This is a genomic window from Wandonia haliotis (assembly GCF_039523435.1).
GTDB lineage: Bacteria > Bacteroidota > Bacteroidia > Flavobacteriales_D > Crocinitomicaceae > Wandonia > Wandonia haliotis.
Genome location: NZ_BAAAFH010000011.1, coordinates 340194 through 397050 on the forward strand (window position 1 = coordinate 340194; position 56857 = coordinate 397050).

Below are 56857 nucleotides of genomic sequence, written 5' to 3' on the forward strand. Positions count from 1 at the left end.
CACAAAGAGAGTTGAATGAACTCAAAGCAGGAATAGAAGCCGAAAAACGTGAAAAACTAGTTTTGATCGTTAATGAAATAGCTGTAGAGATGGGAATTCCCTGTCATTTGTCTGAAGCTGCTACAGAGAAGTTGATGTCTGAAAAATGGACAGATCAGACACTAAAAAGAACACTTACTCATGCAGCCGAACTGGAACGAGTGACACAATTTATGAAGCCAAGCATCACTATTTCTGGTTCATTTCTGGAAAAACAGGAGTCAAAAGGAACCCCTGATAGTTCCTTTGTATCTTCTAAATATGATAAAACCATTGCGCTACTGGATAAATACGAAAGTGCCGCAATGGAATTAACGAAGGAGCAGATCCCTGTTAACGGAAAACATATAGCTGAGCGGTTACAGGTTACTCCACCTGCTCTTACAGATGCAGTAAAGAAGAGTACTATGAAGATTAAAATACTGTTAGAAAATCATACGGAGAGATGGCCACTAATACGACAGTATCTGAAACCTGTACATCGGATTGATGCCCGTTCACTATCTGCCTGAATTCAGGAATGAATTTTGTACTCAACTTATAAATTTAGGTGTATGAAAAAGGTAGTCGTTTTGTTTTTCCTATTCTTCTCCATTGTCGTTTCGGCTCAGGATAGTTTTTATAAGCAACTGGCGTTAAAAGCAGGACAGTTGACACTTGTTCCGGTTGTGTATGATCCTACGTACTATTCTATTGCTTATCCGGGCGGAGATATTCCGGAAGGAAAAGGAGTCTGCACAGATGTGGTAATCCGGGCTTACCGGAAATTAGACATTGATTTACAAAAGTTAGTTCACGAAGATATGAAGTCTAACTTTTCTCTTTACCCAAAGATTTGGGGACTTACCAAAACAGATCCAAATATTGATCACAGAAGAGTACCTAATCTGATGAAGTTTTTTGAACGAAAAGGCACTACACTGAAAATCTCTGATAAGGCGAATGATTATTTACCTGGCGATATCGTCTGCTGGAGATTATCCGGAGGGATAACGCATATCGGAATTGTATCAGCAAAAAAATCAACAGATAATCAACGCTTTTTGATCGTACACAACATAGGTTCGGGACAGGTTTTTGAAGATTGTTTATTTTCGTTTACAATCATTGGTCACTACCGATACCGTTAAGCCATTCAAACATTCCACTGCATTTTATTCTGACAGGTCAAGAACTTTTTTATTTTTGCGGTGATGAAATGGAAGTTAACTTGCTTTGCTCTACTCTTTGCTACGGGATCGTTTTCTCAGCTTCGTGATTATGGCAAAAGTATTGAAATTCGTCCGAAAGCCGGGTTTCTTATTGCTCACAGAGCAAATATGAATCATCTGGTAAATTCTCATTTTTATTCAGGCGAGATCATTCTGAATTTTCATGCCAACGGAAGTAAATACTGGCACAAAGCCTATAAGTACCCGACTTTTGGGTTAATGGCAACTGTAACCTATAATAATAACCGGGATGTACTCGGGCAGGCTATAGGTATTGGTGCAAATGTAAAATTACCATTCGTAAATCGTCCCAAATGGGCTTTGAATTCAAGGTTGGCAGGTGGTTTTGCCTACCTTACTAAAAAGTTTGATCAACTGGAAAACCCGAAGAATAATGCAATAGGTACCTATATGAACTTGTTGGTTATTCTGGGAATGGATGTTCAGTTTAAGTTTAAACATGGATTTCTGGGGTTAGGAGTAGATTTTACGCATTATTCGAATTCCGGCACAAAAAAACCGAACCTGGGATTAAATATCCCTTCTGTTTTTCTGAACTATGGGATTTACCTAAAAAAACCGGAATATCTGGACCCTGAATTTGAACCGGCTGAAACGGGATGGAGTCTTTTGTTACACGGAATTTTTTCAATGAATACAAACTATGCGTATCAAACAAAAGCTTTTCCTGTCTTTGGAGTTAATACTTATATGAGTAAGCAATTTGGAGAAAAATCCGGACTTTCGACAGGGATTGACCTGATCTATAATGAGGCTAATCGGAATTTTAAATCTTCTCCTCCGGATCAGAGTTTTTGGGAAACAGCTCAGGTGGGTGTGTTTACTTCTTACGATCTGCACGTTCAACGTTTCATTTTTTATGTGGGAATGGGAATCTACACTTATAATCCCTATAACCCTAATGGCTGGTTCTTTCACAAGTTAGGGGGACGCGTAGAATTAGGAGGAAACTTTTACTTAAACGCTGTTGTTAAATCACATTGGGCGAAAGCGGATTACTTTGAACTTGGATTCGGTTATCAGTTCAAGCTAAAACGGAAATGAAAAAGGTAGTATTCATAACAGGTTGTCTGGTTTTCCTTTTGAGTTGTAAAAAGGAAGAAAACAGAACCTGCTTCAAATCTACCGGAGACCATGTAACTGTCGATTTTCCTCTGGATAGTTTCCTTGAAATGTATTTATGGCAAAATCTCTCCTACAATCTTGTGCCTGACACCGCTAATTTCGTTCGGGTTACTGGAGGTGAAAATCTTGTACGCCATTTAGGGTATTATTATGCAGGGAATACGCTACATCTTGCCAATGAAAACAAGTGTAATTTTCTTCGGTCTTATGATACGAAAATTCATGTTGAAATTCATTACAAACAGTTACAGCGGATTGAATATATAGGTTCAGATAGCTTAACCAATCAATTTCCCGTTTCAGGAGAATATTTCAACCTCTTTGTTAACAAAGGGTCCGGATCAGTGCGACTCAATATCAATACAACCTATAGTAATGCCAGTGTTGTGGAAGGTGTCGGAGATTATACATTTATAGGTACTGTTGGCTATGCACACTTTCAGGTGCATGATAACGGATATGCGGACGTTTCGGGACTTAAAGTGACAGGAGCTTTGGAAATAACGAGCAGTTCTCAGGGGATTATACAATGTAATGCAGACAATATCCCGTTAAAAGTAACGATTGAAGGTCCCGGAGATGTCTGGTGTTACGGTACCCCTTCCGAGTTGGAAGTGATCAAATCCGGAGACGGAAATCTTGTTTTTAAATAACCGTTCTTTTTTGGCTTGGTTTTTGCTACTTTCATAGAAAATATAAAGTTATGAAATATACATTCGTTACAATACTGGCTCTTTCTGCCTTTACTTTCTCAGTAAATGGACAAACATTAAAAGGTGTATTAAAGCAAGCTGAAGAGAAAGCGAGTTCTGTTACAGGCTCATCTACGAACGCGCTTTCGGAAGAAGAAGTTGGAAAAGGATTAAAGGAGGCATTAACGCGTGGTGTAGAAAAAGGAGTTGAACAACTTTCGAAACCCGATGGGTATTTTAAAGATCTTTCGATTAAAATTTTTCTTCCAGAAGAAGCAAAAGTAGCTGAAGAAAAACTGCGTTCTATTGGTCAGGATAAATTGGTGGATGATGCAATCGAGTCAATGAACCGGGCTTCTGAGGATGCTGCAAATGGAGCAAAAGATATTTTTGTTTCCGCTATTCGATCTATGACGGTACAGGATGCAATGGGAATTCTGAAGGGATCAGATGATGCTGCTACGCGTTATCTTGATAAGACTACCCGTGCGTCTTTATCAGACAAATTTCAGCCGGTTATTAAGTCATCATTGGATAAAGTTGGAGCTACACGTCACTGGACAACTTTAGTTACTACCTATAATAAAATACCGTTTGTAAGTAAGATTAATCCAAATTTGGAAGAGTACGTTACTGAAAAAGCAATTGACGGGTTGTTTGTTCAGGTTGCTAAAGAAGAGAAGGAAATCCGTAAAAATCCGGCAGCCAGAGTTTCGGAGCTGCTTAAAAAGGTTTTTGGCTAGTTTAGCATTTCCATTTTTCCTTTTTTTTATTGTGAAACCTCCTGTGAATATTGATATTCACCCTCGAACTTTATTATATTTGTTGCCGAAAATAATTGGTTATGCGTGTTTATTTAGATAATGCAGCTACCACGCCGGTGGCTCCCGAGGTGGCAGATATTATGGCAGAGTGTATCAGAGAGGATTTTGGAAATCCTTCGTCTACACATACATTCGGGAGAAAAAGTAAAGGCTTAATCGAAACATCACGCAGGACAATTGCAAAGCATCTGAACTGTTTACCTAAAGAGATTATTTTTACTTCCGGTGGTACGGAAGCAGATAATATGGCGATTTTATGTGCAATTAACGATTTGAAAGTTGAACGTATTATCTCCTCTCCTATTGAACATCACGCGGTTTCTCATACTGTAGAACATCATTGTGCTCAACGCAATGTTGAATTGGTTATGGTTCGGTTAGATGAAAAAGGACATGTGGATGTATCACATCTGAGTGAATTATTAGCTGCAGGACCAAAAACCCTCGTTTCATTAATGCATGCCAACAATGAGATTGGAAATTTGATGGATCTTCGTCGAATTGGTGAAATGTGTCGCGAATCAGGAGCCTATTTTCATTCTGATACTGTTCAGACAATGGGACACTACGCTTTTGACCTGAAAGATTTGAATGTTGATTTTGTAACGTGTGCAGCCCATAAATTTCACGGTCCTAAGGGAGTAGGATTTTTGTATGTGAATGAACGGATACCTTTCCATGCCATTATTCATGGCGGTGCTCAGGAAAGAGGCTTACGGGGAGGAACCGAAAATCTATATGGAATAGTTGGGTTGGCCAAAGCCATGGATCTGGCATACGAAGATGTTGAAGGACATCAGCAACATGTTCAGGAATTAAAATCCTATTTTATCAGTGAGCTACAAAACAAACTACCTGATGTTGGTTTTCATGGAGATATAACACCGGAAAAAAGTCTTTATACCGTTTTGAATGTTTGTTTCCCTCCTCATGAAAAATCGGGCGTTCTTCTGTTTACATTAGATATGCGGGGAGTTGCCTGTAGTGGTGGAAGTGCTTGTTCTTCAGGTTCTAATAAAGGAAGTCATGTTCTGGAAGGAATTCACGCTGATATGAGCAGGCCGAATGCTCGTTTTTCGTTCAGTCGTTATACGACAAAGGAAGAAATTGATTTCGCACTGGAACAAATTTGTGCGATCTACGAAACGGAAAAAGTGAGCTGATCCTCACCCATTCAATTGAATGAATTCAGGGAAATCAGTTAAGTAGTTAATCCGGTTGTTTTCCCTGTCAATTTTAGCAATGATATGTGTTATACCGTTACTCACTAACAAATAATCTACTTGTAGTTTCGAATTGTATTGCGCTATTTGCTGAAATGTCTTTTCTTCAATAGGGATATGGGGAGCTTTACATTCGATAATCATTACGGGGGATCCGTTTTTCCCGTAAACGACTGCATCACACCTTCTCGATAGTTTATTAACAGTAATTCCCTGCTCCGAAGCGATCAAACCAGAAGGATACTTTTTTTCTGTGACCAGAAAGTGAAGTAAATGTTGCCGAACCCATTCTTCAGGAGTAAGCAACAGTTGTTTTTTTCTCCATGTATCAAAAACATAATACTTCTCCCCTTTTTTGGAGATCGATAATTCAGCTTTTGGTAAATTGAGTTCCGGGAACATGTGATTTTTATTGCGAAAATACAATGTTTTACCAAAAGAAACCCGGTTTTCTCATGAAATGGCAGTTCAACTGATCAGAACACAAAGTTTCCTGTTTTTCCTGACTTTATTAAGGATATTCACTAAGTTAGCAGTAAGAATACCAAAAGACTTTTTTGATACGAAATGAACTATAATCACCCGATTAATATCCTTATTGTCGATGAAAGTGAAAAGAACTTTAAAGCACTAAATGCAATCCTTAAGGATAGCACCAATAATTTCATTCATGCCCCTTCTCCCTACGGAGCACTGGCTATGTTAAGACGACTTCCTGTTGCTATTATTCTTTTGAATATGGATCATCCACGTATGGATGGTTTTGAATTTCTGGAAACCCTTTCGGAAAATGATTCTACAAAGGATATTTACACGATTATCTATTCGGATAATAATATGTCCTCTACCCGATTGGTACGGGGAATGCAGGAAGGTGCAGTGGACTGTTTTCATAAACCGTTCAATCCAAATGTTATAAAAGCTAAATTCTCTGTCTTTAAGACCTTATATTTCAAGGATAAACGGATTCAGGAATTGTTGACGAATATACTTCCTAAAAATGTATTGAAAGAAGTAAATGAATACGGTCAATTTTACCCGAAACGAATAGATAATGCTGCTGTTCTTTTCACTGATTTTGTTCAGTTTACGGTTCGGTCATCGAAGTTAAATCCTATGGAGTTGGTGAAAGAACTGGACAGGTATTTTACCTTTTTCGACAGTGTAATGGATCGTTTTCATCTGGAAAAAATAAAAACGATCGGAGATGCCTATATGGCTATTGCAGGGGTAAATGAAGATTTACCCGAACCGGAAATAAGAGCTGCACTTGCTGCAGTTGAAATACGCAATTATGTTATTCAGGATAATCTTGCGGCAGATTCAAACGGACTCCCTTTCTGGAAAATCCGCATTGGTATTCACGCAGGACCTTTGGTTTGTGGTATTATTGGGAACAAAAAGAAGAGTTTTGATGTATGGGGAGATACAGTTAACATTGCTTCTAGGGCTGAACAGAGTTGCGAGCCGAATCAGATAACAATTACCCGTCCGATAGCAGATAAAATTTCAACTTATTTTAAGCTGAACCGGCTTGGAGAAAAAGAGATTGTTAAACGAGGAGGAGTTTTTGAATTATATGAAATAGCACATCTCGTATATGAACATTCTTTATTTGGCAGAGGAAACGCTCCCAATCCTGATTTGAGAAGAATTTTGGGGCTTGAAACCATGGATTTTGACCTGGCCAGAAAATCCGTTCTCCAAAAGCTAAAAGATAGTTTGCCCGATGAGTTATACTATCATAGTTTGAAGCATACGATTAATGTGGAAAAATCGGCTGTATTGTATGCTGAACTTGAAGGAGTTAAAGGTATTGATCTTATTTTATTAAGAACAGCCGTTTTATTCCACGATTCGGGATATTTATTGCGTCCAACTGATAACGAAGATTTTGCTATTCAGATGGCAAGAGAGATTCTTCCGGAATTTGGTTACTCACCTTCCGAAATTATTCGCATAACAGAACTTATAGAAGCTACAAAGCATAGTGTAGAACCCCGAACGTTGATGGAACAAATTTTGTGTGATGCGGATCACGATTATCTGGGGAGAACGGATTATCATTCGATAGCTGCCAAACTGCGCCTGGAACTTGCTTATCAGGGAACTGTAATGACGGAAAGAGAATGGATTTTGTTTCAATTGAATTACTTGGAAAATGAACATGTGTACTATACAAACAGTGCAAGAAATCTTCGTGAAAGAGGTAAGACAGAACGAATTCAAGAGTTAAAGAATCAATTGAGCCGATTAGATCTAAATAATTGATTTTGATTTTCTTTCTATAAAAGTAACACCGATCCCGAGTAAGACAATCATTCCTCCGATGATCATGTTAGTTGTAATAGGTTCACTGAGGATATACCAGGCAAATAAAGCTGTAAAAACAACCGATAGAAGTAAACTGACGGATACCCGGTTTGCCCGCATATTTTTTAAGGCAAAACTGATACATAACCAACCAATAAACTGGCAAACTACTCCTTGCAACACCAAATACCACCAGGTATCAGTTGAAAACCCGGAAAGCTCTGTATCAAAGATTGTGGTGAGTAGAAATAGGAAAACGGATGCCGATAACATATTCCAGAACATAAAGTTGATCACATTCACTTCATTCAGGATTCGTTTACTGGCTATGATGTAAAAAGCGTAAATTAAACTTGAAATAATCGCCAGTATAAACCCGGCATCAAACTGGAGCTCAAAGAAATACTCCCATCCCATAAGAATAACCATACCAACCAGAGAGATGACAGTTCCGATCCAAAAATTCCGTTTGGGTTTATCTTTCAGGAAAAAATAAGCTCCTATACCAACCCATACCGGAGCCAGGTTGGTTAGTAAACTTGCCTGAGTAGCCGACGAAAGTTCAATTGATTTGTTCCAAACCGCGATATCCGAGGCAAACAAAATTCCACAGACTACTATTGTTCCGAATTTTCGTGCTCCCGGATAACGTAATTTTCGAGTTCCAAGACTCAGTACAAAAAACAAGATCGCTGCAAAAAATAACCGATAAAATGCAGAAGTGATCTCATTTACAGGTGCTAGTTTCACTAAAACAGGGAAAATAGAAACGCAACAAATGCCAATAATAAGGACTAACCGTGGATGCAACATAGCTACGAAGAGTTTTTATACTATTTGATCATTGAAAAACCGGATGGTAAGTTCACATACTGTCTTTAGGTCTTCCGGCAAAGTAAAGCTTTTCCAGAGGTGTGATGCTCCAAAAGTATGTGAAGCTCCCGGTATTTCGATTAAGGGAGTAGTTAACCATTCTGCCAGTTGTTCTCCTTCTCCTATCGAAACGGCTGTATCGTTTGATCCGTGAATAATGAGGCGAGGTACATGAATCTTTCTGCAAGCCTCCCTGATATCCAAACGCGTTTCGTTTTGTATAAAATCCTCATAGAGCGAGAAAAAAACAGGCATTTCCTGATGTGTTCTGGAATTTAGTTCAAATCTAACTCCATTACTCCTCCATGTTTCCAGTTTTTCTCCAGTAGGCATTCTTTGGGAGATAGAAGAAATAGCAGCCCAGGTAGCAAAGGATGCAATTCGTTTACTTTCAGAAGCTGCAATAATAACGTCACCACCTCCTCTACTATGCCCGATCAAATGAAGTGAGTGTTCCGGGAGCTTTATTTCCGAAAGGTGATCCATAAAATAGTGGATATCTTCAATTTCTTTCGAATACGTATTTCGACCGAAGGCTTCCAGATCAGGAAAGTCAATTGCCTGTTCCGTTGTGCCTCCGTTGTGGGTGAGGTTAATTTTTGCAAAACCAAATCCGGCATCTACAAAAGTGAATTCAACGAGATTCCAGGCTCCCCAATCTTTAAATCCTTTGTAACCATGCACAAATACAACCAGTTTTCCATTGAAATTCTCAGGAATAAGCAAGTCGTACAGAGATGCTCTGTCATCACTTCCGGTATAGATACCGTTTTCTATACGGACAATCGGATTTTTGAAGTAACTCATGATGATCTAACTGAACCAGACATCAACAATATAAGGCCTACCTGCCTTTTGATTGACGCGATTAATAATAATTTGTTTTCCGGCCAAAAGCTCTTCGCGCATTACCGAAGAGTTGAGTTTAATATGCAAAATATGGTTTTTGATATACAAATCGTCAGTTCGCATAGCGACAGCTTTTCCCATCATCTCTTCCCATCCGGAAAGAATATCCATCTCTGACATCTTATCGTCAAGACGATAGGCTTTGATGAGACGATCAATCGCCTCGCCAAGAGTGGTTTCATTACCGCGCTTCTTGTAACTCAATTTGCTCTATTTTACCGGATTCAACTTTAAACATTCTGAACGGTTCCTGTATACTATCGAAGATTCGTTTAACGCGTTCTTCATCTGTATCAGTGACTAATACCTGCCCGAAACTATGATTCGAAACCATTTGCATCAGTTTTTCAACACGATTATTATCTAATTTATCGAATATATCATCCAAAAGCAATAACGGATTCTGATTCAGATGTTTTTTTAACCATTCATATTGAGCAAGACGCAAGGCGATCAAATACGATTTTTGTTGCCCTTGCGAACCGAATTTCTTGATCGGATACGCATTCAATTCGAATATAAGATCATCCTTATGAATACCAACACTGGTGTAGCCGAGATGTTTATCCCGATCCATATTTACAACTAAAAGCGACCGGAAATCTCCTTCAATGAGCTGTGATTTATAGATTAAATTGACACTTTCTCCAGAAGCTCCAAGTTCATCATAAAACAGCTGAAAAATAGGAATAAATTCTTTCAGGAACTCCTGACGCTTAGTAGATATAGAATGACCTGTTTCAAGTAATTGTTCATCCCATACTTCAAACGATTCGCGATCAAAAAAGCCGTTCTTCAGCTGATTTTTAAGTAACGCGTTTCGTTGGTCCAGAATCCGGTTATAACGCATGAGGTTTTCCAGATACCTACGATCAAACTGACTGATAATTCCATCCATCCATTTTCTTCTCACCTCACTACCTTCTGAAATCAGGTTGCGATCGTAAGGAGAAATCATAACAGCAGGAAAACTACCTATATGCTCGGCCAACTTATCATATTCAGCTTTATTCTTCTTGAAAATCTTTTTCTGCCCTTTTTTTACCCCGCAATATAGATCCACTTCCTGCCCGTCTTTATTCCAGACAGACTGTAACATAAAAAATGATTGTTCAAACCGAATGTTTTGACTGTCAATCGGATTCAGGTAGGATCGGCACATACTCAAATAATGAATAGCGTCGAGTATATTAGTCTTACCACTTCCGTTAGGTCCGATAAAACAATTAACCCCCTCAAAAAAAGAGATTTCAGCTTCCTGATAGTTCTTAAACTGGACGATATGAAGTTTTCTGATTTCCATTTTTCTTACCTGAAACAAATGTAATTGAATTGTTCCGTAAACTGAAATTTTGCCTGTCAAGAAGCAATTAAAAGTTATTCAACGTAAAACTGTTGATAAGTCTTAGTGATCGGATTGAAAAAAAAATTATTTTTGCAACGCTAAATAACGTGAAAATGACAGATAATTTAGAAAACTCGAACGAATTCCTGGAAAAGGTGAAGTCTAATAAGACTTTTAAAATGTCCGCAATTGCAGTAGGTACACTTATTGTTATTGTTCTGGGAATTGTGGCATACAGAACAATGATATATGCTCCGGCAGTTGAACAATCCAAGTCAGCTTACTGGCAGGATCTTGTTTACCTGGAAAGTGATTCATTAGACCTTGCTCTACAAGGTTTTGAAGCTGTAGCTGCGAAATATGATGGTAAAGTTGGTGGTGAAGTATCCAATTATCTTGCGGGACGCATCCTTATGGATAAGGGAGAGTTTGAATCTGCATTAAGTTACCTTGAGAAAACAGATTTGGAAGATGTTTATGCTTCTTCAATGGCTGTTGGTCTTCAGGGAGATTGTCATGTTGAGTTAGGAAACTTTGATAAAGCAGTTCAATTGTACACACAAGCTGCTGATAAAAATGCAAATGAAATGACTTCTCCGATGTATCTTAAGAAGGCTGCACTGGTTTATGAATTGGAGCTGAAGGACTTTAAGAAAGCTGAGGAATTGTATAAAAAGATTGAGTCAGAGTATTTTGATTATTACAAGACCAATAATATTGAAAAATATATTGCTCGTGCTTCAAACAAACAATAATGGCGACAGAATATAAAAATTTATCCGAATACGATAAGGATTTTGTTCCCAACGGTGCCGATTTTAAAGTCGGCATTGTTGTTTCTGAATGGAACGATACAATTACCTTCAATCTGTTAAAGGGAGCGCGTGATACCCTGATTGAAAATGGTGTTAAAGAAGATCATATTATCGTAAAATATGTCCCTGGTGCTTTTGAGCTACCAATGGGATGTCAGATGATGCTTGAAAATACATTTGTGGATGGTATAATCGCGATAGGTTCTGTTATCCAGGGAGAAACAAAACATTTTGATTTTGTATGTTCCGGAGCAACTGATGGACTGATGAACGTCGGGTTGAAGTATAACAAACCGGTGGTTTATTGTTTGTTGACAGATAATACGATGCAACAAGCAATTGACCGTTCAGGAGGAAAGCATGGAAATAAAGGAGTTGAGTGTGCAGTTGCATGTATGAAAATGATCCATTTGGGTCGTACTTTCTAAAAAAGAAACTATGACATTAATTAAATCGATATCTGGAATTCGGGGAACAATCGGAGGAAAAACGGGAGATAACCTGACTCCTCTTGATGCTGTTAAATTTGCAGCTGCATACGGTACATGGTTAAAACGATCCTTAAACGGAAAACCTTGTAAGGTTGTTATTGGTCGGGATGCCAGACTGTCCGGAAAAATGATCTCTGATTTAGTCTCCTCTACTTTGATAGGATTAGGAATAGATGTTGTAGATCTGGGACTTTCAACAACTCCGACAGTTGAAATAGCTGTTCCACTGGAGAATGCACAGGGAGGAATTATTCTAACCGCATCCCATAATCCGAAACAATGGAATGCTTTAAAATTACTGAACGCGAAAGGTGAATTTATTTCAGGACAGGATGGTCAGGACATTCTTCAGATTGCGGAAAGTGAGGATTTTTCATTTTCAGAAGTTGATAATCTGGGCACTGTCTCTTACGATGATTCTTACATTGATAAACACATTGAGGAAATACTAAAGCTTGACCTTGTTGATGTTCAAGCTATCCAAAATGCAGGTTTCAAAGTTGCTATTGACGCGGTTAATTCAACAGGAGGTATATTCATTCCTGCCCTATTAAAAGCGTTGGGAGTAGCCGAAGTTATTGAGTTGTATTGTGAACCAAACGGACATTTTCCACATAACCCTGAGCCTTTACCTGAAAACCTGACAGAGATTTCAGAAAAAGTAAAAGCAACCAAAGCGGATGTTGGGTTTGTCGTTGACCCGGACGTTGATCGTCTGGCGATTATAAATGAAGATGGTTCAATGTTTGGCGAAGAATATACACTCGTAGCTGTTTCGGATTATGTGTTACAAAACACACCCGGAAATACAGTGTCAAACCTCTCTTCTACCCGTGCCCTGCGCGATATAACCGAAAACAGAAAAGGAAGTTATTTTGCTTCTGCTGTCGGAGAGGTAAATGTTGTGGAAATGATGAAGCAACAAAATGCAGTTATCGGAGGTGAAGGTAACGGAGGTATTATTTACCCTGCATCACATTACGGAAGAGATGCTTTGGTAGGAATCGCCTTATTCCTCTCTTCTCTGGCTAAAAGTGGGAAATCCTGCTCGGAATTGAGAGCTGAGTTTCCAAATTATGTTATCTCGAAAAATAAAATTCAATTAACTCCGGATACGGATGTCGATGCTTTACTAGAAGAACTAAAAGAAGCATACAGTGCTTACGAAATTGATACGCGTGACGGAGTAAAAATATACATCGGTAACGAGTGGGTTCACCTTCGTAAATCCAATACAGAACCGATTATTCGTGTATATTCTGAAAGTGAAACACTTGAAAAAGCAAATCAACTTGCTCAACAGATCATTGATTTTGCCCATAAATTGTCATGAGAATAGATATCATAACGATTTTACCCAAACTGTTGGAGGGACCTTTTAGTGATTCGATCATGAAACGGGCACAGGAAAAAGGATTGGCTGAAATCCATATCCAAAACCTCCGCGACTATTCTACTTCTAAACACAAGAATGTAGATGATTATCAGTATGGTGGTGGTGCCGGGATGGTAATGTCTTGTGAGCCCATCGCTAACTGTATTGATGATCTTAAACAGCAGAGAAAATACGATGAAATCATTTTTATGACTCCGGATGGTGAGGTGCTGGAGCAATCCATTTCTAATGAATTTTCATTGAAAGAAAATCTTTTGATTCTTTGTGGACATTATAAAGGAATTGATGAGCGCATCCGTGAACACTATATTACACGAGAAATTTCTATTGGTTCCTATGTCCTCTCCGGAGGAGAATTAGCTGCTGCAGTTTTGACAGATAGTATTGTTCGGTTGTTACCGGGGGTACTAAATGATGAGACATCAGCACTTTCAGATAGTTTTCAGGATAATCTCTTATCCCCTCCTGTTTATACGCGACCTGCTGATTTCAGAGGATGGAAAGTTCCGGATGTTCTACTGTCTGGTGATTTTAATAAGATAGATACCTGGCGACATGAACAGGCTTTAAAAAGAACGAAAGAGCGTAGACCTGATCTTCTGAGTGATACAGAAGGTGAATAAAGAATCAAACAGTTCTAACTTTTACCTTATTAGGATTTCAATAATTCAGGTTTCCGGAATAAAAATAATTTGTGGTAACCGGCAACGTAGTCACAGATCTCTCGTTTGTTTCCGAAAACAGAAGAATGAAGCATATTTTTACAGGACTCATACTGACTATTGCAGCTGCATCAGTAATCGGACAAACAACCAAGAAGGTACTATTTATAGGAAATAGTTACATCAGCACAAATAATTTACCGGGGATCATTTCCAGTATGGCAGTAGCCGATGGAAATTCGTTAAGCTTTGATTCGAATACACCCGGTGGATCAACTTTGTCACAACACGCTGTCAGTACAACAACATTAAATAAAATTGATGCCAATGCTTGGGATTTTGTCGTACTTCAGGAACAAAGTCAACGACCTTCTTTTCCTGATGGTCAGGTGCAGGTTGATGTATATCCCTATGCAGAAATTCTTGTAGATAGTATCTATTCCAATAATAGTTGTTCGGTTCCACTATTCTATGCTACCTGGGGACGACAGAATGGAGATCAGCAATGGGAAGGGATTAATACGTTTGAAAAAATGAATACCCGCCTTTTCAATGCCTACACCTATATGACAGATCAGGCAAATGGTATGTTATCTCCGGTTGGAATTGGATTTGCTCATGTAAAACAGGATGAAAATGCAGTGGTAAATTTTAATGACTTATATGTTGCTGATGGAAGTCACCCCAGTATGAAAGGATCGTACCTGGCAGCCTGTGTTTTTAATAATTTAATTTTCAATACTTTTTCTTCCGGAAATGGCTTTTCTCCGACGGGGTTAACCTCGAACGAAGTAAGTTACCTTCAACAAGTGGCTGATCACGTTGTCTATACGAACGACTCAGTAAGGGTTGACTTCAGACCCTTATCAGAAAATACATTTACAGTCAATACAACAGGAGCGGAGATTACCTGTTCTCCGTCTATTGTAAATGGCGCTTTTGAAAGTTGGGATTTTGGTGACGGACAACAATCAACGCAACAAAACGCAACACATATATACTCTACAACAGGAACCTATGAGATCAGTATGACGACTTCTACGGTTTGTTATTCGGACACAGTTAAAGAACAAGTAGTAATTACGACATTGGGTACAACAGAATATGACCAGAGTATTTTTACTGTTTATCCAAATCCCTCTAAGGATGGAAGTATAAGTGTAGAACTTCCTGTCGATGAAAATTATTCTGTTTACTCAGTCGGCGGAAAGGAAGTGTACAAAGGGAGAGCGGGAAAACTAGAATTACCTGAAGGTGTTTACTTTATGTATTTTAGAAATGAAATCCGGAAAGTAATTGTATTGTAATAAAAAGAGTTAATCAAGTTCTTTGAAACACAAAATAACTTCGGTTCCTCCGAAACCATTTCGTGTATAAGACATATCGTGAAATTCAGTTCCGGAAAACTGGCGTAGAAAACTGTGTATTTCTCCCCTTAGAATTCCTTCTCCAACACCGTGGATTACCTGTAGTCGTTTAATACGCTTATTTTTACAGTGATTAAATGCACGTTTAAAATGCTCCATTTGAAGTTGTAACATTTCATAGTTTGTCATTAGACTATGCCCGGGAAGTAATTCCTCGATATGCAAATCAATTCTGTAAACCTGATTTTTTTGTTGCTTTTGGGATATTTTGGCTTTAGCAGGTTCTTTTTTTTCCATCAGTTTTCGCTCATCAACCGCAATTTGAGTTACGCGAAGCGGAGCCAGTGCATCGGCGGGATAAGGTCGCTCAAACCCCATATCATCAATAAGAGAAACGTGAGTAGCAGAAAGAACTTCTTTTACTACACCACCACCCTGCTCTGTCAGAAAAACTACTTTATCTCCCGGTTTGAAACGCATCAAAAAACCAGTTTAATTCATTTGCGCCAACCCAGAATACAGCGAGAGTTAGCAGTATACCCAGCAACCAAAGTGATGCAAACACAAATTTACCAACCGAAGAAAGGTCATTTTTGGAAGGAACTTCCAGAACATCGCAAATATCAGAAGCGATTAACTGATCGAGTTCTTCATCATCAACTGCTCCTGTATTCATTATCTTTTTTACAGTTGGCGAATGTTCAACAAAAATACCTTTGATGTAGAAATAATCTCTATCGGATAAATCCTGATAATTGATCCGGTAATTAATATCCTGTTCCTTCAGTTTACTTCTCATTTGGTACAATCGCTGATTTCCTCTTACACGGAATCCCAATAAAAAGCCAAAACCGATAAGGATCCAGTTGTCAAAATACAGCCCTATAAAAATCATTCCTAATGATGAAACGAGAGAAAATAACAGTTTTACCAAATCCTGACGCGAGATAAAAAGAACCTGCATCAATTGTCCACCATCAAGCGGGTCAATTGGCATAAGATTGAGGGTGTTAATCAACAGGAATAAAATTCCGGAATACAATACCCAAAAGGACTCGTGTTGCATTCCCCAGTAAAATAAAGCTGCTCCTGCCAGAATTCCGGGTAATGGACCTGAAAGCAGTACAATAGCCCTTTCTTTTTGAGAATACAAATCCTTTTTTCCATGAACATAAGCTCCCAAAAGAGGAAGAAAGATCATTTTCAGATTTCTGTAGCGAAAGAGTTTCATCGCTAGAAAATGACCGGATTCATGTAATGTCAGTACAATAAGTATAACAGCAATAAACCTCAGGTCATCCGATATAAAAGTAAAGAATGCCCAGACGAAGAGTAAAAGAGAAAATACGGTTGCTCCCAACGAATTGGTAGCCGCTCTCTCCTCCAAAACAGGTTTCGGGGGGTAATATTTCTCAAACTCTTCGGTTTCTTCCATATATGATTTCAATAGGTTTAATTCCTAATAAATGTAAAGATAAGAAATCAAATACAACCATACCAGAACTTTGTTTTGTATCTTAGTGTTTTATGAATTACCTGGGGCATTTGTATTTTTCAGGAGACAGTCACCAACTGATGACAGGAAATTTACTGGGAGATTTCTTTAAAGGGAATAAATTTGATCACATTCCCGATTTTCTTCACAGGGGAATCCGGCTTCATCGGAAAATTGACAGTTTTATGGATAACCATCCGGCTGTAGTAGACTTAAACAGAAAGCTCTATAAAGACTTACCTAAAGTAAGCCCTATTGTCACCGACATTGTATTTGATCATTTATTGGCAATGCGTTGGGATAACTACCATACTAAAAAGAGAACGGATTTTCTCAATGCTTTTTTCACCTATGCGTTATCACGAAAGCATGAGCTTCCGGCCAATTGTTCTTTACTGATCCAACGATTAGCGGATCATAAGATGATTCATAAATACGACGATCCGATTATCCTTGAAAGAATTCCTGAATACATTCAAAGTAGGTTGAGTTTTCCTTCGAAAATTCATCGGACACGTGAAGTGTTTGAGGAACAGGAAGATCTCTTTTCGGAAGCTTTTGACAGGTATATGGAAGATGCTAAAAAAGAATTTTTGTAATTAGAAAATAAATTTCAACTCTTTCAAATCAAATAATTTATAGTCAGTTTCGTTAACTAAAGCTTTAATTCTTCCATCCGGTAAAATAGCTGTGATTTGAATCTTTATTTCTTCCTGTTTCTGTATCCAAATAGCGGTAACAGCTTCATCGAATCCTTTCAGAAAACCGGAATATGTTCTTTCAATCCATTCAAATGGATACTGATGATATTGTTCAATCGTTCGACCGATTTCCTGATATAGCTGCATCGTGAATAATCGAACGTTTTCCTTTTTGCCGGTTTCTATTATAATGGAAGTCGCTGATAATCCTTCTTCAAATACTTCCTGATTGACGTTTAATCCGATCCCTGTTACAGAGCTACTGATGTAATCCCCTTTTAATTGGTTTTCGATCAGAATTCCGGCAATTTTTTTCGTTTGAACATAAATATCATTCGGCCACTTGATCTCCGCTTCAATGTTAAAATTTCTTAAAAACCGGCACACGCCAATGGCAACCAACATAGAGATTTTAAACTGTTCACGTACTTTGATATCTTTCCATGTAAGGAAAACAGAAGAAGTACTGTTTAAACCTGCCAAACTCTGCCATTTTGTCCCTCTTTGTCCACGGGCTTCCGTCTGCTTTTCCGCCAAAACGACCGTACCGGGAATTAAATCCCCTGTAAGAACCTTTTTGGCAATGTAATTGTTAGTAGAATCAACAGATTCGAGTTCGATAAGTTTGACCGGAATTTGCGAATAATTCATGCTTCGAGAATTGAAGTAAATTCAGCGGTAAAATTAAAATTTAATTAGCTTTGCAAGTCATTGAAAGAATAGAATGGTAAAATTACATCAGGAAATAGATTCGAAAATTCTCTGCGACGCGATCGTAGAAGGAATGCAGGAGAATAACGCCAAGGACATCACCGTCCTTGATTTGAGAAAAACACAGGGTTCGGTTACCGATTTCTTTATTATTTGTTCAGGGGATTCTTCCACACAAGTAGAGGGGATTGCCGATTCTGTTGTCCGCTTCACACGTAAAAACCTGAAAGAGAAACCCTGGCATATCGAAGGAAAAGCAAATGCCGAATGGGTACTTCTTGATTATGTAAACGTTGTTGCGCACGTATTCTATAAAGATGTCCGGTCGTTCTATGACCTTGAAGATTTGTGGGCAGATGCCAAACGGACTGACATTGAGAACTTAGATAAATTCCAGTAACTTATTAGCAAGACACATTATGTCGAAAGAAAAGTCAAATAAAACAAACAAGCCTTCATTCAATTTTTATTGGATTTATGCAATAATCGCAATTGGTATTATTGCACTTCAGGTTTTTACTTCAGGGGGAAACACCCGTGAAATCTCTACAAATGATTTCTTCGAACTGGCAAAAGATGGCTATGTCGAAAAAATCATCATTATTAACAATCAGGAAGTTGAGGTCTTTATCGCCGATGATCGATTGGAAGACCTGAAAGACCGCGATAAAAAGTACAAAAATTTATCCAAGTCTAAAGGGAGTTTCGGAGAGTCTCCTCAACTGACTTTTACTCCTCCTGAGCCTAAATTCTTTATGGATCAGTTGAAAGAGGTGAACTCAGAGTTGTCTGAGGCCGGTCAGGGACAAATTGACTACAAAATTGACAATCGGGTAAACTGGTTACAGGTTCTGTTAACCTACTCCTTACCGATCCTGTTGATTTTTGGTCTTTGGTTCTTCATGATGCGTCGTATGAGCGGCGGTGCCGGAGGTGGCGGACAGATTTTTAATATCGGGAAGTCAAAAGCGCAGCTCTTCGAAAAAGGAAAAGGTACTAATGTTACATTTAAAGATGTAGCAGGTCTTGAAGGAGCAAAAGAAGAAGTTCAGGAAATTGTAGATTTCTTGAAAAATCCGAAAAAGTATACAGAGTTAGGAGCTAAAATCCCTAAGGGTGCACTTTTAGTAGGCCCTCCGGGAACAGGTAAGACTTTATTGGCGAAAGCCGTTGCAGGAGAAGCACAGGTTCCTTTCTTCTCCCTTTCCGGATCTGATTTCGTAGAAATGTTTGTCGGTGTCGGAGCATCTCGTGTTCGTGACCTTTTCAAACAGGCTAAAGAAAAAGCTCCTGCAATTATCTTTATTGATGAGATTGATGCGATTGGTCGTGCTCGTGGTAAAAATGCCAATATGGGGTCAAACGATGAACGGGAAAATACATTGAACCAGCTTCTTACTGAGATGGATGGTTTCGGTACGAACTCAGGAGTTATTATTCTGGCAGCGACTAACCGTGCGGACATTCTGGATCGTGCTTTAATGCGTGCCGGACGTTTTGATCGTCAGATTTATGTGGACATGCCGGATCTGAATGAACGTAAAGAAATTTTCCAGGTTCACTTGAAGCCTATTAAGCTTCAGGATAAGGTTGATATTGATTTTCTTGCAAAGCAAACACCTGGTTTTTCAGGAGCTGATATCGCTAACTTGTGTAATGAAGCGGCTTTAATTGCAGCAAGAAAGAAAAAATCTGCAGTAGAACTTCAGGACTTTTTAGATGCGGTTGACCGGATTATTGGAGGTCTTGAGAAGAAAAACAGAATTATTTCCAAAGAAGAGAAAAGAGCTATTGCCTTTCACGAAGCAGGGCATGCTACTGTTTCCTGGTTGTTGCGTTATGCACATCCATTAGTAAAAGTAACAATTGTCCCTCGTGGGCAATCATTGGGAGCTGCCTGGTATCTTCCGGAAGAAAGAAGTATTACCAGAACAAATCAAATCCTTGATGAAATGTGTGCTGCTCTGGGAGGTCGTGCTGCTGAAGAAGTTATTTTCGGTGAAATCTCAACAGGTGCTTTGAGCGATCTTGAAAAAGTAACAAAGCAGGCATACGCCATGGTTTCTATTTATGGATTAAATGATAAAGTAGGAAACATTTCGTACTATGACTCACAGGGAAGAAGCGAATATTCGTTCTCAAAACCCTATTCAGAGGATACTGCGAAAACAATTGACGAGGAAGCTAGCAAAATTATTGAAGAACAATACAAGCGTGCTAAACAATTGTTGACTGAAAACCGGGATAAGTTAACTGCTCTTGCTGAAAAGTTACTTCAGAAAGAAGTTATCTTTAAAGAGGATCTTGTGGAAATTTTCGGAGAGCGTCCATGGGATAGTCTGGAGCCGGAAGAACAATTAAAAGAAGCTGCCAAAGAGATTATTGAACAGGCAGATGAAAAAAGTGATTCTGAAGAAACAGAAAACAACTCCCCTGCTCCTTCTGAGAGTGAAAATGGTTCGGAAACGGAAGAAACAGAAGGCCAACCCAAAGAATAAAAGGAACGAAACATAAAAAAACAAAAAAGTTCATCAGTATTGATGGACTTTTTTGTTTACTGATAAAAAGTATATTTGCTGAAAGTTTAAAATTCATGAAAGATATTTTGGTCAGAAGTCTTACCGGGGTCGTATTTATAGCTCTGATCATTGTAGGGCTAACCTGGAACGTGTGGAGCGCTATTGCTGTAATGGGATTGTTTGTCGGTTTGGGATTAGCAGAGTTTTACCGAATCTTTCAAAAAGAAAATGAGGGACCGGAACGATTTACAGGAATTACAGGCGGTGTTTTACTTTTTTCAGGACTTTGTCTGACCTGGTTGAGTTGGGCTGATCAACGGATCATCTGGATTCCTGCTGTGCTTGGAGCGCTTCCCTTTGTAGTTATGATAACTGAACTGTTCCGAAGTAAAAATAATCCGATACAGAATGTTTCTCTGAGTCTTTTCAGTTGGTTCTACATTGTGCTTCCCTTGTTTGTTCTGATTTTATTACGAGGGAAAGCTAATTTTCCTTTTGAAGCTATTTTTCCTATCGGAATGCTTCTTATCGTTTGGACCAACGATACGTTTGCTTTTTTGTCCGGGAAGTTTTTCGGTAAGACACCATTATTCCCGAGACTTTCACCAAAAAAAACATGGGAAGGAACTGTCGGGGGTCTTCTTTTTAGCTTGTTAGCAGGTTATCTTATTTCATACTTCTCAGGTTTAGATCTTACATTTTGGTTGATAGCAGCATTGATTGTTGCACCGGCAGCTATTATAGGGGATTTATTTGAGTCAATGATGAAACGTAGTCTCAATATTAAAGATTCCGGTAATATACTCCCTGGCCATGGAGGAATTCTGGATCGTTTTGATGCAACATTCTTTGCGGCACCGCTTTTTTTGATTTTGCATTTCATTTATTTCTAAATTTGGCATCAATACGCAAAAAACAGTAATCTATGAAACTTCATAAAGAAGGCTTTACTATTATAATTTGGACCTGTGTCATCCTGACCGTACTTCAATTGGGGAACTTTTACCTGTATGACAGTATTCGTCAGGGATGGTTGTTTTGGTTGTTATCAGTAGGTTTTATCGTTGTAGCGATATTAGTTATTCAGTTTTTCAGAGTTCCGATTCGAAAACCGATCTTTGAAGACCACGATGTGTTGTGCCCTGCTGACGGAAAAGTTGTTGTTATAGAGGAGGTAGAAGAAACAGAATACTTTCATGATAAACGTATTCAGATTTCAATATTTATGTCTCCTTTGAATGTACATGCTAACTTCCACCCTGTTTCAGGAACGGTTAAGTATGTTAAGTATCATCCCGGAAAATACTTGGTAGCATGGCACCCGAAAAGTTCAACTGAAAATGAGAGAAGTACAATTGTAACTGAACATGTCTCAGGAAAAGAAGTCTTATTTCGTCAGATTGCCGGAGCCGTAGCACGTCGAATTGTTTATTATCCGGAAGAAGGAGATCAGGTAACTTCGGGTTCTGAATTTGGATTTATCAAATTTGGATCAAGAATTGATGTATTTCTTCCAACGGATGCAGAAGTGAAAGTAAAAATTGGTGATAAAGTGAAGGGGATCAAAACACTACTGGCAACAATTTAGAGGCATCTAATTAAAAAAAATTGTATATTTACAAAAAAAGAATACCATGAAAAAAGCATTTGTAGTACTTTCTTTGGCAATGTTTGTAGGTTCTATGGGAGCTACAGTTTATGCCATGAACTCAAATAATATCGAAGTTGTAAAGCAAGGAGACGACGATAAAAAGAAGAAAAAGAAAAAAGGAGAATCTTGCTGCGCGGATAAAGAAAAAACAGAAGCAAAAGCATCTTGTTCAGCGAAAAAAACGGAAGGAAAAAGCTGTTGTGCATCAAAAGCTGCAGCAGAAAAAAAATAAGATAGCTTAGACTATATACTTACAGGAGTCCGGAAGAAATTTACTTTCGGACTTTTTTGTTTTCATTATATGCCTTTATTTCTCCGAAAATCTCTTTATTTTGCAATCATGATCACAGTACAATCCAAATACATGGGACTTCTGTTTTTTGTCCTGTTTAGTTTTTCATCCTGTTCTCAGGAGTATAGTTTCGAAGGGAAACTTACCTATATAACTGATGACCCTGTCCAACAACAAATTACATCAGACAGTGCTGAGTATATAAACTACTATGTAAAACAAGAGAAAGTGCGCGTTGAAACGAAAACGCAAATGGGAAAGCAAATCTATATTAAAGACTTTAAAAAAAATACAGCCGTTCTCCTACTCGATTTCAATGGAAAAAAAATGGCACTTCTGCAGGATTTGAAAAAAGACACTCTTCAGAAGAACTATTCGGTAAAGAAAAATTGTAAATCCACTAAAGTGGGCGAATTTAAAGCCAAATGCCTTTCCATTTCCGGAGAACATCTGAAAGAACCGGTACAGGTTTATTACAGTAAATCCTATCCGGGATACATGATTGATGTGTACGATAAACAAATTCCGGGACTTCCTTTACAGTACGATTTAATTGTTCAGGGTGATCAGGTTAATTATGAATTAGTCCGGTTGGACGAACGGGAAATAGCTGCAGAAATGTTTTCAATTCCCGAGGAATACGAGCAATTGACGATGGAAGAATTTCTTGAACGTTTATCTCCTAATAACTAGATTATGCAACCCATTACGATAGCAATTGACGGTTATTCTTCCTGTGGAAAGAGTACATTAGCTCGTGCGTTGGCGAAAAAATTGAATTATGTATTTATAGATTCCGGAGCGATGTATCGTGGTGTTACACTTTTTGCTATTGAAAACGAGTGTATTATAAACGGAATAGTCGATAAAGAGAAATTAACGCAAAAACTGGAACAGATTCAACTTCGTTTTGCTTCGGTAGAAGAAGATGAAAGGAAACATCTTTTTCTGAATGGAAAAGATGTTGAAAAGCAAATCCGATCGATGGAGGTAGCCGGATATGTCTCAGAAATAGCCACCATTCGCGAAGTACGCGAAAAGCTTGTTTTATCGCAGCGGGAAATGGGTAAAAACGGTGGAGTTGTAATGGATGGAAGAGATATTGGTTCTGTCGTTTTCCCGGATGCAGAATTGAAACTATTTGTAACGGCTTCTCCAGAAGTGCGTGCAGAACGACGATTTAAGGAATTGACAGAACAAGGTCGGAACGTTACACGCGAGGAGGTTTTGGTAAATTTGATGGAAAGAGATCGTATCGACACATCCAGAAAGGAGAGTCCGTTGATTCAGGTGAAAGATGCTATTGTTTTAGATAATACGAATATGACTCCGGAACAGCAGCTTGAATTTGCTTTACAGAAGGTTCATGAATTAGCGATATGACCCTTTTCCCGAAGCTTATTTCACTGCTTTTTTTGAACAGATTGCCCCTAATATTTTGTATATTTACAACAAAAATTGTACGTAATACGTGAATAGACTTATCCAAACGTTAAAAACTTTGTTCTTCGTAGTATCGATCTTTATTTTCACTTCTTGTGTAGACGATTACGGGAAGCATGTACAGGCGGATAATGTAACGATCTATTACAAAGAACCTGTAACAAAAAAGCAGGCTTCTACCCTTCTCAATTTTTGGTTGGAAAATCAATTTAATGGTGCCAAACCGCAATACATGCAACTCAGAAAAAAGGATCGAACCATTATTCTTAATCTGATTCCGTCAGATACGAATCTTATGAGGGATATTCCTTTTGATGTGCAACTGGTTATGAGAGACCTCCAAAGCCGAATTGACTCAGGAGTCTTTCCTGATTCTCGTTTCGAAATCAGAATCAGTGACAACCAGTTCAATCGTTCGGTTTCACCTTTCGAATAAAACAAACAATGAAAATATCTGCCTCCATATATTCTGATAAAAAACGATCTCTTGATGAAATAATCGACGATTTACAAAACCATCAGGTAGATCTTATTCATGTGGATTGTAATGATGATCTTTCTGTTTTTGAAGATATTCAACGAATCAGACAACGGACGAATACGCCGATAGATCTGCACATTATTACCGAGGAGCCGGAAAAGTATTTTGATGCTTTACGGGATAATCCGGTTGAATTTGTTACGTTTCAATACGAGAATCTGGTATCAAAACTGGTCATTCCTCAGGATATTAGCGGACATAAGGGGATTGCAATAATTACCCCTACTCCTGTAGATGTATTTAACGAGTACTCTCATTTTGACTTTATTCTCATTATGGCTACTGTTCCCGGTCAGTCCGGAGGTCGTTTTGATGAAGTGAATTTTAGAAAAATCCGGGATTTCATGCGAATGTTCCCTACTAAACGGGTGCATGTTGATGGAGGTGTAAATGCCGAAGTTTCTTTTATTCTTCGTAATCTGGGAGTTTACAGTTCGGTTTCAGGATCTTATTTGTTTAATGCCACATCAATTGGTGAAGCGTTAATGAATCTGACACAAAGAGATATTCATTCCCAGTATAAAGTGCGCGATTTTATGCGTACCCGGGATGAATCCCCTATTGTTAAACTGGAACAGTTGACGATGCAACGTATTCTTGAGACGATAGAACATGGAGAGCTGGGGTTCTGCATGGTTGAAAACGCTGATGAAGAGTTGATCGGAATTATTTCAAACGCCGACGTACGCAAAGGATTATTGAAACATATTGATGATTTCAATCAATTGGAACCTGTAGAAATTATTAACCGGCATCCCGTTACAGCTCAAGATGAAATGAGCGTGAAGGATATGCTGTCATTTATACGAAGACAATCATTTCCGCTGAGTTATCTTCCAATTATAGATAGCGAACATAAGGCTCGCGGAATTGTTACTTTTGTTAATCTGATTAAAGGAGAATTATAATATGATTATTGAGTTAAAAGCATCAGTAAGTGTTGACCAGGCCAAAGAGTTGGCTCAGTCGAATAAAGCTTTCCACATTGTCGATCAGGAGAAAAATATTCTGATTACTTCATCTGGACTTCGGGAAGTTCCGGATGCACTGGAAAGTGTGACTGAAAAGTTCTGGACGTTTAAAGATGACATACAGCTGGCCTCACGTGAGTATAGAGAACAAACGAGAGAAGTAACCATTGGTTCTGTAACAATCGGTGGTGACACGAATAATACACTTCTTATCGGTGGACCCTGTTCTGTTGAAAGTGAAGAACAAATTCGACAATCTGCTGAATTAATAAAATCACTTGGATTGACAGCTTTAAGAGGAGGATGTTACAAGCCGAGAACATCGCCCTATAGTTTTCAGGGCTTAGGGCTTGAAGGATTGCAGCTGTTGGCAAAAATGAGAGAGGAATACGGGCTTACCGTAGTAACTGAGGCTCGTGATGCTACTCACATTGACGAAATCATAGAATATTCTGACGTAATTCAAATTGGTGCCAAAGCCATGTATGATCAGGGTATTCTTAGAGCATCTTCCAAATCTAATAAACCGGTTCTATTAAAAAGAGGTTTTGGTTCTACGTTACAGGAAACAGTACAGGCGGCAGAATTTATCTTGTCGGGCGGAAATAGTAATGTAGTTATTTGTGAGAGAGGACTTCGTACTTTTGAGACAAAAACACGATTTACACTTGATCTTTGTGGAGTTTCATACCTGAAAGAGTACACGAACTTACCTGTTATCCTTGACCCTTCTCACGCGATGGGGTTTGCCTACGGTGTTCCTGATCTTGCCCGCGCGTGTGTGGCAATGGGAATTGACGGTTTGTTAATTGAAACACATCCGAATCCGAAAGTTGCTAAATCAGATGCTTCTCAGCAGTTGACGCATGAAGAATTTACGGCTTTGTATGAATCACTTCAACCTGTTGCACAGGCTGTAGGTAGAAAAATGATCTAGAAACATGACCCTGTTTGATCGTATTCGGTTTTTGATCGTACAATCCGGACGTAAAGAAGCCGATTTTTGTGAACAATTTGGTGTACAGTCAATCGCTGACTTACCTCTGGTTCGTTTGAAGGAGATTTGCGAATTATTAGGAATTTCTGAAAGTCAACTCTTATACCATCCTTCCGAAAGGAAAGCATTTCCGAAAGATATTAAATTATTGATTCTGGATGTGGATGGTGTTATGACAGATGGCGGGATGTACTTCTCTGATAGCGGCGAACAATTGAAAAAGTTCAACACGAAAGATGGTATGGGGATTATTCACCTCACACGAAGTGGTTTTCAGGTAGGCATTATTTCTTCCGGTTTTAAGGGAGAAATGGTTCGTCACAGAGCTGAAATGTTGAAAATTCAGCATTTTTACCTCGGACGTGGTCAGAAACTGGACATTTTGAAAGAATGGTGCGAAAAACTGAATATCAGACTACACCAGGTAGCCATGATAGGTGATGATGTAAATGATTTGCAAGTGATGCAATCCATTGGCTATACTGCGGCTCCGGCTGATGCTGTTCCGGCTGTTCTTCAACAAGTCGACTGTATCCTCAGAAATAAAGGTGGAAACGGATGTGTGCGAGAGTTTATTGACGAGGTAATGAAAATACAAGTTGAATACTGATAGTCCGTACGTAGAAAAAACCAGAAAAGTAACCGTCAGTAAGGGAATTCAATATATCCTTTTATCGACATTGTGTTTTTCACTGGTAAATGTTTTCGTTAAGTTATTGGGTAAACCAACTGTTCTTACGCCAAATATTCAGGAATATCCTACCCATGAACTTGTTTTCTTCCGCTCCCTTATCTCTCTGAGTATTACAGCAGCTTTATTAAAGAAAAAACGACTTCCGTTACTGGGGACTAATAAGAAATGGTTGATTATACGGGGAGTGTTTGGTGTAATGGCACTGACGACTTTTTTTTACACACTTAAAGAATTACCTCTCGCCGTCGCGGTTACTGTACAATACCTCTCCCCTCTTTTTACAGTACTATTTGCTATCTGGATTATTAAAGAAAAAGTCAATCCTCTTCAGTGGCTGTTTTTTGCGGTTGCTTTGATCGGAATTGCTGTTATATCCTTACGAAATTCAGATTCGGGAACACTAAATGCATCTGAAATCTCTCCCTTCTGGATTTTGATGGGAATTATGTCTGCTGTTTTTTCCGGTGTTGCTTATACCGCTATTCTGAAATGTAAAGAAACTGATTCGGCATTGAATATTGTACTTTACTTTCCTCTAATAGCAACACCTATTATGGGAATTTGGTGTCTTTTTGATTTTGTGATGCCACGAGGAATAGAATGGTTATTTCTGTTAATTATAGGTTTGTTTACTCAATTTGCTCAAGTATTCATGACCAAGGCATTACATGAAGGAGGAGCTGCAAAAATTACGCCATTCAAATATCTGGGTGCAATTTATGCTTTCTTTATCGGTTTGTTGTTGTTTGGAGAAGTATTAAGCTGGACAGCTCTTGCCGGAATTTTCTTGATCTTAATCGGCGTATTGGGTAACGCCCTCCTGAAAAAACCGAAAAGAACTGCCCCGAAAACTTAATTATTTTTTCCCGCTAATCAGGTAATCAATACTAAAGCGCCCTGCTCCGGTAACCAGAACAGTTACGTAAATTAATAAATAGAGTAGTGACATTTCTTTCTTTCCGAACGGGTCTCCTGCATGTGCCATAAAAGCCGCTACAGCCATAGTTATTACCAGAAAAATAGCCGCCGGGCGTGTAAGTAGACCAATTATCAGTAATGAAGCACAAATAACCTCTGCAAATACAGCTAACGCCAAAGCAAAAGTATCTCCAAAACCAAAGGGGTCGTAAAAACTAATTTCACCTCCTGCCATTAATTTTTCCATTTTTGGCAAACCATGAGTAATCATAAACGCTCCTCCGAAAACACGTAAAAACAACAACCAGAAATCAACTGCTACAGGACTTTTAGATGTACTGAATATTCGTTTCATTTTTTCAATTTTATTTCCGCCGAATATACAATAATCCCGTATTCGTTCCTTATTTTTACTTACATTCGTTCTGTATGAAAAAGTTTAACATACCTCAACAATTTGATTCCGAACTGATTCGTCGGTTAAAGGGTCGCCCGAAAAAAGTTGATGGTATACGAGATTTTTCTCCTACGATTTGGTCTACAGGTGATCTCACCTTTAAAATTGCCCGGCATTTTGGTTTTTGTTTTGGTGTTGAGCAGGCTATCGAAAAAGCATACGATACTTTACGTAAACATCCGGATAAACGGATCTTCTTTTTAAGTGAAATGATCCACAATCCTCTTGTGAATAAGGATCTTGAGGAAAACGGAATTCGTTTCATTCAATCAACTACCGGTGAGCAATTGATTCCCTGGGACAGGATCACCTCAGATGATATTGTGATGATTCCTGCGTTTGGTACGACACTCGAAACAGAACGTGTTTTACAGAGTAAAGGGATAATTACGACTAATTATGACACGACTTGTCCCTTTGTTGAATTGGTCTGGAAACGATCCCGACAACTGGCAAGTAAACAAGCAACCATTATTATTCACGGTAAACCCGAACATGAGGAAACACGTGCTACGTTTTCACATGCTGCAGAAAAAGGAAAAGCACTTGTTATCCGGAATATGGAGGAAGCTGTCTTGCTCGGTGAGTTTATTTCAGGAGTTGTATCTCCCGAAGAGTTTACGACACATTTCCCGGGACGCTATTCAGACACATTTAATGCCGAAAAGGATTTGACCCGAATAGGAGTTGTCAATCAAACTACTCTTTTAGCAGAAGAGACACAGGAAATAGCAGACTATCTGAAAAGTGTAATGATAGAAAAGTATGGTAACGAGTCTCTTTCTGAACATTTTGAAGATACAAGGGATACGTTGTGTTATGCTACCAATGATAATCAACAGGCAGTAAAAAGCCTTATCCGGGAAGAAGCTGACTTTGCTTTAATCATCGGTGGTCATAAAAGTTCAAATACAACTCATCTGGTTGAACTATCCCTTGAAAAATTGCCGACTTATTTTATCCGGGATGAACATTCTATTCTTCCCGACGGATCAATAGAACATTTTGATCTGTCAGTACAAAAATACAGAATAACACCTGAGGTGATTAACAAAAATAACCCCGGAACTATTCTGATCAGTTCCGGAGCGTCGTGTCCCAATAGTACTGTTGAACACGTTATTCTTAAGGTAGCTGCTCTATATGAGTATGCTAAAGAAGACCTGCTTCAGAACCTTCCGCTGGAATAACACGACAGTGTTTTTTACATTTTTCCTCGTAGCATTTTTGTCCAGTATAGATACGGCAATACATATCGTTTTAAAATCCACATAAACCAGGAAGGTTTAGTCAGATTAAAGAACTTACTAAGCAAAGGATCGCTGTCTCTTACGTTATTATACTTAAATTCTGCCAATAGCATCTTCCCATATCCGGTAACCAACGGACACGAAGAATAGCCATCGTATTTTTTAGTTGAAAGTTTCCCGGTTTTAATTAACGTTACAAGATGCGCCACAACAACCGGAGCCTGTTTTCGGATGGCAGCTCCTGTTTTTGCTGTTGGTAAAGCAGCCACATCCCCTACTGCAAATACATTATCATATTTTGTATGTTGTAGCGAATGAATATCAACACTTACCCACCCTTTAGAAGGTCCATCCTGAAAAGCCAATGGAGAATTTCTTACAAATTCGGGGGCTGCCTGAGGAGGTGCCAGATGAAGCATATCAAATGGCATCGCTATTTCCGAATCACCAACTATTGATTCCTGTATCTTATTGTTCTCTGTAATAACACACGCATTATCCCCCGGTTCAGCATACTTAAAATAGATTATTTGGTTTTCAGCATCAATCCGAACAGGGAGATAATATGGTTTAAAGAGTATATCCCGATCGTGAATAATTTTGTTTAGTGGTCTTGCAAATTCCTTTACCCCGAAGATTACCGACCCGGGAGTAGCGAAAACTACATTGGTTTTATCGCGAATTCCTTTCTTCCTAAAGTAGTGTTCTGCGAGGTACATAATTTTCTGTGGAGCACCTCCGCATTTTATAGGAGTTCCCGGTTGTGTAAACACGGCATTCCCTCCTTTAAAATTACGAAGAACTTCCCATGTGTGTTCAGGATCAGTATAATTACTGCAGACAAGACCTTTATCCAAACTTTCTTTTAGACCAGGAAGCGCATCCAAATCCATAACCAGCCCCGGAGAAAGAACCAAATAGTCATAAGTGACTCTATTTCCGTCTCCCAACACGACTGTATTGGTATCCGGTTGTAATTCCGCTGCGTAGGATTGAATCCACTCGACCCCGTCAGGAATGAAATCAGCCTCCTTCCGAATCGTTTTTTGCATAGCGTAATTACCCGCACCTACTAATGTCCAGGCAGGTTGATACTTATGTTTGTCCGAAGGCTCTACAATGGCAACCTGTAATTCCGGAGCTTTTCGTTTCAACTGAGCAGAAACCATAATACCTCCGGTTCCTCCTCCTATCACTAAGATTTGAATGTGTTTTGCCATGTTTTTTCTTTTTGATTGGGTAACTTTTCCCAAAGTTTGAAAAAACCAAACACATTCACTGTGACTTATGTCACAGGCTTATAATCAGGTGATAAACTCCAAACTACCCGACTTAAATAGATGGGATCTCTTCGAGTGTAGACAATAAAAAGCTCCAGAATTTTTGTACGGAAGAAATCTGTACGCATTCATCAGGAGAGTGTGCATGTCGAATATTAGGTCCGAAAGAGATCATGTCTGTATCCGGCAGATGTTTTCCTAAAATTCCACACTCTAATCCTGCATGACAAGCTTTTACATCCGGATTTCCTTTAAAAATATCTTTGTACAGATTTCCCATAACCCCCAATATCGGAGAATCCGGATTGGGTTGCCATCCTGGATAATCTCCCTCCTGCACAACTGTTGCGCCAGCGTTTTCGAAGGTAGTACGTATCGTATTTGCAACGTCCATCTTTGAACTCTCCACACTACTTCTTTGAAGAGATTGTGTAACTATTTTACCTTCTTTCACAATCACTCTTGCCAATGAAGATGAAGTCTCTACAAGTCCCGCGATATCCGGACTCATTCGATACACACCGTTGTGTAAACTATAAATCGCATTTACAAATGTGCGTTGTGCTTTAGGTTCCATTACCATTGCCGGAGCTACTGTCTTTTCGCTAAGAATACGTAAATCCGGTTCTATAGCATGATATTCTTTTAAGATTTCGTTCGTACGTTCTTTAAATGAAGCTTCAAAAGCTTCTGTATTGGATGCAGGAATAATAATTACCGCTGTTGACTCTCTGGGGATAGCATTACGAAGGCTACCACCATCTATCGATGCAATATGTAATGCGAATCGATCGTCCATATCGTACAACAAACGATTCATTAGCTTATTCGCATTTCCTCTTCCTTTGTCAATATCCATCCCACTGTGACCACCTTTTAGCCCTCGTAACTTGAGAACGTATGCTACAGAATCCGCTGGGGTTGGGATTTCCTGATACGTCTGTGTTGTATTTGTATCTATTCCTCCTGCACATCCAATCGACAATTCATCATCATCTTCTGTATCCAGATTAAGGAGTATTGAGCCGGACAAATGAGCCGGATCAAGTTCCATAGCTCCGGTCATTCCTGTTTCCTCATCAATTGTAAACAAAGCTTCTATTGCCGGGTGTTTTACATCTTCTCCCTTAGCAGAAAGAACAGCCATAATAGCAGCAACACCAATTCCATTATCGGCTCCGAGTGTCGTTCCGTTAGCTTTTACCCAATCTCCATCTACAATCATTTCAATCCCCTGATTGTCAAAATCAAATTGTGTATCACCATTTTTCTGGTGTACCATGTCAAGGTGAGATTGAAGAATAACGGTCTGTCTGTTCTCCATACCCGGAGTAGCCGGCTTTTTTATAATTACATTACCGATACGATCTACGAGCGTTTCGAGTCCCAGTTTGTTCCCGAAATCAACCATAAATTGTATAACACGTTCTTCTTTTTTACTTGGGCGCGGAACCGCGTTAAGATCTGCAAAATGACTCCACAAAGCATGTGGTTCCAAACTCCTTACTTCCTTGCTCATGTTACAAATTTTGTTTTTGCAAAGGTAATGATTCCTTTGGGGTGACGTTTCTTTTCTCCGTATTAATTAACGTTTCCCTTCTCTGATGTAAACTTTTCAAAACGTCGTTTTTCATTCTCCATAAAACGCGTGAATTTTGCAGGAACAGGAACAGAAACAACAAGCTGTTTGTGTAGAAAAGGATGTATAAATGAAAGTTGTGTAGATGCCAGAAACAGCCCCTTACCTTTTAGTCTTGCTTTAGGGGTTCCGTATAACGGATCGCCAAGAATCGGGTGTCCAGCTTCTGCACAATGTATACGAAGCTGATGGGTTCTTCCGGTAAAAGGAATTAATTCGACAAGGTGAACAGCCTCATTACTGAGCGAAGGTGAACTTGTTATCTTTTTTACAGAGGAAAGCGATTCTTTTTCATTAATTAAAAACTTTAAATAACCATCAATAACTTTCTCTCCTACAACAATTGCATGGTATATTTTATTTACCTGTCCTTTTTCAAATAATTCCCCCGCCTTCACACGTGCTTCACGGGTTTTAGCTATCAGTAAGCAACCGGAAGTGGATCTATCCAAACGATGACATGGTAAAGGAAAAGGCAATGCATCCTTTGCTACTGACGGCTCCAAATTATGAGGCAATGCATGTTCAATCGTTTTAAAGTAATTGCCGCTAACAGGGTATCCGGGAGGTTTATTAATAACAGCATACCACTCATCTTCATAAACAACATCCAGATCAATCGGGAAGACTTTAAATCCTTTCCCGGATTCCGCTTCAACAACTTCTATCAAATCCCCCTGCTTCACAAAGGCAGATCCTTGTTCAGGTTGTCCGTTTAAAAGAATTTCTCCTCTCTTTATTGCCTTTTTCACCCCTTTTCGGGTAGTGATTGTTTGGAATTTTCCTAAACAATAAGCTTCCAGACGGATACTTTCCGGTTCTGTTTCTACCAGTAGCTTTTCTTTTACAATCACATGCTAAAAATAAGAAAACCCTTTCGAACAAAAGCCGAAAGGGTTTATCTGAAAGATTAATTTCTTTTATTTAATCAGTGTCATTTCTTCTACTAAATGTCCTGCACCTGCGTATATATCCATCACCCACAGTACATAACGCATATCCACCATGATGTTTCGGCAACGAGAGGTATCAAACATAAAATCGGACATTGTACTTTCCCAGGTACGATCAAAATTAATTCCAATCAGATGTCCTTCTGCATTTAGTGCAGGAGAACCTGAGTTTCCACCGGTTGTATGATTTGAACCTGAAAAACACACCCAAAGTTCACCATCCTGTGCATATTGACCGTATTCTTTTTCATTATACAGTTGCATCATACGGTCATCCAGATCAAAATCTTCGTTCCCTGAATAGTATTTTTCAATCATTCCGTCTACTGTTGTGTAGTGGGTGTATAACATACCGTCTCTCGGAGCAGAACCCTCTAGTTGCCCATAAGTAACCCGTAAAGTACTGTTTGCGTCCGCCCAGTGATTTTTTTCAGGAAACATTTCCAGTTTCCCCGCTACGTATACTTTCATCATCAAATCCAGCTCTCCCTGATAGGTTTGCAGATTCTGCGCCAACTGTCCGGCACGTACATCCCATAAATCACGATATAACAAATACCCCGGATCTTTCTCTAATTTTTTCATCGATTTTGCACTCATGCTCTCGATAAAACCAACTAGCTTTTCCTCATTTACCAACATCGATTTTCCATAGATCTGAGCAGAAAGATCCTCAGTACTTTTTTCTTTAAAAGACAAGGGGTGAAACTCTTCTTTCAAATGTTTTTTTGCCACAGGCGAAATTCTGTCAAAAATAGCCTGGTCTACCTGCACGTCGTAATCTTTAAAGTGTTTTTGGATAGAAGCTACAATTGCACCTTTTCTTTCTTCCCACTCTCCGTTTTCGGACCACTTTGAATAGTTATCAGCAATACTTTCCACACTTCGTGCCAGTCGTAAGAACTCCGGTCCATAGAAAACATATTCAATAATTACAGCATCTGCCATTTCATATTCTTCATACACCTTAAATAGGTCTATAAGTGCCTTTACAACGGTTCCGTACTTATTTTTCCATTCCGGATTAGCATTTGCACGGTCTGTGTATTCTGTTTCTCTATCTTTTTTGATTTGTTGTGCATTCAAGCGACGGAGACCATCGATTTGTCCTATCCATTTTTTATACGCGTTTGCGATACGAGATTGTTTAGACGCATACTGAATTCGTGTTTTGTCACTTGCTTTCATCGCCGCATCAATCACCTCCAGAGATTTTTCCCGCATTTCAATACGTACAGGGCGGTCTTTTTCCATAACATACTTGAGGTATTCCGAAGTGACATGTTGTTCTGTCATCCCCGGAAAACCGTAAACCATTGTAAACTCACCTTCTTCTCTGTTAGTAATATTTACAGGAAAATGATGAAGTGGTTTGTAAGGAACATTTTCAGCTGAGTATGGTGCCGGTTTATTATCTTTTCCTGCATAGACTCTGAAAACAGAAAAGTCACCAGTATGGCGGGGCCAAACCCAGTTATCTGTATCTCCCCCGAACTTACCAATAAAAGAAGGTGGTGCTCCAACCAAACGAACGTCTGTAAACTTTTCCTGCACCAACATGTAGTAGCTATTCCCGAAATCAAATGCTTTTATCTGAGCTTCATAATGCGTAGTATTTTTGATTTCTTCTATCAGCTTCCCTGCATTTTCTTTAATTTTAGCTTCTACCTGAGGAACGTATTTCAAGCCTTCTGTTCCTTGTAAAACAGCTTTAGTTACATCTTCAATTCGAACAATACGAGTAACGAAAAGTCCTTCATTAGGCAACTCTTTTGATTTATCCATTGCCCAGAATCCATATTTCAAATAATCATTCTCCAGAGAAGAATGTTGTTGAATCTGGTAGTATCCGCAATGATGGTTTGTAAGTATAAGTCCCTGATCAGAAACTATTTCAGCTGTACATCCTCCATTAAAATGAAGAACTGCATCCTTCATACTGGAGTTGTTTACCGAATAAATATCTTCTGCACTTAACTTCATCCCTTTTGCCTGCATATCAGACTGAAAAGCCTGAACAAGACTTGGGATTATCATTCCTTCCTCGGCTCTTAAAAAAGAGGAAGAAAGAATGAGAGAAACGATCATTATCTTTCTTAACATACCTAAAAATTTTAGTGGCTAAATATATCAAGTATTCTGCAAATACCGTGCTAAAGTTCATTATTAAACGTATTTTTGGGACAAAATCAATGCGGAATGAAAATTTTAGAATTCATCTTTCATCTGGGAGTTGTTTTTGCGGTGTTTGGATTTCTATGGTGGATATTTATGGCCATTTTAGCAATTTTCAGAGGAGGAAGAAGTAGGAATGAAATAGAAACTTATTCGTTAAAACTGATCAATTATTTCTTTTTGGTTTCGGTTACAGCGCGCTTCGCTGTTGATCCTAAATTTGGATTAAAAGGAGCTGAAGATCAGACAGGAAATATTGTTGCAGGATTGATTCTATTAATGTACCTTATCGGGAAAATTCAAAAAAAGGAACAGCGACTTCAGATGTCGATGGCTCTACGAGGATTCATGCAACCTGTAAAACGAGTGTTTAACCGAAAAGTAGAGGTAATTCTCCTTTTTGTTGCTATTGCTTTTTTCACCCTATTCGTATTTGTTCCTGAAACTTCTTATAATCCTGTTACTAACTGGTTTGTCGAAAGTATTATCAATATTGCGGACACACCTGTATTTGGCTTTATCTTTAAAGTAATTGGTTTTTTCTTTTTACTAAACGTGCTTTTCCGGTTTATCGGAGGAATTTTACAGGTTTTGGGATTAAAATCACCAGTAACCATTCAATCTACAAACTTTACCGACTTTCGGAATACAAAGGATTCAGACAAGTCTGACGAGGATGATTTTGACGATTATGAGGAAGTAAAATAAGCTTCTTCTCCTTTTATCCTTCCGGACAACCGATCGTAGAATAGACATTCTTGTTTTTTAGGTTTTTTGTACTTTCGTTAAAAACCAAATAATGATGTTCAGCACAATAAAATTACTTATCAGTGGTACCCTTGCCTTGCAGGTTGCGGGTAGTACGGGAGATGGAAAGAAAAAGGGAAAACAACCTGATAATAGCCCCAAAGCTGTAATTGATCAGTCTTATATGGACAAATCCATTCGTCCTCAAGATGATTTTTTTCTGTTTTGTAACGGTACATGGGTAAAAAATAATCCGGTTCCGGAAACAGAATCCCGATGGGGAAGTTTTAATGAGTTGGATCAGGATAACAAAGAGAAGTTAAAAGTAATTCTCAAGTATGCTGCTAAGAAAAAGACGGAACCGGGAAGTCCGGAGCAATTAGTGGGGGATTATTATACATCTTTCACGAATATGAAAGAGCGAAATAAGCTAGGGTTCTCTCCTATCCATAAAGACCTTGAAAACATAGCGTCTATTGAAAGTGTAAAAGATGTTCCTGGTGTAATTGCGAAACTACATAGCGAAGGTGTTCGTCCACTTTTCTATTTCGGAGTTCGTCAGGATCTGAAAAATGTAAACGGACATATTACCTACTTTAGTCAGGGAGGATTAGGATTACCTAACAAAACATACTATCTAAAAGAAGATAAAGCAGCTATACGGACTGCCTATAAAGAGCATATTGTCCGCATGTTCCGTCTTGTCGGAAATGATGAAAAGCTGGCTTCAAAAAAAGCAGACCTTATTTTCGGATTAGAAGAAGAACTGGCAAAAGCAAGTATGTCACCGGATAGCCTGCGTGTTCCTGAAAATACATACAACAAATTCTCCCGTGATGCTTTTGAAGGGAAGTCCGGAAATATGAGTTGGTCGGGGTATTATGAGCAAATGAACAATATCGACTTTGATACGATTGTCGTGGGGCAGCCTGTTTTTCTTGAGCGTATTAATGAACTAGTAGAAACAACTCCTCTGGACACATGGAAAGCCTATTTAAGCTGGAACCTGATCAATACGTACGCAGGACACTTGAGCGAGGAGTTTGTACAGGCTAACTTTGACTTCTACTCTACTACATTAAGTGGAACGAAAGTAATGAAACCAATTGAAGAACGTGTTATTAATGAATTGACAGGACTTCCGATCGGTCAGGCTTTAGGTCGTTTGTTTGTGGATAAACATTATTCAATGTCTGCTCAGGATAAAGTAAACAAACTGGTAGACAACCTAACGCTTGCTTTTCGCGAAAGATTAGAGACAAGAACATGGATGACAGAAGACACTAAAAAACGTGCTCTGGAAAAATTGAATGCTATTTCCCGTAAATTAGGCTTCCCGGATGAGTGGGAAGATTTTTCCGCTATCCATATTTCTTCCGATGATTATATTGGTAATATTCGCAATATAACGGCTTATTCGATTAACAAAAACCTTAGTAAATTAGGTGAAGAAGTGGATCGATCTGAGTGGGGAATGCCTCCTCACATGGTGAACGCGTATTATCATCCATTGCTGAATGAAATCGCTTTTCCGGCTGGAATTATGCAACCCCCATTTTTTGATGAAAATGCAGAAGATGCTGTTAACTATAGTCGTATTGGCATGGTGATTGGTCATGAGTTAACACACGGTTTTGATGATATGGGGTCTAAATTTGCTGCAGATGGAACATTTACGAACTGGTGGTCAGAAGAAGATCGAAACCGGTTTAATGAAAGAACAGATCTTTTAGGAGCTACGTTTGAGGATTTTTGTCCGTTCGACAACCAATGTGTCAATTCCAGTCTTACCATGGGAGAGAATATTGCTGATCTTGGAGGAGTAACTGTAGCGTTTTATGCTTATAAAAAGACTGAAGAGTTTAAGGCAGGGAAAGTAATTGATGGATATACCCCTGCTCAACGATTCTTCATTGGTTTCGGACAGTTGTGGAAAATCAACTACAAAGATGAAGAGTTAAAAAAACGATTGGCTACAGACCCCCATTCTCCGGGGATGTACCGAATTAACGGTCCATTAAAAAATTGCCCTGAATTTTTCGAGGCATTTGATGTAAAAGAAGGAGATCCTATGCGAAATCCGAAAGGAAAAGTAGCTGAAATCTGGTAAAATTCTTTTCGTTATAAAAAGCCCCTGTAAATAGTTCGTCACTAGTACAGGGGCTTTTTTATCTATATATTCATAGATAATTTGATTTATCTATATATTTGTAGATATTATATTTTATCTATATATTCGTAGATATTAAATATTGATAATGAAAGGTGTACTTACAGGAGATATCATTAATTCAAGAAAATTACCGAATACGGAAAGCTGGTTACTCCCTTTGAAAGAAGAGCTTCAAAGGTGGGGTGACAGTCCGGGAACATGGGAGATTTTTAGGGGTGACTCTTTTCAGCTTCTGTTGGATAAACCGGAAGACACGTTAAAGGCTGCATTACTGATAAAAGCCGTAATGAAGAGTACAGAGCCGGTTTCGAATCGCCATCACTCACCTGTAGATGTTAGAATTGCTATTGGTATTGGTGCACATTCCTATTCAAACGAAAAAGTAGTTGAAAATAATGGAGAGGCCTTTATTTTTTCGGGAGAGCTAATTGATGAAATAAAAAAGGATAAACGAACGCTAGCTATAAGAACCCCTTGGGAGGAACAAAATAAGGATTTGAACCTTATTTTTCAATTACTATCAATACCTGCTGATAACTGGACGGTTTCTTCTGCTCAGATGATGAAAATACTGCTGGAAACACCTCAGATTAAACAGAAAGAAATAGGAAATCAACTCGGTATTCAGCAAAATACTGTGAATTACGGATTGAAACGGGCGCATGCTGATATTGTCGTACAAACAGAGCTGTTATTCAGGGAAAAACTACTAAAACTTTGCCAATAAGATGATTTTGCTAATTAAAATGATAACTGCTCATATTATTGGAGATTTTGTTCTGCAATCTCAAAAATGGGTCGAAGAAAAGAAAAAGAAAAAGGTAATGGCTCCTGCTCTTTACTTTCATGTACTTATTCATGGACTTCTTCTTTTTGTATTTACGTTCGATGCTGCTAACTGGTTACTGATCCTGCTAATTATGCTAACGCATTATGGGATTGATCTTGCAAAATTGTATTTTCAACAACCTCGAACGAAAACGATGTGGTTCTTTGCAGATCAGCTATTACATCTTATCAGTTTGTTCATTATCTGGTTCTTTTTGACAAATCAGGATATCACTCTGTTTGATTTTCTTGACTCAGCAGACTTCTGGGCGTATAGTGCGGGGTTATTCTTTTTGATATTTGCGGCAAATATACTCATCCGTGAACTGCTCTCTTATATCGGAAGTCTTGCGGAAACTAATAATCAATCTCTCCCAAATGCCGGGAAATACATTGGTATTATTGAACGTCTGCTGATCTTCATGTTTGTAGTACTTGATTTTTGGCAGGCAATTGGTTTTCTATTGGCTGCAAAGTCAATATTTAGATTTGGCGATCTGAGTGAAGCGAAAAACAGGAAGTTAACGGAGTATGTCATGATAGGAACACTGTTAAGCTTTGGAATAGCTATTGTTTGTGGTTTGATTGTGTCTTATATCGTCCGGTAGTCAGTTTAACCGCAGGAAAAACACAAGTAACTTATAGCCAGATGATTTTTATCATGTTTCAACAAAAAGTTAAGAAAAACGCTAATAATTTCGTAAAATTGCAATAGAGAAAAACGAGGAGGAATCATATTATGTCTGAAAAAGATAGTATAGAACTACAAAAACAATTTCAGGCCAAAATTGAAGCAGATATCAAGATTGAGCCTAAAGACTGGATGCCGGATGATTATCGAAAAACGTTAATACGGCAAATTACCCAACATGCCCATTCTGAAATAGTCGGGATGCTACCGGAAGGTAACTGGATTACAAGAGCTCCTAACCTGAGACGAAAAGCAGTTCTTCTGGCTAAAGTACAGGATGAGGCTGGTCATGGATTATACTTGTATAGTGCTGCTGAAACTCTGGGAGCAGACAGGGAGGAATCCATTGATGATATGCATACCGGAAAGGCAAAATATTCCAGTATTTTTAACTACCCTACTCTTAGTTGGGCAGATATGGGAGCTATTGGCTGGCTTGTAGACGGGGCTGCAATTATGAATCAGGTACCTCTTTGTCGTACTTCGTACGGACCGTATGCCCGTGCAATGGTTCGTGTATGTAAGGAAGAATCCTTTCATCAGCGACAAGGGTATGAAATCATGACAACCCTAGCTAATGGAACACCTATCCAGAAGGAAATGGCGCAGGATGCTTTGAATCGTTTTTGGTGGCCTGCTCTGATGATGTTTGGTCCAAGTGATGCAAATTCAAAACACACGGCACAGTCAATGGCCTGGAAAATCAAACGCCACACGAATGATGAGCTACGTCAAAAATTTGTTGACGCTACAGTTCCCCAGGCTCACCTTATCGGATTAACCATTCCTGATGCAGATCTTAAGTTTAATGAAGAAACAGGACATTGGGAGTTTGGAGAAATTAACTGGGAGGAGTTTTACAATGTGATCAAAGGAAACGGACCTTGTAATAAGAAACGTATCGACGACAGACGTAAAGCGAAAGAAAACGGAATGTGGGTGCGTGAAGCTGCCAGAGCTTATGCTGATAAGCAAAAAGAAAGAATGAAAAAAGCCGGTTAATACAACGGACTTTTATTCTCTTCTAAAAAACTATTAACGAAAAACAAAACGCAATGAGTAATTCAGAATGGCCTCTTTGGGAGGTTTTTATACGAAGTAAACAGGGACTCGATCATAAGCATGTTGGAAGTTTAAGGGCTGCTGATGCTGAAATGGCAATAGAAAATGCACGTGACGTATATACACGCCGCTCAGAAGGAGTAAGTATCTGGGTGGTGGAATCTAAAAATGTTTACGCTTCAAGTCCTGAGGATGCCGAAGCATTTTTCGAACCATCGAACAGTAAAGTATACAGACATCCTACTTTCTACAAAGTACCGGATGGTGTTTCTCACATGTAATTTAATCAGACAATGACAAAACAAGAAGCTTTATTTGAATATACTTTACGCGCCGGAGATGATAGCCTTATTTTAGGTCAGCGTCTTTCGGAGTGGTGCGGACATGGACCGGTACTGGAAGAGGATATTGCGATGACGAATATTGCACTTGATCTTATCGGACAGGCTACAAGTCTTTTGGCTTACGCTGCTGAAGTAGAAGGAAAAGACAGAGATGAGGATCAATTAGCTTTTCTACGCTACGAAAAAGAATACAAAAATCTACTTTTGGTAGAACACCCGAATATTGATTTTGGTGTGACTATGGCTCGTCAGTTTCTGTTTGATGTATTCCATTACCACTTTTTTAAAGAGTTAACGCAGAGTTCGGATAGTCAACTTGCAGCTATAGCAGAAAAATCATTGAAAGAAGTTACCTATCATGTTAAACACTCTTCGGAATGGATCATCCGTTTAGGTGATGGAACAGAAGAATCCCACACACGCATCCAACAAGCGGTAAATGATCTTTGGGAATATACCGGTGAAATGTTTGTAATGGATCAGGTTGATGAAATCATGATAGCCGAAGGCGTAGGTGTAGATTTAGCAAGAATAAAAACAATCTGGCACGATCATGTACAACAAGTATTTGAACGTGCCACGCTAACGATGCCTGAATACGGATATATGCAACTTGGAGGTCGTCAGGGAAGACATACCGAATATATGGGATACTTGTTATCAGAAATGCAATATATGCAGCGAGCATATCCTAACATGCAATGGTAGAGATTAAAAAAAATACAGAAAAAATATGGGAGCTTCTGGAAGAAGTCAAAGATCCGGAAGTTCCTGTTCTTTCTGTTGTTGATCTCGGAATTATCCGGGATGTTGAAAATCAAGGTAATGGTGTAGAGGTGACGATTACTCCCACATACTCTGGTTGCCCTGCTATGCATACGATTGAACAGGAAATAAAGAAGATTCTGAAGGAAAATAATATTCCTCTTTCCAAAATTGTTACGGTACTCTCCCCCGCCTGGACAACGGACTGGATATCTGAAAAGGGAAGAAAGAATCTGGAGGAGTATGGGATTGCACCACCTCAGAACGAAGTTGATAAAAGTGTTTTATTTGCAAACCCTGCTATTGTTCCCTGCCCGCTCTGCAAATCGAAAAACACCCGTATGATCAGTCAGTTCGGATCAACTGCATGCAAGGCACACTATCAGTGTAATGACTGTCTTGAGCCTTTCGATTATTTTAAGTGTTTGAAGTAACCAACCACCTCTTAACTAGGCTACACCTCATTCAGGTCTATTAAATCATTTTTGACAGCGTAAACAATAACTCCAATAAAGTTTCGTGCTCCTACTTTATTCATCATTCGTTGTTTATGTGATTCGATTGTTCGTGGAGAAACTTCAAATTCTTCCGATAACTCCAACATACTCTTTTCCCTACACACACCTAACATAATTTCCTGCTCGCGATCAGAGAATTCCACTTTCTCAGGATCACTGATACTATTGCGGTTTTTCTTATCCCATTCAACAGCTCCCTTTAATACATTTGTCAGCTGCTGATCGAAATAAAACCCATTGTCATCAAGACTTTTGATAGCATGCTGAATCAAGTGAGGTTCCGAATTCTTGGTAAAAAATCCATGCGCTCCCAGTTCCATCATCTGAATAATCAACTCCCTGCTTTCCAGTTGTGATAAAATCAAAACTTTAATATCCGGATGATTTTGTCTTAGAATCTGACAGGTTGTTTTACCATCCATTTCAGGCATCTGAACATCAAGTAATACCACATCAACTTCATATTGAGAAAGATTCATTAATAATTCTCTACCATTAGAAGCTTCGAGCACCAAAGACATTCCCTCAAAAGAATCGATAAGCATTTTCATACTCTTGCGAAACAGCAAATGATCATCCGCCAGGGCTACTTGTATCATGGTATATAGGAATTTTATAAGTTACGTAATTTTTATTCTCTCTAATTTCGTAATCCAGATCACCCTGTAATACTTTTAATCGTGCCTGAATATTTTTCAATCCTTTTCCGGTAATTGCATTCATGGCTTCTTTAATATTAAAAAGCATCCCATTATCTGAGATAATGATATGAAGCACTGTATTTTCTTTTACTTCTTTCTTGCACAAAATTACATTTACCTGAGTAGCATCAGAATACTTAAGAATGTTAGTGGTTGTTTCCTGAACAATCCTGTATATTTCATATCCTGTTTCAGAAAGAATCAGTAAATCCGGACAGCTATTAGAAAAAGTGAACTCGATTGTACCGTTTTGATTTAGTTTATCCAGATAATCCTCAATAGCATGAGCACCTCCAAGAGTATCCATTATAGCAGGCATAAGATTGTGACTGATGTTGCGGGTACTTTCCAGAGCCATTTCCACACCATCTTTTATACCTTGAACAATTTCATTTACATCTTCATTTTTGTTCTGAATTTTCAAAATACTGAGGTAATTGCGAATTGAATTTAAATAACCTGAAACTCCATCGTGCAAATCAGCCGATACCCGTATGCGCTCTCGTTTTTCCGCTTCAAGTACTGCCTGTAGGATGGCTCGCTCCTCTTCTCTCCTTCTGGCCATCATTCTGTTTTGATAAAAAACAACCAGAAAAAGTAGAGAAACAGCAAGAAAGAACATGGTAAATGTTCCAATCCAGAATACGATCGTTATTTCATTCGCCCCTGCCAAATTGCAATTGTCAGAATAGTTTTTAAAAGTAAACTAAGTGTAATATTGATAAACCAGAAGTCAAGTATAAATAAATCTTTGGCTTCAATGATTACTTCTGCCATCAAAAATAAAAAGAAAGTCCCCGAATAATACAAAAGTATTGCAGAAACAAAATAAAACATGGTACTCTTCCAAAGTATGGGAATCTTAAATTCAATAAAAACTTTCCGAAACCACATGATACTAAGCAGAATAACGCTGAGAATTATGTACACCGTTGCAAAAGGCTGACTAACTGCGATTCCTGAAAATTTACAAATATCAACAATCCAGATAAGTACATACAGAGATATGAATATAACAGAAAAGCCTTTTCCCAGCTTGGGGTAAAGAGCTTTATAAAAAAAGTAGTAGATCGCAGGAAGCTCAAGTAATGTATAAATTGAGAATAAATAAGTTGCATCAACTTTGAGAAAATAGGTCAATAACAACTCGAAAAAACCTCCTACTCCTACCAATAAAATGTATGGAAACATAAAGAAAGTTTCCGGGGAAAGGTCCCTCCGTGTTAGAAGAAAAATTGCCAACGGAATAAACCCAAAAACTATAGTTAAGACAGCAATCCCCAGAAACATTTAAACCAGGTAGTTGTAAAAATTAATCTTCAGTTTCATTTAGTACACTTTTTGAACAATGAGGAGGACAAGGAAGTACCTTATCAATAATCACCCCACTGGTCATATCAGATTCATTAGTATCGACACCAACAAAAACTAACGTCTTTTTACCAAAATCATTAATTGCGTTGTAAATTCTTATCCCTACGCAATTACTTTGATTCAAAATGTCATTTATTGCAGCAGAACCAATATAAAACCCTTGAATTTCATTAGGGAAATCAGTTCTGAATCGACTAGTCATAGTAATAGCACTGTTAAGATCTATAGGATCTCCTTCTGTTCCGTTAAAAGCCATGTGTAGTATTTTTGACCAAATTAAGGATTGCAATCGAAAGAGGTGTCCGTAAAATTACGTAATGGGATACAGTACTTTTACGATGGTACATATAAACAACTGATATGTAGTGAAATAAAAATCCGTCATTTACTTAAAATGACGGATTTTTATTATTTTTCAGGAGTAATTACTTAGAATTCGTTCTCCCAGTCTTCATCCATTTCCTCTTCAAGTTCCTGGATTTCTTCCATGGTGTATTCATCGTCATAATTGTAATCTACCTTAGCATTGATAGATTCTACCCCCAATTCAATAAGTTGCTGAAGTATATTCTTCTCCGCGTTTTTCGATTTTAAAACTGCTTTAACTCCGTTATCATCACCAGCAACAGAGAAGTATGAAAGTTCATTAATAAACATCTTGGTATCCGAAGGAAAATCTTTTGGATCTAATTTTGTAAAGTCTACAAACATAGATATCGGATGTTTCCCGAAGTCAACTCCCTGAGGAGCTTCTATTTTATTTCCTCCGGCACTTAAAAGTTGATCAAACTCTTCTACACTTGTAGAGAAAATCATTGATTTATTATCTAATTTCATTTTAGCGTCACTTCCGAAAGTGTACACACCATCATCTCCAGTAGTCATTCCTGCCATTGGTCCAAAACCGTTAACCAGATTTTTAAGATATTCTGCGTCATTCAAACCAATAAAACCATTAAAAATCGGATCGCTATCAGTTACTCCTTTATAAGCAGCAAAAGCCATTTCTCCTGTAAACATATTGGAGACTTTCTCTTTTCCTCCGGCCATCATGAATGCTTGGTCAACATCATTCTTTTCTGATTCCTCCAGATTGATATAAATATTATCAATCATTTTTTTGAAATCCATATTCATCGCTAGTGCAAAAATCGGAGCTCCTTTCCCTAATGAACTTATAGCTTCGGAGGAAACAGGTGATGTATAAACAGGAAGGTATTTCTTCATATTTTCTCCCCAGTAGTTCTTTATTTCCATGTCAACTTGTCCTTTCGAAAAATTGATCGTTCCCACTATATAAGAATCCTTCGACATGTCTTTCATTTTCTGAACAGTCCCTTCAGAAACATCCGAAATATTCATTGCTCCATATAATCTATCTAATAGAGCAACACCGGTAATATCTGCTTTTGTAATTATTGCTTCAGCTAATTCATTGTTCTCTGATTTCTTTTCGGAAACCTTAACATATTCTTTCAAAAGTTCGGCTGTCATTTCATTACGATCCGTATTGGTTACCAACATACCAATCTTATTATCGACTAACGCCAATCCTGCTTCCCGGTTTAACGCAGTAGAAAGTTTATCTGACCCTTCAAGATTAAGTCCGACCTCTTTGAATTCTTTTTTCATTGCAGCAGGATCTTTTACTTCAAATAGTAAAGTAAAACGCTTCGGGCTATCTCTTTCAACAGGTCCTTCCAAAAGAATGAAAACTGACTTTTCAAGATTTACCGAATTATACAAAGCCTCTTTATAAGGTTTTGCCGTAGAAGCATATTGCTCAGGAAGAGCTCCTTCAAATGCTCCTGATTTACTGATTATAGCATCCAGATCAATAGATGAAATCAAAAATACCTGTTCTTTATTTTCTGCTAGAGCCACAACACGTCCCTCAAGACTCCCCTTCTCTACCTTGCTTCCACATGCCACTAAAACAATAGAAAGCGTTAAAATCCATACTGCTTTTGTTAAATTCATAATTGTTTTTCCTTTTATTGTAGACAAAAATAATGCTTTTATCGTTCTAAACTCCAATTCTTCAAGATTATATATTCTCTTAACAAAACCGTTTTTTATCTAATCAATATGACTTGTTTTCTCTAATTCTCAGATTCGGTTTTTATTAGAAGTATGATTAAAGGAAATTTGCGTAAATTCGCACCACACGTTAAATAATTTAGAAAAAGTATGAGTTACGATATTATTGTTCTTGGTAGTGGTCCTGGAGGATATGTAGCTGCAATCCGCGCTTCGCAACTAGGTCTGAAAACAGCAATCGTTGAAAGAGAATCTTTAGGTGGAATCTGTTTGAACTGGGGATGTATTCCGACAAAAGCGCTTTTGAAAAGTGCTAATGTTTTCGAATACATTAACCACGCTTCTGATTATGGAATCAATGTGAAAGGCGCTGAAGCGGATTTCGAAGGGATGATCAAAAGAAGTCGTGGAGTTGCTGAAGGAATGAGTAACGGTATTCAGTTCCTTATGAAGAAGAATAAAATTGATGTTATCAAGGGAACAGGAAAACTTCTTCCAGGAAAAAAAATCGTTGTAACTGATGCTGACGGAAAGACTACTGAAGTTGCTGCTTTGAAAGGTATTATCATTGCTACCGGAGCACGATCACGCCAACTTCCAAACCTTCCGCAAGATGGTAAAAAAGTAATTGGATACCGCGAAGCAATGTCGTTGCCGAAACAACCAAAATCATTGGTTGTAGTTGGTTCAGGAGCTATCGGAGTGGAGTTTGCCTACTTCTATCATAGTCTGGGGACAGATGTAACAATTGTTGAATTTATGCCAAACATTGTTCCTGTTGAGGATGAAGAAGTTTCCAAACAATTGGAACGCACTTTCAAGAAAAAAGGTATGAAAATCATGACCAATTCTTCTGTTGAGGCTGTAGACACTTCAGGAAAGGGTTGTGTAGTTAAGGTTAAAACTGCAAAAGGAGAAGAAACAATTGAATGCGATGTTGTGCTGTCTGCTGTTGGAATTGAAACAAATATTCAGGGAATTGGACTAGAAGATGTAGGTATTGCAACAGATAAAGGAAAAGTATTGGTTAATGATTATTACCAAACTAACATCCCGGGATATTACGCTATTGGAGACATCGTTCCTGGACCTGCATTGGCACACGTGGCTTCTGCTGAAGGTATCATTTGTGTGGAAAAAATAGCAGGACACTCTCCTGAAGCACTAGATTACGGAAACATTCCTGGATGTACTTACTGTTCTCCTGAAATTGCTTCTGTTGGATATACTGAAAAAGCTGCCAAAGATGCCGGATTCGATATCAAGGTTGGTAAATTTCCTTTCTCCGCATCTGGTAAAGCAAGTGCTGCGGGAGCAAAAGATGGTTTTGTGAAATTGATATTTGATGCCAAATACGGTGAACTTCTTGGAGGACACATGATCGGTGCTAACGTAACTGAAATGATCGCAGAGATTGTTGCTGTCCGTAAACTGGAAGTGACAGGACATGAGCTGATCAAAACGGTTCACCCTCACCCTACAATGTCCGAAGCTGTTATGGAAGCGGCTGCCGCTGCATACGACGAAGTGATTCACTTGTAGTAGATAAAGATATAAACGAAAAAACCACGCAAAATTTGCGTGGTTTTTTTATACTTATTTTTTAGAAAATTCAGGGTAAAAAAAGTGGGGTAAGCTACTCACATCGCACCGCTACGACCACCGACCCTTGCTACGTTCCCGTCCTGGGGGATTAGGCAGGAGCTGGTCGTGTGAGACTTACCCCGCCGCAAAATTAACAAACTATTTCTTTCCGACAAGGTTTTTTATCAGAGAATCATGATAAAAAAGAGACAATTCTAATTCCCTCCTTTTTTCTTCACCCGATACCCTTCTTTTTCAAGTAATTCCGCTACTTTATCTTTGAAGCTTCCCTGCACAATAATTTCTCCGTCTTTGGCTGAGCCACCTACTCCACACCTGGATTTAAGTAGTTTTCCAAGATCTTTTAAGTCCTCTTCTGTCCCTACAAATCCTTCCACCAATGTAACTTCCTTTCCTCCCCTCTGTTTACGATCAATTGAAACGTATAATACTTGTTTTTCAGGAGCTAGTGTTTCCAACGTATCTTCTTCTTCGTATTCAAAACTGAAATCGGGATTTGTCGAATAAACAACATTAACTTTTTCCTTCTTTTTCTTTGCCATAACTTCACTTGGTTAATGATAATGCACTTACCAAATCATCTGTCATCAGGTAATCTGGTTTTTTCTTCAGAACAGTTTGATTCCCTTCAAATGATTTTGCATCAAAAATAATGACTTTTTTCCCTAAAGCCTGTAATTCATCTACCTGTTCCTTTGTTATTTTAGAGTTTCGGATTACGCAATACTCTATTTCATGAATTACAACCTGATTTTTCAGTTTGGTATAATCCACTTCTTCATAAGCTAGATGAACCGGAAGATCAGATAAATAGGCTAATAAACTACTATTGGTCGAGATCAGAACTACCTGCGGTAATGCGGAAGAAGAGATAAAATCCGAAAGAACGGTTTTTATCATTTCATACGAAACACTTTCTTCCGTACAATGATTAAAAAATTTTAAATCCAGAAATACTTGTTGACACCCGAAGAAGTCAATTTCATTTAATTTTTCAGGGCTATATCCGGGATATAAGGAGTATGCTACTGAACTAAGTTCTTCCCAGGTCGTAGAACCTATACATCCGGTATAAGTCGTTCGTGAATCCAGATAATTGTCGTGAAACGCTACTAATTGATGATCTATTGTCATTTGAACATCTATTTCAACTGCAACCACTCCTGAATAAATCGCATGAGCAATTGCTTCAGAAGAGTTGTCCGGAAAAGAATGAAGATCAACGTGCAATCCTGCGCCAGCATGACCTATAATCAACGCTGTATATTTTTCTCCTGTTTCAGATTTTTTACACGAAAACAGAAAGATAAAAAGAAACAATATGTATCTGTTAAAACGCATACCCTATACCGATGGCTAATTTAATATCCCATACCAGGTGATTTGATTCAGGAAAACTGGTTCTTATCATAGCTCCTACTCCTGTTTCCTGAAGGAAAAAGAGTTTATTTTTTCCAATTTTTAATTTATACTGATAATATAACGCATGAATTTTAGGTTTTGTGTTGTATAAGTATCTGTTCCAATGCAATTGATAATTTAACCCAAAGCTTACACTAATTTTTTCCGTCCCTACTAATTGATATCCGACACCACCACTTATATAAGGAGAATAATACGTGAATTGTACCAGGTTTTGCCAGTTATATCCCGTTCCAATATCAAATACCCAGTCTGCAAAGGTAATCCCACCTTGAATTCCGCCATAAATCCCAGTCCGGGAGACAAAATGATCGGTAGCAATACTATACTTGCAATTTTGTTGTGCCATCCCTTCTTTACAGATTAGTACAATAAAGAAAACAGATAAAAAGAGGGATATACACTGATTTTTATTCATCCTCACCATTTATCAGTTGTAAGACTTTGTGAAGCGTCATCTGATTATCAACTCTGTCAAGGGAAGATGTAATTTGTTTCTTCTCAAATGTTGTTAAATGCCAGGATAAGGAAATCTTGTCATCTACCGACTCTCTCAGATTGATAGAAAGAATATCAACCGGAAAGTTCAATCCAGGCATCGCCAACATCAGTGCTTCATCCTGATCGAAATCCTGAACAAATGGAAAATTCCCATACATATTCCCAAAGGGGAGTAACAACTTATCAACCATGGACAACTTCCCTTTTCCTACTCCCGTTCTGTTTTTTTTGAGGTCACGAATACGCAATACAATTACACCGGATGTATTTTTCTTTATCCAATCTCTGAAGATGGTCATAAAATTCAGCGTGGTTTTGGTTCCGTAATTATCTCGTATTCCTGCATCCATGATATGGAAATTCATATTTCCAGGAAGAACAGCCATAGGAAGGATATAAGGGAAAGTGGCACTCATACGTAATACAGAACTAAAGCGCGTATTTTCCGGATGATATTCCTCCGTGACCAGTCCGTATTCAAAATTTTCAACAATTGCTTCGTAATCTCCTTTTAAATTACGTCTGCTTAACTGCATAAATCCCAATGGTTGGCTGGAAATCAGGAGTCGTCTGCCGTCATTAACTATAGTCGGAGAAAAAATCATTACAGGAATGATCCCCTTTTCCTCCGGTAATGTATAGTCTCCCAGTTTTTTTTCAAGTACATACTCTGTATTTGCATGCAATTGCTGCTCAAATGCATATCCACGGTCTTTGAGATAGGTTATTCCATTGTAATTGAAATTCTGATAGCGATAAAACAGGTCGTTTGTTGTAATGGTGAAAGAAACCTGATTTAAAAGATCTTTTCCCATATTACGCGTAAAACGAGGGAACAATGAATCAATAGAACTATCTGTTCTCGATCGTAAAACAAGCTCACGGTAATAAGCCGCCCCGATCATTCCTCCGGATGCCCCGGTTATCATTTGGGTATGTCTGCTAAAACTCCCCCCGGAAAGAGAATCTAACCGACGAAGTGTTATGAACGTCCATAATGCACTCCTTGCGCCACCACCACTTGTGTTGACCAGAATCAGTTTTGGTTTTTTTTCTCCGGTTCTTTCTTTCCAGTTTTCCAATACCTCTAGATATGCATTTCGATCATTCTCGATACGGCTGGAATCCATGTGCTGCCGAATAAGGTCTGTCTCCCCGGTTTTATCTGATTCGATAGAGTAATCCAATCCGTAGACATAATTATTAAACTGATTAAATCCGCTGTCTTTTGATAAATAATTAATGAAGACGAAGAAGAGAATCAATACAAAATAAGTCCATGTTTTTAACCATGAAAATATAGCGCTGATAATCATTAATATAATCGAAAAAATAAGTAATATCGAAGCACCTGCGGGTACTACAAACAACTCATTTTCCCTGAAAATCCCCAGAACAAGGAATGATGCCAGAATAAAGAGCTCAAACAGTGATGCATTAATATGGTTCTGTGAAAAAACTTTTTCGATCAAAGTTCTATCGTAATGCATCCAGTCACGAGAACGTCTTAATCGAAGCCATGCCCCAAGATAATAATGCTTCCCGTCCTTTCTTCTGGAGAAAATTTTATACCAGGATTCTTCTTTATGTAAAGTAGCATTGAATGGCTTCGCTTTGAATTCTTCCTGAAATTCTTTTTCCGTTCTTCCACTAAGTTTAAAAACATCTTTATTGGTTCTGAAAAAATAGAAAAATGCCAGTGCCATAAAAGAGGACATTCCCAATAAGAACATTGCCAGATACCCCAAAGCTTCTGAAACAGTAGCAAACTCCTGATTAACCTGAAAGACAATAAGGTTATAGGCATAATATATCAGAAAAATAAGAGGAACAAGAAAGTTGTTAGTAGAGAATTTTGCAAACGGGCGCGATACCGTAGCAATAAAAGGAAAGTAAGGCCCCAGGACAATATAAGAATATAAATTATAAGCGGTAACGTACCCCCCGAAGCCAAATCCCACTACCAGAAACGCAAATTCACTGACTTCCCCCAGATATTCAGGAGAATAAAAAAGATAAGGAACTCCAAAATGAGCTCCTGTTCCCGATATGAATGAAAATAACAGAGCCCAACCGAGCATAGAGAAAAGATTCATTCGGAGTTGCCAAAAAAACAACTGGAAAGGGAAAAAATGTAGTACAACATCCCAAAAACCACCCGAATTCCTCATATTCAATTAATATACTATAAATTAGGACACCTACCTGCTTTTATCTGAACTTATTTTTCAATCAAATCCGACACAAAATAAGCCAGTGCTTTTCCTACTTTGTAATTTCCGTTTGAATCCAGATCCGGAGCTCCTTCCGTAAAGTTAAAATACACGGGATTCTCTTTAGCCAGTTGTCGCAACCATCTTCTGGTGTCAAACAAGCTCCACCCCACAGGAGTCATGGCGCTTGATGGCATGTTTTCGATCGAATCAAGATCCAATTCTACACCATATCCTTCTTTGTGAATCGCTGCATACTCTCCTGCGTCAGACCATAAAACACGTTCCCCGTCAAGGTAGTGCTCAAAGCAAGAAAAAATGACCCCTTCTTTTTCCATACGAAGTAACATCTCCTGGCTATTATACTGTTTATGTAGACCATGTACTGTGTATGAATTAAGGTATCCTTCATGTTTCGCATACGAAAAGGAATTTCCACTGTGTCTTCCTTCCATAGATCTGAAATCAGCATGTGGATCAAGGTTTACAACATCCAGTGTTCTTCCAACAGTCTGAAAGTAAGCCTTCATTAACGGATAGGCATTGTTATGTCCGCCTCCTACCACTACAGGCACTTTATTATAGGTATAAATCTTCGCAATAATCTCTGTGAGGAATTCATCCATTTCCCCAACTGCTTGTCGAAGACTTTCAAACTCCGTTTCCACACACTCAAATTTAGCGCGACCGAGAATCATTAGATTATCCGTATTCATAAACTGGTTGGCCTGCATATTCAGAAAACGTGACAAAAATGCTTTGAACGCACTCATCGCCCCTCCAAAACCACCGTTTGCCCTTGGGCCGATATCCTCTTCGATCCCTAGCAGCACATATTGTCCTTTAAAACTCTGTAATGACTCTTCTATGGAACCCGAAGCAAAAGTGATCTTTTCTCCCACTTTCACTTCACCATTTCTTCTTATCAAATGTGCACTTTGTCGTTGTGCATCAATAAATGCAAAATCTTTCTTCAATTCTATACCTTTTTTCCGTTTTGAATAAATTGTTCCAATAACCCTACAAACTCTTTAGGAGGTCGTGTGGGGCGCATAGAAACTTTGTCAACAAATATGAGTGTTGTTGAAGCTATGGAAAGTAAATCTCCCCCTTCATTTTTGATCTCGTATTCAAATTCGAGCTTTGTTCCTTTTAATCCCGTGATACGGGTTGTTATTAACAAAAGATCATCATACAAAGCAGGTTTAATATACTTTACCGAAAAATGAGACACTGGAAGCATAATACCCGATTCTTCCAATTTGCGATAACTCATCCCCAGACTTCGCATTGCTTCTACCCGACCAACTTCAAAATACTGGGCATAATTACCGTAATAGCAATACCCCATCTGATCTGTTTCTCCGTATCGTACCCGTAAACTGGTTGTGTGACTGAAATTTACTTCCATAACATCTTCTCTTTTCCCTTGAGCAAGGTATAAAATTACCAATAATATCAAGATTCAACCGGAGGAACTCCTCTTTTTTTAGTATATTTGAAATCTATTATTTCCGGAATTTTACATACATCAAGGTATTGGCAATCATTCCCCATTTTTTGTTTACGAACAACATTTTTTCGCCGACCAGTTAAATTTTCGACAAGTAAAACTTTTTAAATAATCAAGAGTGATTTTACTTTTTTTTTAACTTTTTTATGTAAATATTTGCTTCGTCGATTTAAAGCTACTTTTAACTCTGTATTAAGCAATAAGTTAATGTTGAGGTAAAAGTTGTTCACACAATAAGTTAATAAAAACCGTATAGAACTATTATGAGTGCCAACCACGAGATAATATGGGAGAGCTGCCTGCGGGTGATTAAGGATAACCTTCCTTTGCAAGCGTACAAGACATGGTTTGAACCTATTGTTCCCGTGAAGTTGGAACAGTCCGTTCTTACTATTCAGGTACCCTCGCACTTCTTTTACGAGTGGTTAGAAGAACATTATATTTCTCTGCTTCGCAAAGTGATAAAGAAAGAGCTTGGCACAGAAGGGAAATTGGAATACAGTATTGTTATGGAAAACAACGGTAGTGGCAAATCCAATCCTTATACAGTTAAATTACCGGCAACCAACAAAAGCTCTTTAAAAAATAAACCGGTCACAATGCCTATTGATGTTGCGGAAAAGCAAATCCGCAATCCTTTCATTATTCCGGGACTGAAAAAGGTGAATGTAGATTCAAACCTGAATCCTGCCTATTCCTTTGAAAATTTTATTGAAGGTGACTGCAATCGCTTAGCTCGCTCTGCGGGTTATGCTGTAGCAAATAAACCGGGAGGTACTGCTTTTAATCCGCTTCTTATATACGGAGGTGTTGGTTTGGGTAAAACTCACCTGGCACATGCGATAGGAATTGAGATTAAGAATAACAATCCGAATAAAACGGTGCTGTACGTTGGTTCTGAAAAATTTGCTCACCAGTTTATTGATGCATTAAAGAACAATACAACCAATGATTTCATCCATTTCTACCAAATGATGGATGTACTTATTATCGATGATGTTCAGTTTTTCTCAGGAAAAGAAAGAACACAGGATGTATTCTTCCACATCTTTAATCACCTTCATCAGAACGGAAAGCAAATTATCCTTACTTCGGATAAGCCACCTGTTGAAATGCAGGGAATGGAACAACGTTTGCTTTCGCGTTTTAAATGGGGACTTTCTGCCGATCTTCAGGCTCCTGATCTGGAAACAAGAATCGCTATCCTTGAAAAGAAAATGTATGGCAACGGAATAGAACTTCCTTCTGAAGTTGTAGAGTACCTTGCTTATAGTATAAATACAAACATTCGTGAAATGGAAGGTGCTTTAACCTCCCTCCTTGCCCAGGCTTCTTTAAATAAGAAAGCTATCACTCTTGATTTAGCCAAATCAATGATTGATAAATTCGTCAAGAACACAGCACGCGAAGTATCTATTGATTACATACAGAAAGTCGTTTGTGATTATTTCGATTTACCGATCGAATTATTGAAATCAAAAACACGGAAACGTGAAGTCGTTCAGGCACGTCAGATTGCCATGTACTTTGCAAAAAAGATGACAAAATCATCATTAGCAAACATTGGTGCGCATTGTGGAGGAAAAGATCACGCTACGGTGTTACATGCATGTCGAACTGTCAATAATCTTTCAGAAACAGACAAGCAATTTAAAGTCTATCTCGAAGATCTCGAAAAGAAACTCTCTATCCAGTAATAATTTTCAGTAAGCCCTTCCCAATACGAAGGGCTTTTTTACTTTTGTACCATGACAAAAATACTAATGGTCTGTTTAGGTAATATATGTCGCTCTCCTCTTGCGGACGGTATATTGCGTAGCAAAGTTTCCCGCGAAGGACTTAATGTTATTGTTGACTCGGCAGGAACTTCTGCTCACCATACAGGTGAAGCTCCGGACGCTCGTATGAGAGCCGTTGCTTCAGAAAGAGGTTTCCCACTGGATACTTTGAGAGCCCGACAATTTTCCACGGCTGATTTTAGCGAATTTGACGTAATCTTTGCCATGGATGATTCAAACCTGCGTAACATTCTTAAACTGGCAAAAAGCGAAGAGGACAAACGAAAAGTACATTTATTTCTGAATGAACTTCATCCGGGGAGTGATAGAAATGTTCCCGACCCCTATTTCGGAGGACAACAAGGATTTATTGATGTCTTTACTATGGTAGATCAAACAACAGACCGAATAATAGAAAAATTGAAAAACGGAGAATACTAATGGCAACAGGTAAATTATATATGGCACCCAACACATTGGGTACAGACGAATGGCAACACGTAATTCCGACAGACGTCGCATCAATTATAACTGCTGCGAGAAACTTTGCAGTTGAAGATTTGAAAAATGCAAGGAGGTATCTTCGGAA

At 38.5% G+C, this 56857-nt stretch carries 62 protein-coding genes and 1 other RNA gene (2 of these 63 only partly in view); 38 read left to right on the plus strand and 25 right to left on the minus strand.

Going from position 1 to position 56857, the window contains the following annotated elements; translation table 11 throughout:
* The 6 genes from ABDZ97_RS09665 to ABDZ97_RS09690 all read left to right on the plus strand — a co-directional run.
* Nucleotides 1-551, plus strand: the 3' portion of a protein-coding gene (locus ABDZ97_RS09665) for a helix-turn-helix domain-containing protein (RefSeq protein WP_343787008.1). Its footprint begins 538 nt before the window's first position; 551 of the gene's 1089 nt are visible here — the last part of the coding sequence; its start codon lies off the left edge, out of view; it ends in the stop codon at nt 549-551.
* Between the two features lie 42 nt (nt 552-593).
* Nucleotides 594-1169 carry a DUF1287 domain-containing protein gene (locus ABDZ97_RS09670; protein WP_343787011.1) on the plus strand — a complete coding sequence of 192 codons (576 nt, stop codon included), beginning with the start codon at nt 594-596 and terminating at the stop codon, nt 1167-1169.
* Nucleotides 1170-1232: 63 nt separating this feature from the next.
* Entirely contained in the window at nt 1233-2315 is a 1083-nt protein-coding gene (locus tag ABDZ97_RS09675; protein ID WP_343787014.1) for an acyloxyacyl hydrolase, read from the plus strand.
* Nucleotides 2312-3049, plus strand: a complete 738-nt coding sequence (locus tag ABDZ97_RS09680; protein WP_343787016.1) for a GIN domain-containing protein — start codon at nt 2312-2314, stop codon at nt 3047-3049. The genes ABDZ97_RS09675 and ABDZ97_RS09680 overlap by 4 nt, the downstream gene beginning before the upstream one ends.
* Nucleotides 3050-3099: 50 nt before the next feature.
* Nucleotides 3100-3831 carry a DUF4197 domain-containing protein gene (locus ABDZ97_RS09685; RefSeq protein WP_343787019.1) on the plus strand — a complete coding sequence of 244 codons (732 nt, stop codon included), beginning with the start codon at nt 3100-3102 and terminating at the stop codon, nt 3829-3831.
* A gap of 101 nt (nt 3832-3932) precedes the next feature.
* Entirely contained in the window at nt 3933-5075 is a 1143-nt protein-coding gene (locus ABDZ97_RS09690) for a cysteine desulfurase family protein (protein ID WP_343787021.1), read from the plus strand.
* Nucleotides 5076-5078: 3 nt separating this feature from the next.
* Here the strand turns inward: ABDZ97_RS09690 and ABDZ97_RS09695 are convergent, their stop codons facing one another.
* Nucleotides 5079-5537 (minus strand): type I restriction enzyme HsdR N-terminal domain-containing protein, encoded by a 459-nt coding sequence (locus ABDZ97_RS09695; RefSeq protein WP_343787023.1) that lies wholly within the window; start codon nt 5535-5537, stop codon nt 5079-5081.
* A 165-nt stretch (nt 5538-5702) separates the two neighbouring features.
* Between ABDZ97_RS09695 and ABDZ97_RS09700 the strand changes: the two genes are divergently transcribed.
* The gene (locus tag ABDZ97_RS09700) at nt 5703-7406 is read left to right on the plus strand and encodes an adenylate/guanylate cyclase domain-containing protein (RefSeq protein ID WP_343787025.1); all 1704 of its coding nucleotides are present in this window, start codon (nt 5703-5705) and stop codon (nt 7404-7406) included.
* Here ABDZ97_RS09700 and ABDZ97_RS09705 read toward each other — a convergent pair.
* Genes ABDZ97_RS09705 through recF form a run of 4 tightly spaced genes read right to left on the minus strand, consistent with a single transcriptional unit; the run spans nt 7395 to nt 10533 of the window.
* A complete protein-coding gene (locus tag ABDZ97_RS09705) occupies nt 7395-8261 on the minus strand; it encodes a DMT family transporter (RefSeq protein ID WP_343787027.1) in 867 nt (288 codons plus the stop codon). The genes ABDZ97_RS09700 and ABDZ97_RS09705 overlap by 12 nt on opposite strands.
* 15 nt (nt 8262-8276) lie before the next feature.
* Entirely contained in the window at nt 8277-9128 is an 852-nt protein-coding gene (locus tag ABDZ97_RS09710; protein ID WP_343787029.1) for an alpha/beta hydrolase family protein, read from the minus strand.
* 6 nt (nt 9129-9134) lie between these two features.
* Nucleotides 9135-9434: a DciA family protein gene (locus ABDZ97_RS09715; protein ID WP_343787031.1), complete on the minus strand. Its 300-nt coding sequence runs from the start codon at nt 9432-9434 to the stop codon at nt 9135-9137.
* Nucleotides 9412-10533: a DNA replication/repair protein RecF gene (gene recF / locus ABDZ97_RS09720; RefSeq protein ID WP_343787033.1), complete on the minus strand. Its 1122-nt coding sequence runs from the start codon at nt 10531-10533 to the stop codon at nt 9412-9414. The genes ABDZ97_RS09715 and recF overlap by 23 nt, the downstream gene beginning before the upstream one ends.
* A gap of 155 nt (nt 10534-10688) precedes the next feature.
* Here recF and ABDZ97_RS09725 point away from each other — a divergent pair, with 155 nt between their 5' ends.
* From ABDZ97_RS09725 to ABDZ97_RS09745, 5 genes are all read left to right on the plus strand, one after another.
* Entirely contained in the window at nt 10689-11330 is a 642-nt protein-coding gene (locus ABDZ97_RS09725; protein ID WP_343787035.1) for a tetratricopeptide repeat protein, read from the plus strand.
* Nucleotides 11330-11818: a 6,7-dimethyl-8-ribityllumazine synthase gene (ribH, locus tag ABDZ97_RS09730; protein ID WP_343787037.1), complete on the plus strand. Its 489-nt coding sequence runs from the start codon at nt 11330-11332 to the stop codon at nt 11816-11818. Before ABDZ97_RS09725 ends, ribH begins: the two co-directional genes overlap by 1 nt.
* Nucleotides 11819-11828: 10 nt before the next feature.
* Entirely contained in the window at nt 11829-13214 is a 1386-nt protein-coding gene (gene glmM / locus ABDZ97_RS09735; RefSeq protein ID WP_343787039.1) for a phosphoglucosamine mutase, read from the plus strand.
* Nucleotides 13211-13900 (plus strand): tRNA (guanosine(37)-N1)-methyltransferase TrmD, encoded by a 690-nt coding sequence (trmD, locus tag ABDZ97_RS09740; protein WP_343787041.1) that lies wholly within the window; start codon nt 13211-13213, stop codon nt 13898-13900. The genes glmM and trmD overlap by 4 nt, the downstream gene beginning before the upstream one ends.
* 125 nt (nt 13901-14025) lie before the next feature.
* Nucleotides 14026-15246, plus strand: a complete 1221-nt coding sequence (locus ABDZ97_RS09745) for a PKD domain-containing protein (protein WP_343787043.1) — start codon at nt 14026-14028, stop codon at nt 15244-15246.
* 9 nt (nt 15247-15255) lie between these two features.
* On the opposite strand, the gene ABDZ97_RS09750 is transcribed toward ABDZ97_RS09745, so the two are convergent.
* Entirely contained in the window at nt 15256-15786 is a 531-nt protein-coding gene (locus ABDZ97_RS09750; RefSeq protein ID WP_343787045.1) for a Smr/MutS family protein, read from the minus strand.
* Complete coding sequence (locus ABDZ97_RS09755; protein WP_343787047.1) at nt 15764-16741, minus strand: site-2 protease family protein; 978 nt, start codon at nt 16739-16741, stop codon at nt 15764-15766. Before ABDZ97_RS09755 ends, ABDZ97_RS09750 begins: the two co-directional genes overlap by 23 nt.
* A gap of 92 nt (nt 16742-16833) precedes the next feature.
* Between ABDZ97_RS09755 and ABDZ97_RS09760 the strand changes: the two genes are divergently transcribed.
* On the plus strand, nt 16834-17400 hold the full coding sequence (locus tag ABDZ97_RS09760; RefSeq protein ID WP_343787049.1) for an ACP phosphodiesterase: 567 nt from the start codon (nt 16834-16836) through the stop codon (nt 17398-17400).
* Here ABDZ97_RS09760 and ABDZ97_RS09765 read toward each other — a convergent pair whose 3' ends face one another.
* Entirely contained in the window at nt 17401-18153 is a 753-nt protein-coding gene (locus tag ABDZ97_RS09765; RefSeq protein ID WP_343787051.1) for a biotin--[acetyl-CoA-carboxylase] ligase, read from the minus strand.
* A gap of 73 nt (nt 18154-18226) precedes the next feature.
* Here ABDZ97_RS09765 and rsfS point away from each other — a divergent pair, with 73 nt between their 5' ends.
* From rsfS to ABDZ97_RS09825, 12 genes are all read left to right on the plus strand, one after another.
* Entirely contained in the window at nt 18227-18613 is a 387-nt protein-coding gene (gene rsfS / locus ABDZ97_RS09770; protein WP_343787053.1) for a ribosome silencing factor, read from the plus strand.
* A 19-nt stretch (nt 18614-18632) separates the two neighbouring features.
* Entirely contained in the window at nt 18633-20711 is a 2079-nt protein-coding gene (gene ftsH, locus ABDZ97_RS09775; RefSeq protein WP_343787055.1) for an ATP-dependent zinc metalloprotease FtsH, read from the plus strand.
* A gap of 95 nt (nt 20712-20806) precedes the next feature.
* Nucleotides 20807-21625, plus strand: a complete 819-nt coding sequence (locus ABDZ97_RS09780) for a phosphatidate cytidylyltransferase (protein ID WP_343787057.1) — start codon at nt 20807-20809, stop codon at nt 21623-21625.
* A 32-nt stretch (nt 21626-21657) separates the two neighbouring features.
* The gene (locus tag ABDZ97_RS09785; protein WP_343787059.1) at nt 21658-22320 is read left to right on the plus strand and encodes a phosphatidylserine decarboxylase family protein; all 663 of its coding nucleotides are present in this window, start codon (nt 21658-21660) and stop codon (nt 22318-22320) included.
* A 46-nt stretch (nt 22321-22366) separates the two neighbouring features.
* Nucleotides 22367-22615: a hypothetical protein gene (locus ABDZ97_RS09790; protein ID WP_343787061.1), complete on the plus strand. Its 249-nt coding sequence runs from the start codon at nt 22367-22369 to the stop codon at nt 22613-22615.
* Nucleotides 22616-22723: 108 nt separating this feature from the next.
* Nucleotides 22724-23368 carry a hypothetical protein gene (locus ABDZ97_RS09795; RefSeq protein ID WP_343787063.1) on the plus strand — a complete coding sequence of 215 codons (645 nt, stop codon included), beginning with the start codon at nt 22724-22726 and terminating at the stop codon, nt 23366-23368.
* 3 nt (nt 23369-23371) lie between these two features.
* Complete coding sequence (cmk, locus tag ABDZ97_RS09800; RefSeq protein ID WP_343787064.1) at nt 23372-24058, plus strand: (d)CMP kinase; 687 nt, start codon at nt 23372-23374, stop codon at nt 24056-24058.
* An 88-nt stretch (nt 24059-24146) separates the two neighbouring features.
* A complete protein-coding gene (locus ABDZ97_RS09805) occupies nt 24147-24554 on the plus strand; it encodes a hypothetical protein (RefSeq protein WP_343787066.1) in 408 nt (135 codons plus the stop codon).
* Between the two features lie 8 nt (nt 24555-24562).
* A complete protein-coding gene (locus tag ABDZ97_RS09810; protein WP_343787067.1) occupies nt 24563-25567 on the plus strand; it encodes a CBS domain-containing protein in 1005 nt (334 codons plus the stop codon).
* A 1-nt stretch (nt 25568) separates the two neighbouring features.
* Entirely contained in the window at nt 25569-26567 is a 999-nt protein-coding gene (aroF, locus tag ABDZ97_RS09815) for a 3-deoxy-7-phosphoheptulonate synthase (RefSeq protein ID WP_343787069.1), read from the plus strand.
* Between the two features lie 4 nt (nt 26568-26571).
* The gene (locus ABDZ97_RS09820; protein WP_343787071.1) at nt 26572-27237 is read left to right on the plus strand and encodes an HAD-IIIA family hydrolase; all 666 of its coding nucleotides are present in this window, start codon (nt 26572-26574) and stop codon (nt 27235-27237) included.
* Entirely contained in the window at nt 27227-28177 is a 951-nt protein-coding gene (locus ABDZ97_RS09825) for a DMT family transporter (RefSeq protein WP_343787073.1), read from the plus strand. Before ABDZ97_RS09820 ends, ABDZ97_RS09825 begins: the two co-directional genes overlap by 11 nt.
* Here the strand turns inward: ABDZ97_RS09825 and ABDZ97_RS09830 are convergent, their stop codons facing one another.
* Entirely contained in the window at nt 28178-28594 is a 417-nt protein-coding gene (locus ABDZ97_RS09830) for a DoxX family protein (RefSeq protein ID WP_343787075.1), read from the minus strand.
* Between the two features lie 74 nt (nt 28595-28668).
* Between ABDZ97_RS09830 and ABDZ97_RS09835 the strand changes: the two genes are divergently transcribed.
* A complete protein-coding gene (locus ABDZ97_RS09835) occupies nt 28669-29886 on the plus strand; it encodes a 4-hydroxy-3-methylbut-2-enyl diphosphate reductase (protein ID WP_343787077.1) in 1218 nt (405 codons plus the stop codon).
* 14 nt (nt 29887-29900) lie between these two features.
* Here the strand turns inward: ABDZ97_RS09835 and ABDZ97_RS09840 are convergent, their stop codons facing one another.
* The 4 genes from ABDZ97_RS09840 to ABDZ97_RS09855 all read right to left on the minus strand — a co-directional run bounded on the left by ABDZ97_RS09840 (nt 29901) and on the right by ABDZ97_RS09855 (nt 35921).
* A complete protein-coding gene (locus ABDZ97_RS09840; RefSeq protein WP_343787079.1) occupies nt 29901-31166 on the minus strand; it encodes an NAD(P)/FAD-dependent oxidoreductase in 1266 nt (421 codons plus the stop codon).
* A gap of 112 nt (nt 31167-31278) precedes the next feature.
* Complete coding sequence (locus ABDZ97_RS09845) at nt 31279-32745, minus strand: aminoacyl-histidine dipeptidase (RefSeq protein ID WP_343787081.1); 1467 nt, start codon at nt 32743-32745, stop codon at nt 31279-31281.
* 62 nt (nt 32746-32807) lie between these two features.
* Nucleotides 32808-33719: an RluA family pseudouridine synthase gene (locus ABDZ97_RS09850; RefSeq protein WP_343787083.1), complete on the minus strand. Its 912-nt coding sequence runs from the start codon at nt 33717-33719 to the stop codon at nt 32808-32810.
* 66 nt (nt 33720-33785) lie between these two features.
* Nucleotides 33786-35921, minus strand: coding sequence for a S46 family peptidase (locus ABDZ97_RS09855; RefSeq protein WP_343787085.1), 2136 nt, complete (start codon nt 35919-35921; stop codon nt 33786-33788).
* Nucleotides 35922-36017: 96 nt separating this feature from the next.
* On the opposite strand from ABDZ97_RS09855, the gene ABDZ97_RS09860 reads away from it, so the two are divergent.
* The 8 genes from ABDZ97_RS09860 to paaD all read left to right on the plus strand — a co-directional run bounded on the left by ABDZ97_RS09860 (nt 36018) and on the right by paaD (nt 43037).
* Nucleotides 36018-36701, plus strand: coding sequence for a hypothetical protein (locus ABDZ97_RS09860; RefSeq protein WP_343787087.1), 684 nt, complete (start codon nt 36018-36020; stop codon nt 36699-36701).
* A gap of 91 nt (nt 36702-36792) precedes the next feature.
* Nucleotides 36793-38850, plus strand: a complete 2058-nt coding sequence (locus ABDZ97_RS09865; protein ID WP_343787090.1) for a M13 family metallopeptidase — start codon at nt 36793-36795, stop codon at nt 38848-38850.
* Nucleotides 38851-38998: 148 nt separating this feature from the next.
* Nucleotides 38999-39640, plus strand: coding sequence for a transcriptional regulator (locus ABDZ97_RS09870; RefSeq protein WP_343787092.1), 642 nt, complete (start codon nt 38999-39001; stop codon nt 39638-39640).
* Nucleotide 39641: 1 nt separating this feature from the next.
* On the plus strand, nt 39642-40349 hold the full coding sequence (locus ABDZ97_RS09875) for a DUF3307 domain-containing protein (protein WP_343787094.1): 708 nt from the start codon (nt 39642-39644) through the stop codon (nt 40347-40349).
* Nucleotides 40350-40480: 131 nt separating this feature from the next.
* A complete protein-coding gene (gene paaA, locus ABDZ97_RS09880) occupies nt 40481-41434 on the plus strand; it encodes a 1,2-phenylacetyl-CoA epoxidase subunit PaaA (protein WP_343787096.1) in 954 nt (317 codons plus the stop codon).
* A gap of 53 nt (nt 41435-41487) precedes the next feature.
* Nucleotides 41488-41775, plus strand: a complete 288-nt coding sequence (paaB, locus tag ABDZ97_RS09885) for a 1,2-phenylacetyl-CoA epoxidase subunit PaaB (RefSeq protein WP_343787098.1) — start codon at nt 41488-41490, stop codon at nt 41773-41775.
* Nucleotides 41776-41787: 12 nt separating this feature from the next.
* A complete protein-coding gene (paaC, locus tag ABDZ97_RS09890; protein WP_343787100.1) occupies nt 41788-42546 on the plus strand; it encodes a 1,2-phenylacetyl-CoA epoxidase subunit PaaC in 759 nt (252 codons plus the stop codon).
* Nucleotides 42540-43037 carry a 1,2-phenylacetyl-CoA epoxidase subunit PaaD gene (paaD, locus tag ABDZ97_RS09895; protein ID WP_343787102.1) on the plus strand — a complete coding sequence of 166 codons (498 nt, stop codon included), beginning with the start codon at nt 42540-42542 and terminating at the stop codon, nt 43035-43037. The genes paaC and paaD overlap by 7 nt, the downstream gene beginning before the upstream one ends.
* A 20-nt stretch (nt 43038-43057) precedes the next feature.
* Here paaD and ABDZ97_RS09900 read toward each other — a convergent pair whose 3' ends face one another.
* The 5 genes from ABDZ97_RS09900 to ABDZ97_RS09920 form a co-directional block, all read right to left on the minus strand.
* Complete coding sequence (locus ABDZ97_RS09900) at nt 43058-43720, minus strand: response regulator transcription factor (protein ID WP_343787104.1); 663 nt, start codon at nt 43718-43720, stop codon at nt 43058-43060.
* Nucleotides 43695-44495 (minus strand): sensor histidine kinase, encoded by an 801-nt coding sequence (locus ABDZ97_RS09905; RefSeq protein ID WP_343787106.1) that lies wholly within the window; start codon nt 44493-44495, stop codon nt 43695-43697. Before ABDZ97_RS09905 ends, ABDZ97_RS09900 begins: the two co-directional genes overlap by 26 nt.
* A complete protein-coding gene (locus ABDZ97_RS09910) occupies nt 44474-45013 on the minus strand; it encodes a hypothetical protein (RefSeq protein ID WP_343787108.1) in 540 nt (179 codons plus the stop codon). The genes ABDZ97_RS09905 and ABDZ97_RS09910 overlap by 22 nt, the downstream gene beginning before the upstream one ends.
* A gap of 121 nt (nt 45014-45134) precedes the next feature.
* Entirely contained in the window at nt 45135-45452 is a 318-nt protein-coding gene (locus tag ABDZ97_RS09915) for a hypothetical protein (protein ID WP_343787110.1), read from the minus strand.
* Between the two features lie 173 nt (nt 45453-45625).
* Entirely contained in the window at nt 45626-47176 is a 1551-nt protein-coding gene (locus ABDZ97_RS09920) for a hypothetical protein (protein WP_343787112.1), read from the minus strand.
* 210 nt (nt 47177-47386) lie between these two features.
* Between ABDZ97_RS09920 and lpdA the strand changes: the two genes are divergently transcribed.
* The gene (gene lpdA / locus ABDZ97_RS09925; RefSeq protein WP_343787114.1) at nt 47387-48778 is read left to right on the plus strand and encodes a dihydrolipoyl dehydrogenase; all 1392 of its coding nucleotides are present in this window, start codon (nt 47387-47389) and stop codon (nt 48776-48778) included.
* A 90-nt stretch (nt 48779-48868) separates the two neighbouring features.
* On the opposite strand, the gene ffs is transcribed toward lpdA, so the two are convergent.
* The 7 genes from ffs to ABDZ97_RS09960 form a co-directional block, all read right to left on the minus strand.
* An RNA gene (gene ffs, locus ABDZ97_RS09930) (signal recognition particle sRNA small type) lies at nt 48869-48961 on the minus strand.
* Nucleotides 48962-49035: 74 nt separating this feature from the next.
* The gene (locus ABDZ97_RS09935; protein ID WP_343787116.1) at nt 49036-49383 is read right to left on the minus strand and encodes a translation initiation factor; all 348 of its coding nucleotides are present in this window, start codon (nt 49381-49383) and stop codon (nt 49036-49038) included.
* A gap of 4 nt (nt 49384-49387) precedes the next feature.
* Nucleotides 49388-50182, minus strand: a complete 795-nt coding sequence (locus ABDZ97_RS09940; RefSeq protein WP_343787118.1) for a glycerophosphodiester phosphodiesterase — start codon at nt 50180-50182, stop codon at nt 49388-49390.
* Nucleotides 50172-50681 (minus strand): hypothetical protein, encoded by a 510-nt coding sequence (locus ABDZ97_RS09945; RefSeq protein WP_343787120.1) that lies wholly within the window; start codon nt 50679-50681, stop codon nt 50172-50174. Before ABDZ97_RS09945 ends, ABDZ97_RS09940 begins: the two co-directional genes overlap by 11 nt.
* Complete coding sequence (locus tag ABDZ97_RS09950; protein WP_343787122.1) at nt 50674-52935, minus strand: patatin-like phospholipase family protein; 2262 nt, start codon at nt 52933-52935, stop codon at nt 50674-50676. The genes ABDZ97_RS09945 and ABDZ97_RS09950 overlap by 8 nt, the downstream gene beginning before the upstream one ends.
* 50 nt (nt 52936-52985) lie before the next feature.
* Entirely contained in the window at nt 52986-53954 is a 969-nt protein-coding gene (locus ABDZ97_RS09955; protein ID WP_343787124.1) for a formimidoylglutamase, read from the minus strand.
* A 2-nt stretch (nt 53955-53956) separates the two neighbouring features.
* Entirely contained in the window at nt 53957-54388 is a 432-nt protein-coding gene (locus ABDZ97_RS09960) for an acyl-CoA thioesterase (protein ID WP_343787126.1), read from the minus strand.
* 365 nt (nt 54389-54753) lie between these two features.
* Here ABDZ97_RS09960 and dnaA point away from each other — a divergent pair, with 365 nt between their 5' ends.
* The 3 genes in view from dnaA to ABDZ97_RS09975 are tightly spaced (at most 51 nt apart) and all read left to right on the plus strand, a layout consistent with a single transcriptional unit that may run on beyond the window.
* Nucleotides 54754-56187 (plus strand): chromosomal replication initiator protein DnaA, encoded by a 1434-nt coding sequence (gene dnaA, locus ABDZ97_RS09965; protein ID WP_343787128.1) that lies wholly within the window; start codon nt 54754-54756, stop codon nt 56185-56187.
* Nucleotides 56188-56238: 51 nt separating this feature from the next.
* On the plus strand, nt 56239-56709 hold the full coding sequence (locus tag ABDZ97_RS09970; RefSeq protein WP_343787130.1) for a low molecular weight protein-tyrosine-phosphatase: 471 nt from the start codon (nt 56239-56241) through the stop codon (nt 56707-56709).
* Nucleotides 56709-56857, plus strand: partial view of an SAM-dependent methyltransferase gene (locus ABDZ97_RS09975; protein ID WP_343787132.1) — the 5' end (the start) only. It continues 559 nt past the right edge of the window; only the first 149 of its 708 coding nucleotides appear in the window; the start codon lies at nt 56709-56711; its stop codon lies off the right edge, out of view. Before ABDZ97_RS09970 ends, ABDZ97_RS09975 begins: the two co-directional genes overlap by 1 nt.

Excerpts from the sequence above, each read along its gene's own strand:
- ABDZ97_RS09915 (WP_343787110.1), bottom strand. The coding sequence starts at position 45,452 with ATGGCTTTTAACGGAACAGAAGGAGATCCTATAGATCTTAACAGTGCT.
- ABDZ97_RS09700 (WP_343787025.1), top strand. The coding sequence starts at position 5,703 with ATGAACTATAATCACCCGATTAATATCCTTATTGTCGATGAAAGTGAA.
- ABDZ97_RS09940 (WP_343787118.1), bottom strand. The coding sequence starts at position 50,182 with ATGCGTTTTAACAGATACATATTGTTTCTTTTTATCTTTCTGTTTTCG.
- ABDZ97_RS09710 (WP_343787029.1), bottom strand. The coding sequence starts at position 9,128 with ATGAGTTACTTCAAAAATCCGATTGTCCGTATAGAAAACGGTATCTAT.
- ABDZ97_RS09695 (WP_343787023.1), bottom strand. The coding sequence starts at position 5,537 with ATGTTCCCGGAACTCAATTTACCAAAAGCTGAATTATCGATCTCCAAA.
- cmk (WP_343787064.1), top strand. The coding sequence starts at position 23,372 with ATGCAACCCATTACGATAGCAATTGACGGTTATTCTTCCTGTGGAAAG.
- ABDZ97_RS09760 (WP_343787049.1), top strand. The coding sequence starts at position 16,834 with ATGAATTACCTGGGGCATTTGTATTTTTCAGGAGACAGTCACCAACTG.
- ABDZ97_RS09865 (WP_343787090.1), top strand. The coding sequence starts at position 36,793 with ATGATGTTCAGCACAATAAAATTACTTATCAGTGGTACCCTTGCCTTG.
- ABDZ97_RS09875 (WP_343787094.1), top strand. The coding sequence starts at position 39,642 with ATGATTTTGCTAATTAAAATGATAACTGCTCATATTATTGGAGATTTT.
- ABDZ97_RS09835 (WP_343787077.1), top strand. The coding sequence starts at position 28,669 with ATGAAAAAGTTTAACATACCTCAACAATTTGATTCCGAACTGATTCGT.
- ABDZ97_RS09705 (WP_343787027.1), bottom strand. The coding sequence starts at position 8,261 with ATGTTGCATCCACGGTTAGTCCTTATTATTGGCATTTGTTGCGTTTCT.
- paaA (WP_343787096.1), top strand. The coding sequence starts at position 40,481 with ATGTCTGAAAAAGATAGTATAGAACTACAAAAACAATTTCAGGCCAAA.
- lpdA (WP_343787114.1), top strand. The coding sequence starts at position 47,387 with ATGAGTTACGATATTATTGTTCTTGGTAGTGGTCCTGGAGGATATGTA.
- ABDZ97_RS09790 (WP_343787061.1), top strand. The coding sequence starts at position 22,367 with ATGAAAAAAGCATTTGTAGTACTTTCTTTGGCAATGTTTGTAGGTTCT.
- ABDZ97_RS09920 (WP_343787112.1), bottom strand. The coding sequence starts at position 47,176 with ATGAATTTAACAAAAGCAGTATGGATTTTAACGCTTTCTATTGTTTTA.
- ABDZ97_RS09900 (WP_343787104.1), bottom strand. The coding sequence starts at position 43,720 with ATGATACAAGTAGCCCTGGCGGATGATCATTTGCTGTTTCGCAAGAGT.
- paaC (WP_343787100.1), top strand. The coding sequence starts at position 41,788 with ATGACAAAACAAGAAGCTTTATTTGAATATACTTTACGCGCCGGAGAT.
- ABDZ97_RS09860 (WP_343787087.1), top strand. The coding sequence starts at position 36,018 with ATGAAAATTTTAGAATTCATCTTTCATCTGGGAGTTGTTTTTGCGGTG.
- ABDZ97_RS09830 (WP_343787075.1), bottom strand. The coding sequence starts at position 28,594 with ATGAAACGAATATTCAGTACATCTAAAAGTCCTGTAGCAGTTGATTTC.
- recF (WP_343787033.1), bottom strand. The coding sequence starts at position 10,533 with ATGGAAATCAGAAAACTTCATATCGTCCAGTTTAAGAACTATCAGGAA.
- ABDZ97_RS09840 (WP_343787079.1), bottom strand. The coding sequence starts at position 31,166 with ATGGCAAAACACATTCAAATCTTAGTGATAGGAGGAGGAACCGGAGGT.
- trmD (WP_343787041.1), top strand. The coding sequence starts at position 13,211 with ATGAGAATAGATATCATAACGATTTTACCCAAACTGTTGGAGGGACCT.
- ABDZ97_RS09680 (WP_343787016.1), top strand. The coding sequence starts at position 2,312 with ATGAAAAAGGTAGTATTCATAACAGGTTGTCTGGTTTTCCTTTTGAGT.
- paaD (WP_343787102.1), top strand. The coding sequence starts at position 42,540 with ATGGTAGAGATTAAAAAAAATACAGAAAAAATATGGGAGCTTCTGGAA.
- ABDZ97_RS09960 (WP_343787126.1), bottom strand. The coding sequence starts at position 54,388 with ATGGAAGTAAATTTCAGTCACACAACCAGTTTACGGGTACGATACGGA.
- ftsH (WP_343787055.1), top strand. The coding sequence starts at position 18,633 with ATGTCGAAAGAAAAGTCAAATAAAACAAACAAGCCTTCATTCAATTTT.
- dnaA (WP_343787128.1), top strand. The coding sequence starts at position 54,754 with ATGAGTGCCAACCACGAGATAATATGGGAGAGCTGCCTGCGGGTGATT.
- ABDZ97_RS09870 (WP_343787092.1), top strand. The coding sequence starts at position 38,999 with ATGAAAGGTGTACTTACAGGAGATATCATTAATTCAAGAAAATTACCG.
- ABDZ97_RS09685 (WP_343787019.1), top strand. The coding sequence starts at position 3,100 with ATGAAATATACATTCGTTACAATACTGGCTCTTTCTGCCTTTACTTTC.
- ABDZ97_RS09810 (WP_343787067.1), top strand. The coding sequence starts at position 24,563 with ATGAAAATATCTGCCTCCATATATTCTGATAAAAAACGATCTCTTGAT.
- ABDZ97_RS09785 (WP_343787059.1), top strand. The coding sequence starts at position 21,658 with ATGAAACTTCATAAAGAAGGCTTTACTATTATAATTTGGACCTGTGTC.
- ribH (WP_343787037.1), top strand. The coding sequence starts at position 11,330 with ATGGCGACAGAATATAAAAATTTATCCGAATACGATAAGGATTTTGTT.
- ABDZ97_RS09935 (WP_343787116.1), bottom strand. The coding sequence starts at position 49,383 with ATGGCAAAGAAAAAGAAGGAAAAAGTTAATGTTGTTTATTCGACAAAT.
- aroF (WP_343787069.1), top strand. The coding sequence starts at position 25,569 with ATGATTATTGAGTTAAAAGCATCAGTAAGTGTTGACCAGGCCAAAGAG.
- ABDZ97_RS09745 (WP_343787043.1), top strand. The coding sequence starts at position 14,026 with ATGAAGCATATTTTTACAGGACTCATACTGACTATTGCAGCTGCATCA.
- ABDZ97_RS09820 (WP_343787071.1), top strand. The coding sequence starts at position 26,572 with ATGACCCTGTTTGATCGTATTCGGTTTTTGATCGTACAATCCGGACGT.
- ABDZ97_RS09950 (WP_343787122.1), bottom strand. The coding sequence starts at position 52,935 with ATGAGGAATTCGGGTGGTTTTTGGGATGTTGTACTACATTTTTTCCCT.
- ABDZ97_RS09725 (WP_343787035.1), top strand. The coding sequence starts at position 10,689 with ATGACAGATAATTTAGAAAACTCGAACGAATTCCTGGAAAAGGTGAAG.
- rsfS (WP_343787053.1), top strand. The coding sequence starts at position 18,227 with ATGGTAAAATTACATCAGGAAATAGATTCGAAAATTCTCTGCGACGCG.
- ABDZ97_RS09780 (WP_343787057.1), top strand. The coding sequence starts at position 20,807 with ATGAAAGATATTTTGGTCAGAAGTCTTACCGGGGTCGTATTTATAGCT.
- ABDZ97_RS09910 (WP_343787108.1), bottom strand. The coding sequence starts at position 45,013 with ATGTTTCCATACATTTTATTGGTAGGAGTAGGAGGTTTTTTCGAGTTG.
- ABDZ97_RS09855 (WP_343787085.1), bottom strand. The coding sequence starts at position 35,921 with ATGTTAAGAAAGATAATGATCGTTTCTCTCATTCTTTCTTCCTCTTTT.
- ABDZ97_RS09690 (WP_343787021.1), top strand. The coding sequence starts at position 3,933 with ATGCGTGTTTATTTAGATAATGCAGCTACCACGCCGGTGGCTCCCGAG.
- ABDZ97_RS09795 (WP_343787063.1), top strand. The coding sequence starts at position 22,724 with ATGATCACAGTACAATCCAAATACATGGGACTTCTGTTTTTTGTCCTG.
- ABDZ97_RS09945 (WP_343787120.1), bottom strand. The coding sequence starts at position 50,681 with ATGAATAAAAATCAGTGTATATCCCTCTTTTTATCTGTTTTCTTTATT.
- ABDZ97_RS09970 (WP_343787130.1), top strand. The coding sequence starts at position 56,239 with ATGACAAAAATACTAATGGTCTGTTTAGGTAATATATGTCGCTCTCCT.
- ABDZ97_RS09765 (WP_343787051.1), bottom strand. The coding sequence starts at position 18,153 with ATGAATTATTCGCAAATTCCGGTCAAACTTATCGAACTCGAATCTGTT.
- ABDZ97_RS09845 (WP_343787081.1), bottom strand. The coding sequence starts at position 32,745 with ATGAGCAAGGAAGTAAGGAGTTTGGAACCACATGCTTTGTGGAGTCAT.
- ABDZ97_RS09755 (WP_343787047.1), bottom strand. The coding sequence starts at position 16,741 with ATGGAAGAAACCGAAGAGTTTGAGAAATATTACCCCCCGAAACCTGTT.
- ABDZ97_RS09750 (WP_343787045.1), bottom strand. The coding sequence starts at position 15,786 with ATGCGTTTCAAACCGGGAGATAAAGTAGTTTTTCTGACAGAGCAGGGT.
- glmM (WP_343787039.1), top strand. The coding sequence starts at position 11,829 with ATGACATTAATTAAATCGATATCTGGAATTCGGGGAACAATCGGAGGA.
- paaB (WP_343787098.1), top strand. The coding sequence starts at position 41,488 with ATGAGTAATTCAGAATGGCCTCTTTGGGAGGTTTTTATACGAAGTAAA.
- ABDZ97_RS09670 (WP_343787011.1), top strand. The coding sequence starts at position 594 with ATGAAAAAGGTAGTCGTTTTGTTTTTCCTATTCTTCTCCATTGTCGTT.
- ABDZ97_RS09675 (WP_343787014.1), top strand. The coding sequence starts at position 1,233 with ATGAAATGGAAGTTAACTTGCTTTGCTCTACTCTTTGCTACGGGATCG.